Source organism: Nocardioides sp. F233, assembly GCF_057813895.1.
Genome location: NZ_JBVASH010000001.1, coordinates 222,545 through 277,642 on the forward strand (window position 1 = coordinate 222,545; position 55,098 = coordinate 277,642).

General features: G+C 71.9%; 51 protein-coding genes and 3 tRNA genes (2 of these 54 only partly in view). 26 read left to right on the forward strand and 28 right to left on the reverse strand.

Going from position 1 to position 55,098, the window contains the following annotated elements; genetic code table 11:
* Together ACZYRU_RS01085 and ACZYRU_RS01090 are read left to right on the forward strand one after the other, a co-directional pair.
* Nucleotides 1-238, forward strand: partial view of a hypothetical protein gene (locus tag ACZYRU_RS01085; RefSeq protein WP_488955225.1) — the final stretch only. Its footprint begins 413 nt before the window's first position; 238 of the gene's 651 nt are visible here — the last part of the coding sequence; its start codon lies off the left edge, out of view; it ends in the stop codon at nucleotides 236-238.
* Between the two features lie 786 nt (nucleotides 239-1,024).
* The gene (locus tag ACZYRU_RS01090; RefSeq protein WP_488955226.1) at nucleotides 1,025-2,662 is read left to right on the forward strand and encodes an ABC-F family ATP-binding cassette domain-containing protein; all 1,638 of its coding nucleotides are present in this window, start codon (nucleotides 1,025-1,027) and stop codon (nucleotides 2,660-2,662) included.
* Here the strand turns inward: ACZYRU_RS01090 and ACZYRU_RS01095 are convergent.
* Both ACZYRU_RS01095 and ACZYRU_RS01100 read right to left on the reverse strand, forming a co-directional pair.
* A complete protein-coding gene (locus ACZYRU_RS01095; RefSeq protein ID WP_488955227.1) occupies nucleotides 2,640-3,410 on the reverse strand; it encodes a putative protein N(5)-glutamine methyltransferase in 771 nt (256 codons plus the stop codon). The genes ACZYRU_RS01090 and ACZYRU_RS01095 overlap by 23 nt on opposite strands.
* Nucleotides 3,411-3,423: 13 nt before the next feature.
* The gene (locus ACZYRU_RS01100) at nucleotides 3,424-3,651 is read right to left on the reverse strand and encodes a PspC domain-containing protein (RefSeq protein ID WP_488955228.1); all 228 of its coding nucleotides are present in this window, start codon (nucleotides 3,649-3,651) and stop codon (nucleotides 3,424-3,426) included.
* Nucleotides 3,652-3,744: 93 nt separating this feature from the next.
* On the opposite strand from ACZYRU_RS01100, the gene ACZYRU_RS01105 reads away from it, so the two are divergent.
* Together ACZYRU_RS01105 and ACZYRU_RS01110 are read left to right on the forward strand one after the other, a co-directional pair.
* A complete protein-coding gene (locus ACZYRU_RS01105) occupies nucleotides 3,745-4,551 on the forward strand; it encodes a glycerophosphodiester phosphodiesterase family protein (RefSeq protein WP_488955229.1) in 807 nt (268 codons plus the stop codon).
* A 10-nt stretch (nucleotides 4,552-4,561) separates the two neighbouring features.
* Complete coding sequence (locus ACZYRU_RS01110; protein WP_488955230.1) at nucleotides 4,562-5,497, forward strand: DUF5926 family protein; 936 nt, start codon at nucleotides 4,562-4,564, stop codon at nucleotides 5,495-5,497.
* 76 nt (nucleotides 5,498-5,573) lie between these two features.
* On the opposite strand, the gene ACZYRU_RS01115 is transcribed toward ACZYRU_RS01110, so the two are convergent.
* The 3 genes from ACZYRU_RS01115 to ACZYRU_RS01125 form a co-directional block, all read right to left on the reverse strand.
* The gene (locus tag ACZYRU_RS01115; RefSeq protein WP_488955231.1) at nucleotides 5,574-6,596 is read right to left on the reverse strand and encodes an adenylate/guanylate cyclase domain-containing protein; all 1,023 of its coding nucleotides are present in this window, start codon (nucleotides 6,594-6,596) and stop codon (nucleotides 5,574-5,576) included.
* Nucleotides 6,597-6,606: 10 nt separating this feature from the next.
* A complete protein-coding gene (locus ACZYRU_RS01120) occupies nucleotides 6,607-6,978 on the reverse strand; it encodes a Crp/Fnr family transcriptional regulator (RefSeq protein WP_488955232.1) in 372 nt (123 codons plus the stop codon).
* A gap of 160 nt (nucleotides 6,979-7,138) precedes the next feature.
* Nucleotides 7,139-7,969 (reverse strand): prephenate dehydratase, encoded by an 831-nt coding sequence (locus ACZYRU_RS01125; RefSeq protein WP_488955233.1) that lies wholly within the window; start codon nucleotides 7,967-7,969, stop codon nucleotides 7,139-7,141.
* Nucleotides 7,970-8,032: 63 nt separating this feature from the next.
* Here ACZYRU_RS01125 and ACZYRU_RS01130 point away from each other — a divergent pair, with 63 nt between their 5' ends.
* A complete protein-coding gene (locus ACZYRU_RS01130) occupies nucleotides 8,033-8,431 on the forward strand; it encodes a DUF4446 family protein (RefSeq protein WP_488955234.1) in 399 nt (132 codons plus the stop codon).
* Between the two features lie 86 nt (nucleotides 8,432-8,517).
* Here ACZYRU_RS01130 and ACZYRU_RS01135 read toward each other — a convergent pair whose 3' ends face one another.
* Complete coding sequence (locus ACZYRU_RS01135) at nucleotides 8,518-10,101, reverse strand: bifunctional phosphatase PAP2/diacylglycerol kinase family protein (protein ID WP_488955235.1); 1,584 nt, start codon at nucleotides 10,099-10,101, stop codon at nucleotides 8,518-8,520.
* A 22-nt stretch (nucleotides 10,102-10,123) separates the two neighbouring features.
* Between ACZYRU_RS01135 and ACZYRU_RS01140 the strand changes: the two genes are divergently transcribed.
* The 4 genes from ACZYRU_RS01140 to ACZYRU_RS01155 all read left to right on the forward strand — a co-directional run bounded on the left by ACZYRU_RS01140 (nucleotide 10,124) and on the right by ACZYRU_RS01155 (nucleotide 14,045).
* A complete protein-coding gene (locus tag ACZYRU_RS01140; RefSeq protein ID WP_488955236.1) occupies nucleotides 10,124-11,107 on the forward strand; it encodes an aldo/keto reductase in 984 nt (327 codons plus the stop codon).
* Nucleotides 11,108-11,269: 162 nt separating this feature from the next.
* Nucleotides 11,270-12,550 carry a serine--tRNA ligase gene (gene serS, locus ACZYRU_RS01145; RefSeq protein WP_488955237.1) on the forward strand — a complete coding sequence of 427 codons (1,281 nt, stop codon included), beginning with the start codon at nucleotides 11,270-11,272 and terminating at the stop codon, nucleotides 12,548-12,550.
* The gene (locus tag ACZYRU_RS01150; RefSeq protein WP_488955238.1) at nucleotides 12,547-13,395 is read left to right on the forward strand and encodes an HAD family hydrolase; all 849 of its coding nucleotides are present in this window, start codon (nucleotides 12,547-12,549) and stop codon (nucleotides 13,393-13,395) included. Before serS ends, ACZYRU_RS01150 begins: the two co-directional genes overlap by 4 nt.
* Entirely contained in the window at nucleotides 13,392-14,045 is a 654-nt protein-coding gene (locus ACZYRU_RS01155; RefSeq protein ID WP_488955239.1) for a hypothetical protein, read from the forward strand. Before ACZYRU_RS01150 ends, ACZYRU_RS01155 begins: the two co-directional genes overlap by 4 nt.
* A gap of 8 nt (nucleotides 14,046-14,053) precedes the next feature.
* Here the strand turns inward: ACZYRU_RS01155 and ACZYRU_RS01160 are convergent, their stop codons facing one another.
* Entirely contained in the window at nucleotides 14,054-14,680 is a 627-nt protein-coding gene (locus tag ACZYRU_RS01160) for a bacterial proteasome activator family protein (RefSeq protein WP_488955240.1), read from the reverse strand.
* Between the two features lie 174 nt (nucleotides 14,681-14,854).
* On the opposite strand from ACZYRU_RS01160, the gene ACZYRU_RS01165 reads away from it, so the two are divergent.
* Complete coding sequence (locus ACZYRU_RS01165) at nucleotides 14,855-15,445, forward strand: hypothetical protein (protein ID WP_488955241.1); 591 nt, start codon at nucleotides 14,855-14,857, stop codon at nucleotides 15,443-15,445.
* A gap of 13 nt (nucleotides 15,446-15,458) precedes the next feature.
* Nucleotides 15,459-15,845, forward strand: coding sequence for a VOC family protein (locus ACZYRU_RS01170; RefSeq protein ID WP_488955242.1), 387 nt, complete (start codon nucleotides 15,459-15,461; stop codon nucleotides 15,843-15,845).
* Between the two features lie 12 nt (nucleotides 15,846-15,857).
* Here the strand turns inward: ACZYRU_RS01170 and ACZYRU_RS01175 are convergent, their stop codons facing one another.
* The 3 genes from ACZYRU_RS01175 to mobA all read right to left on the reverse strand — a co-directional run bounded on the left by ACZYRU_RS01175 (nucleotide 15,858) and on the right by mobA (nucleotide 17,830).
* Nucleotides 15,858-16,835, reverse strand: coding sequence for an NAD(P)H-quinone oxidoreductase (locus ACZYRU_RS01175; RefSeq protein ID WP_488955243.1), 978 nt, complete (start codon nucleotides 16,833-16,835; stop codon nucleotides 15,858-15,860).
* Between the two features lie 14 nt (nucleotides 16,836-16,849).
* Nucleotides 16,850-17,173: a DUF6457 domain-containing protein gene (locus ACZYRU_RS01180; RefSeq protein ID WP_488955244.1), complete on the reverse strand. Its 324-nt coding sequence runs from the start codon at nucleotides 17,171-17,173 to the stop codon at nucleotides 16,850-16,852.
* A 75-nt stretch (nucleotides 17,174-17,248) separates the two neighbouring features.
* Complete coding sequence (gene mobA, locus ACZYRU_RS01185) at nucleotides 17,249-17,830, reverse strand: molybdenum cofactor guanylyltransferase (RefSeq protein WP_488955245.1); 582 nt, start codon at nucleotides 17,828-17,830, stop codon at nucleotides 17,249-17,251.
* A 36-nt stretch (nucleotides 17,831-17,866) separates the two neighbouring features.
* On the opposite strand from mobA, the gene ACZYRU_RS01190 reads away from it, so the two are divergent.
* The 4 genes from ACZYRU_RS01190 (at nucleotide 17,867) to ACZYRU_RS01205 (ending at nucleotide 22,356) form a co-directional block, all read left to right on the forward strand.
* Nucleotides 17,867-18,667, forward strand: coding sequence for a carbon-nitrogen hydrolase family protein (locus ACZYRU_RS01190; RefSeq protein WP_488955246.1), 801 nt, complete (start codon nucleotides 17,867-17,869; stop codon nucleotides 18,665-18,667).
* Nucleotides 18,668-18,678: 11 nt separating this feature from the next.
* On the forward strand, nucleotides 18,679-19,698 hold the full coding sequence (locus ACZYRU_RS01195) for a hypothetical protein (protein ID WP_488955247.1): 1,020 nt from the start codon (nucleotides 18,679-18,681) through the stop codon (nucleotides 19,696-19,698).
* A gap of 12 nt (nucleotides 19,699-19,710) precedes the next feature.
* Nucleotides 19,711-20,316, forward strand: a complete 606-nt coding sequence (locus ACZYRU_RS01200; RefSeq protein ID WP_488955248.1) for a TetR family transcriptional regulator — start codon at nucleotides 19,711-19,713, stop codon at nucleotides 20,314-20,316.
* Between the two features lie 87 nt (nucleotides 20,317-20,403).
* Nucleotides 20,404-22,356, forward strand: a complete 1,953-nt coding sequence (locus tag ACZYRU_RS01205; protein WP_488955249.1) for a calcium-binding protein — start codon at nucleotides 20,404-20,406, stop codon at nucleotides 22,354-22,356.
* A gap of 8 nt (nucleotides 22,357-22,364) precedes the next feature.
* Here ACZYRU_RS01205 and ACZYRU_RS01210 read toward each other — a convergent pair.
* Nucleotides 22,365-22,449: transfer RNA gene (locus ACZYRU_RS01210), tRNA-Ser, on the reverse strand.
* A gap of 104 nt (nucleotides 22,450-22,553) precedes the next feature.
* Here ACZYRU_RS01210 and ACZYRU_RS01215 point away from each other — a divergent pair.
* The 3 genes from ACZYRU_RS01215 to ACZYRU_RS01225 all read left to right on the forward strand — a co-directional run bounded on the left by ACZYRU_RS01215 (nucleotide 22,554) and on the right by ACZYRU_RS01225 (nucleotide 23,505).
* The gene (locus tag ACZYRU_RS01215) at nucleotides 22,554-23,012 is read left to right on the forward strand and encodes a hypothetical protein (protein WP_488955250.1); all 459 of its coding nucleotides are present in this window, start codon (nucleotides 22,554-22,556) and stop codon (nucleotides 23,010-23,012) included.
* Nucleotides 23,013-23,124: 112 nt separating this feature from the next.
* Nucleotides 23,125-23,217, forward strand: a tRNA-Ser gene (locus ACZYRU_RS01220).
* Between the two features lie 153 nt (nucleotides 23,218-23,370).
* Nucleotides 23,371-23,505, forward strand: a complete 135-nt coding sequence (locus tag ACZYRU_RS01225) for a hypothetical protein (RefSeq protein WP_488955251.1) — start codon at nucleotides 23,371-23,373, stop codon at nucleotides 23,503-23,505.
* Nucleotides 23,506-23,528: 23 nt separating this feature from the next.
* On the opposite strand, the gene ACZYRU_RS01230 is transcribed toward ACZYRU_RS01225, so the two are convergent.
* The gene (locus ACZYRU_RS01230; RefSeq protein WP_488955252.1) at nucleotides 23,529-24,536 is read right to left on the reverse strand and encodes a LuxR family transcriptional regulator; all 1,008 of its coding nucleotides are present in this window, start codon (nucleotides 24,534-24,536) and stop codon (nucleotides 23,529-23,531) included.
* A gap of 97 nt (nucleotides 24,537-24,633) precedes the next feature.
* Here ACZYRU_RS01230 and ACZYRU_RS01235 point away from each other — a divergent pair.
* A tRNA-Arg gene (locus tag ACZYRU_RS01235) sits at nucleotides 24,634-24,706 on the forward strand.
* Nucleotides 24,707-24,979: 273 nt separating this feature from the next.
* Here ACZYRU_RS01235 and ACZYRU_RS01240 read toward each other — a convergent pair.
* Nucleotides 24,980-26,149: a sensor histidine kinase gene (locus ACZYRU_RS01240; RefSeq protein ID WP_488955253.1), complete on the reverse strand. Its 1,170-nt coding sequence runs from the start codon at nucleotides 26,147-26,149 to the stop codon at nucleotides 24,980-24,982.
* Between the two features lie 46 nt (nucleotides 26,150-26,195).
* Nucleotides 26,196-26,855 (reverse strand): response regulator transcription factor, encoded by a 660-nt coding sequence (locus tag ACZYRU_RS01245; protein WP_488956233.1) that lies wholly within the window; start codon nucleotides 26,853-26,855, stop codon nucleotides 26,196-26,198.
* Between the two features lie 201 nt (nucleotides 26,856-27,056).
* Here ACZYRU_RS01245 and ACZYRU_RS01250 point away from each other — a divergent pair, with 201 nt between their 5' ends.
* The 4 genes from ACZYRU_RS01250 (at nucleotide 27,057) to ACZYRU_RS01265 (ending at nucleotide 30,536) form a co-directional block, all read left to right on the forward strand.
* Entirely contained in the window at nucleotides 27,057-27,527 is a 471-nt protein-coding gene (locus ACZYRU_RS01250) for a hypothetical protein (RefSeq protein ID WP_488955254.1), read from the forward strand.
* Between the two features lie 89 nt (nucleotides 27,528-27,616).
* Nucleotides 27,617-28,648 carry a peptidoglycan-binding protein gene (locus tag ACZYRU_RS01255; protein ID WP_488955255.1) on the forward strand — a complete coding sequence of 344 codons (1,032 nt, stop codon included), beginning with the start codon at nucleotides 27,617-27,619 and terminating at the stop codon, nucleotides 28,646-28,648.
* Nucleotides 28,645-29,343: an ABC transporter ATP-binding protein gene (locus tag ACZYRU_RS01260; RefSeq protein ID WP_488955256.1), complete on the forward strand. Its 699-nt coding sequence runs from the start codon at nucleotides 28,645-28,647 to the stop codon at nucleotides 29,341-29,343. Before ACZYRU_RS01255 ends, ACZYRU_RS01260 begins: the two co-directional genes overlap by 4 nt.
* Nucleotides 29,343-30,536: an ABC transporter permease gene (locus ACZYRU_RS01265; RefSeq protein WP_488955257.1), complete on the forward strand. Its 1,194-nt coding sequence runs from the start codon at nucleotides 29,343-29,345 to the stop codon at nucleotides 30,534-30,536. Before ACZYRU_RS01260 ends, ACZYRU_RS01265 begins: the two co-directional genes overlap by 1 nt.
* A gap of 259 nt (nucleotides 30,537-30,795) precedes the next feature.
* On the opposite strand, the gene ACZYRU_RS01270 is transcribed toward ACZYRU_RS01265, so the two are convergent.
* The 12 genes from ACZYRU_RS01270 to ACZYRU_RS01325 all read right to left on the reverse strand — a co-directional run bounded on the left by ACZYRU_RS01270 (nucleotide 30,796) and on the right by ACZYRU_RS01325 (nucleotide 44,476).
* Complete coding sequence (locus tag ACZYRU_RS01270) at nucleotides 30,796-31,467, reverse strand: MBL fold metallo-hydrolase (RefSeq protein WP_488955258.1); 672 nt, start codon at nucleotides 31,465-31,467, stop codon at nucleotides 30,796-30,798.
* Complete coding sequence (locus ACZYRU_RS01275; RefSeq protein WP_488955259.1) at nucleotides 31,467-32,582, reverse strand: S-(hydroxymethyl)mycothiol dehydrogenase; 1,116 nt, start codon at nucleotides 32,580-32,582, stop codon at nucleotides 31,467-31,469. The genes ACZYRU_RS01270 and ACZYRU_RS01275 overlap by 1 nt, the downstream gene beginning before the upstream one ends.
* Nucleotides 32,583-34,124: a hypothetical protein gene (locus tag ACZYRU_RS01280; RefSeq protein ID WP_488955260.1), complete on the reverse strand. Its 1,542-nt coding sequence runs from the start codon at nucleotides 34,122-34,124 to the stop codon at nucleotides 32,583-32,585.
* Complete coding sequence (locus tag ACZYRU_RS01285) at nucleotides 34,121-34,447, reverse strand: NIPSNAP family protein (RefSeq protein WP_488955261.1); 327 nt, start codon at nucleotides 34,445-34,447, stop codon at nucleotides 34,121-34,123. Before ACZYRU_RS01285 ends, ACZYRU_RS01280 begins: the two co-directional genes overlap by 4 nt.
* Nucleotides 34,444-35,577 carry a Rieske 2Fe-2S domain-containing protein gene (locus tag ACZYRU_RS01290; protein ID WP_488955262.1) on the reverse strand — a complete coding sequence of 378 codons (1,134 nt, stop codon included), beginning with the start codon at nucleotides 35,575-35,577 and terminating at the stop codon, nucleotides 34,444-34,446. The genes ACZYRU_RS01285 and ACZYRU_RS01290 overlap by 4 nt, the downstream gene beginning before the upstream one ends.
* A 26-nt stretch (nucleotides 35,578-35,603) precedes the next feature.
* Nucleotides 35,604-35,837, reverse strand: coding sequence for a ferredoxin (locus ACZYRU_RS01295; protein ID WP_488955263.1), 234 nt, complete (start codon nucleotides 35,835-35,837; stop codon nucleotides 35,604-35,606).
* Nucleotides 35,834-37,099 carry an NAD(P)/FAD-dependent oxidoreductase gene (locus ACZYRU_RS01300; RefSeq protein ID WP_488955264.1) on the reverse strand — a complete coding sequence of 422 codons (1,266 nt, stop codon included), beginning with the start codon at nucleotides 37,097-37,099 and terminating at the stop codon, nucleotides 35,834-35,836. Before ACZYRU_RS01300 ends, ACZYRU_RS01295 begins: the two co-directional genes overlap by 4 nt.
* Nucleotides 37,096-38,139 (reverse strand): ABC transporter permease, encoded by a 1,044-nt coding sequence (locus ACZYRU_RS01305; protein WP_488955265.1) that lies wholly within the window; start codon nucleotides 38,137-38,139, stop codon nucleotides 37,096-37,098. The genes ACZYRU_RS01300 and ACZYRU_RS01305 overlap by 4 nt, the downstream gene beginning before the upstream one ends.
* A complete protein-coding gene (locus tag ACZYRU_RS01310) occupies nucleotides 38,136-39,710 on the reverse strand; it encodes a sugar ABC transporter ATP-binding protein (protein WP_488955266.1) in 1,575 nt (524 codons plus the stop codon). The genes ACZYRU_RS01305 and ACZYRU_RS01310 overlap by 4 nt, the downstream gene beginning before the upstream one ends.
* A 1-nt stretch (nucleotide 39,711) precedes the next feature.
* Complete coding sequence (locus ACZYRU_RS01315) at nucleotides 39,712-40,857, reverse strand: sugar ABC transporter substrate-binding protein (RefSeq protein WP_488955267.1); 1,146 nt, start codon at nucleotides 40,855-40,857, stop codon at nucleotides 39,712-39,714.
* 158 nt (nucleotides 40,858-41,015) lie between these two features.
* Nucleotides 41,016-43,697, reverse strand: coding sequence for a winged helix-turn-helix domain-containing protein (locus ACZYRU_RS01320; protein WP_488955268.1), 2,682 nt, complete (start codon nucleotides 43,695-43,697; stop codon nucleotides 41,016-41,018).
* Between the two features lie 515 nt (nucleotides 43,698-44,212).
* The gene (locus ACZYRU_RS01325; RefSeq protein ID WP_488955269.1) at nucleotides 44,213-44,476 is read right to left on the reverse strand and encodes a hypothetical protein; all 264 of its coding nucleotides are present in this window, start codon (nucleotides 44,474-44,476) and stop codon (nucleotides 44,213-44,215) included.
* A gap of 484 nt (nucleotides 44,477-44,960) precedes the next feature.
* Here ACZYRU_RS01325 and ACZYRU_RS01330 point away from each other — a divergent pair, with 484 nt between their 5' ends.
* From ACZYRU_RS01330 to ACZYRU_RS01340, 3 genes are all read left to right on the forward strand, one after another.
* Nucleotides 44,961-46,010, forward strand: coding sequence for a DNA adenine methylase (locus ACZYRU_RS01330; RefSeq protein ID WP_488955270.1), 1,050 nt, complete (start codon nucleotides 44,961-44,963; stop codon nucleotides 46,008-46,010).
* 8 nt (nucleotides 46,011-46,018) lie between these two features.
* Nucleotides 46,019-46,594: a hypothetical protein gene (locus ACZYRU_RS01335; RefSeq protein WP_488955271.1), complete on the forward strand. Its 576-nt coding sequence runs from the start codon at nucleotides 46,019-46,021 to the stop codon at nucleotides 46,592-46,594.
* A gap of 132 nt (nucleotides 46,595-46,726) precedes the next feature.
* A complete protein-coding gene (locus tag ACZYRU_RS01340) occupies nucleotides 46,727-50,950 on the forward strand; it encodes a hypothetical protein (protein WP_488955272.1) in 4,224 nt (1,407 codons plus the stop codon).
* A gap of 61 nt (nucleotides 50,951-51,011) precedes the next feature.
* Here ACZYRU_RS01340 and ACZYRU_RS01345 read toward each other — a convergent pair whose 3' ends face one another.
* Together ACZYRU_RS01345 and ACZYRU_RS01350 are read right to left on the reverse strand one after the other, a co-directional pair.
* Complete coding sequence (locus ACZYRU_RS01345; protein WP_488955273.1) at nucleotides 51,012-54,518, reverse strand: indolepyruvate ferredoxin oxidoreductase family protein; 3,507 nt, start codon at nucleotides 54,516-54,518, stop codon at nucleotides 51,012-51,014.
* Nucleotides 54,515-55,098, reverse strand: the 3' portion of a protein-coding gene (locus ACZYRU_RS01350) for a Glu/Leu/Phe/Val family dehydrogenase (protein WP_488955274.1). 523 nt of this gene lie beyond the right edge of the window; 584 of the gene's 1,107 nt are visible here — the last part of the coding sequence; its start codon lies beyond the right edge, outside the window; the stop codon is at nucleotides 54,515-54,517. The genes ACZYRU_RS01345 and ACZYRU_RS01350 overlap by 4 nt, the downstream gene beginning before the upstream one ends.

The window sequence follows — 55,098 nt, forward strand, 5'->3', positions numbered from 1 at the left end:
GCCGCTGCTCTACACCGGCGACCTCCCCGTCCTCGTCGACCCCGAGTCGAAGGAGTGGGAGCTCGACTGGGACTCCGCCGAGCCGATCACCCCCGTGCGCCCGAGCGCCGCTGTCCTGCCCCCTGAGGAGAAGACCCCCGCCGAGCGCCTCGCCGAGCTCGACGACCTGCTGAAGCGGGACCTCGTCAGCCGGGAGGAGTACGACGCCACCCGGGCCCGGATCCTCGACGGGATCTGAGGGCGTTCGCGAGACTCGGTGGCAGGTGCGACAGCCGGACCGTTCAGAGGTTGATGGTCGTCATCCGGCGAGAACTGGACGAGCCCGTCAGTACGGTGGGTTTCGAATCGAGCCTCGGCCGCCCGCCGTACTTCGCTTGATGCCACTGAACTCGAGGCGACCCAGGTCAGCACGAGGCCGAGTATCGCCAGCAAGGTGACCAGACCGGCGGCTTGCAGCGTTGAGTTCTTGCCGACCAAACCCTGCACGCCCAGCAGCGTGAGCAGGGCGATGTAGGCCATCGCGATGTCGAAAGCGAGCATCGCCCGGAATGGGTGGCGTCGGTTCCACTCGAACTGAGCGAGTCGACGGAGAACGTGCAACCAGGCATCGCGTCGCGTCTCCTCCGCCCACTCCGCCTCGCCCATGGCCGAAAGCTTCGACGCAACCCTGGTCTGGTCGTCCATCCTTGCGAGCGCCCTCGCCACCCTGTCGTCGTCTAACCAACGCGCGAACCGTGACCCCAGAGCGGCCACGGCGGCAATGATCGCGACCAGTGAGGCCAAGGATGGCAAGAGCTGAATCCAAGTGCCGTCCATCGCGGGACCCTAGGCCGAGGGGCCGACCCAATCGAACCTTGCTCGGACGAGGGACGCGGGTCGCAAATCGGTGGCGTCCGCGTCCACCCGCCCCGTAGGCTCGACTCATCATGCTGATCCTCGCCTGACCCGACTCGCGCCCGCGGCCGTCCCTGAGTCCCTCGACCAGTGCCCGGCGAGTCCGACCCCGTCATCGATCGGATCAGCCATGTCAGCGCCCACCACCGCCTCCCTCACCCCGCTCGTCGTCCGTGACCTCACGGTGGCGTTCGGTCGTCGTACCGTCCTCGACGGGATCGACCTGCTCGCCCAGCCCGGCCGCCGGATCGGCCTGATCGGGGAGAACGGGGCGGGCAAGTCGACGCTGTTGCGGGCCGTCACCGGCGACCTGCCCGACACAGCGCAGGTCACCGGCACCATCGAGCGTCCCGCCGACCTGGCGTTCCTCACGCAGGAGCCGCCGTTCGCGGACACGGACACGGTGGCCGACGTGCTGGCGACCGCCCTGCGGCCGCTGCGGGAGGCCGTTGCGAAGGTCGAGACCCTGGCCGACCGGCTCGACGATCCCGTCGTTGCGGAGGAGTACGCCGCCGCGCTCGACCTCGCCCTCGCCCACGACGCCTGGGACGCCGACCGGCGGGCGCTGCTGGCCGCCGAGCAGCTCGGCCTGGACCACCTGGCACAGGACCGGCGGGTCGGCAGCCTGTCCGGGGGTCAGCGCACCCGGCTCGCGCTGGCGACGCTGATGACCCGCCGACCGCAGTGCCTGCTGCTCGACGAGCCGACCAACCACCTCGACGACGAGGCGGTCGCGCTCCTGGTGGCGTTCCTGCGCGACCTGCCCGGCGTCGTGGTGCTCACCAGCCACGACCGGGTGCTGCTCGACGAGGTCTGCACGGACCTGGTCGACCTCGACCCGGTGGGGATGGGGACCGACGGCCGCGGTGGTCGGCGGTACGGCGGCGGCTGGACGGCGTACGCCGAGGCCCGGGCCGCCGCGCGACGACGGTGGGAGGAGACCTTCGCTGCCCAGCAGGAGGAGCTCGAGCGGCTGCGCGAGGCGGCGCGGATCGACAAGAGCGCGGTCGCGCCGGGCCGGGGGCCGCGTGACAACGACAAGTTCATCCACGCGTTCAAGGGTGCGAACGTCGACCGCGCGCTCGCCCGCCGCAAGCGCGACGCGGAGCGGCGGCTCGAGGAGGCCGAGCGCAGCCAGGTCCGCAGGCCGCCGGCACCGTTGCGGCTGTCGACCGGCCTGACCGCCTCGGCGCCGAGCGCAGGAAGGGCGGTCACCGTCCGCGACCTCACCGTCGAGGGCCGGCTGCGGCTGCCCGTCCTCGACCTCGACAGCGGCGGCCACCTGCTGGTGACCGGCGCCAACGGCACCGGCAAGTCGACCCTGCTGGGCGTCCTGTCCGGCCGGATCGCGCCGACGTCCGGTGTGGTCCAAGTCGGCGCCCAGCGGGTCGCCGAGCTCACCCAGGACCCGCTCTTCCCGGACCTGACGGCCACCGCGCAGGCGACCTACGAGCAGGCGGTCGGCCCGGAGCTCGCCGTACGACGGCCGCTGCGGAGCCTCGGCCTGCTCCACCCGCGCGAGCACGCCAAGCCGGTCGTGCTGCTGTCGGTCGGCCAGCGGCGCCGGCTCTCGCTGGCGATCGCGGTCGCGACCGAGCCGGACCTCCTGCTGCTCGACGAGCCGTCCAACCACCTCTCGCTCGCGCTCGTCACCGAGCTCGAGGAGGCGATCGGCGCCAGCCCGGGCGCCGTGGTCGTCGCCTCGCACGACCGCTGGCTGCGGCGGCGGTGGGACGGCGAGGAGCTCAGCCTGCCCGGCGTCCGCTGACCGCGGTCGTCTCGCGCTCCTCGTCGCGATGCGTGGCGGCGACGAGTCCGGCGTCGGCAAAGGCGGCCATGGCGGCCGGTGCCTGGTCCTCCGAGACCTCGGAGAACAGCACCCCGCCCGGCAGTAGCCAGGTCGGGGCGAGGGCGGCCACCCTGCGGAGCAGGTCCAGCCCGTCGTCGCCACCGTCGACGGTGCCGCGCGGCTCGTGGTCGCGCGACTCGGGCGGCATCAGTGCCACCGCGGCGCTCGGCACGTAGGGGACGTTGGCGACGACCACGGCCGCAGTGCCCTGCAACGACGGGGACAGCGCCGCGGCCAGGTCGCCGACGACGGCGGATCCCCCGACCGGGGCGAGGTTGCGGGCCGCGCAGGCGACGGCCACGGGGTCGATGTCGGACGCGTGCACGCTGATTCCGGAGACCCGGCGGGCGAGCGCGAGCCCGAGGGCCCCGCTGCCGCAGCACAGGTCGAGCACGGTGTCGCCGGCGCCGAGCAGCGGCGCCGCCAGTTCGACGAGGTACGCCGTGCGCTGGCGTGGGACGAACACGCCCGGCTCCACCACGACGCGGCCGCCGTCGAAGGCGACCCAGCCGACGACGTGCTCGAGTGGCTCGCCGGCGACGCGGCGGGCGACCATCTGCTCGAGCTGCGCGGGCGAGGTCGCCGAGGACGTCAGCACCTCCGCCTCCTCCTCGGCGAACACGCAGCCCGCGGCGCGGAGCCGGGAGACGAGGTCGGCGGAGGTCACGAGGGTCAGGGTGTCAGCCGCGCGGCATCAGCCACCAGCCGGCGAGGTAGACCAGCAGCGCCGCACCGCCGGTGAAGACCGTCACGGCGACCATCAGCAGCCGGACGACGGTGACGTCGACGTTGAGGTGCGCGGCGAGGCCGGAGCAGACGCCGGCGATCATCTTGTCGTGCTCGCGGCGGGTCAGCCGGCGGGGCGCGACGGGGTTCTGGGGGCTGGAGTAGCTGTCGTAGTTGCTCATGCCTCTACCGTGCCTCGCCCTGCGCCGCGACACATCGGGGAACGACCCCGGTCCGACCCCGAACTCGACCCTGAGACCTGCCACAATCGTCCCGTGCCCACCGTACGTCCCCAGGTGGTCGCCCACCGCGGCGCCAGTCACGAGCTCGCCGAGCACACGCTGGGCGCCTACCTCGAGGCGCTCGACATCGGCGCCGGCGGCCTCGAGTGCGACGTCCGGCTCACCGCCGACGGTCACCTGGTGTGCGTCCACGACCGCGACCTGCGTCGTACCGCCGCCAACAAGGGCATCGTGTCGACGATGGAGCTCGCGGACCTCTCCGAGCTCGACTTCGCGGCCTGGAAGAACCCGTGGGCCGACCTCGACGACGAGGCGCCCGACGAGGACCTGGACCTGCGCGGCGTGCTCACCCTGCGCAAGCTGCTCGAGACCGTCGCCGACTACGACCGCCGGGTCGAGGTGGCGATCGAGACCAAGCACCCGACGCGGTACGGCGGCCTGGTCGAGAAGCGCCTGGTCGACATGCTGCGCGACTTCGGCTGGGACCAGGCCGGTGCGCCGGTGCGGGTGATGAGCTTCTCGTTCACCGCGTTGCAGCGCGTCGAGCGGCTCGCGCCCGAGATCCAGCTGGTCCAGCTGCTCGACAAGCCGAACTACTGGCCGATGCTGCGCCGCGTGATCGGCCGCGACTGGATCGTCGGCCCCGGCATCAAGATGCTGCGCGACCACCCGCGGGTCGCGGAGTCGATCGCCCGCTCCGAGCGCGACATCCACGTGTGGACGGTCAACAAGGAGAAGGACCTCGACCGCTGCCTCGCCCTCGGGGTGAAGGCCGTGATCAGCGACCGCCCGCGGTTGATGCTCGACCTGCTGGAGCAGCGGTTCGGCCCTGCCGAGTAGGTTTCCGCGCATGGCGAAGAAGAACCGCACCACGACCGCTGCCGAGACCCCTGCGGGTGAGGTCGGCCCCCGGCAGCCCTGTCCCTGCGGCTCCGGCAAGCGCTACAAGGCGTGCCACGGCGCGACCGGTGGCGGCCAGGTCTTCGTCAAGCGGCCGTTCGAGGGCCTCCCCTCCGAGTGCGACCTCGTCGCGCTGCGCGAGCTGGTGCCTGCCGCGACCGCGCCGCTGACCCTCCAGGGCGAGTACGCCGACCGCGTGGTCAAGCTCTGCACCCTGCTGCCGATGGCGGCGCCCGCGCTGGTCCGCGACAGCGGCGAGGTGTGGCTCGGCCTGCAGGTCCAGCACAACTTCGGCGACCCGGCCCGTGACCTCGGCGCCGTCCTGCTCGAGGCGCTGGCCGCCGAGCCCGGCGCCGGCATGGTCGGCCTGACCGCGCCTCCGGGACCCGGTCCCCGCCTGCAGGACCTCCTCGCCGGCGACGACCTCGCCGTGGAGGTGCACGAGGGCTTCGACTACTGGGTGTCCGACATGGACGCCAGCTCCGAGCTCGCCCAGGCGCTGGAGCAGGCCCAGGGCGCTGCCGCCCCGACCGCGCGACTGACCGGCGTGACGGCGGCGTACTGGACCCGGATGGGCGCCAAGGAGCACCTGCGCTGGGTGATGCCCGAGCCCGAGGACGCCCTCCTCGACGCGCTCGCACGGCTGCACGTCTCCGGCGACGACGTGATCGTCCCCGACGCCCGCTTCGTCGGCATGTTCCGCGCCCACGGCCTGCTCGCCCCGGTCTGGGACCTGCCCGTCGGTACCGGTCCCGAGCCGCTCGAGGAGGCCGCGACCGCGTTCAAGGCCAAGCTCGACGCGGCTCTCGCCGACACCAGCGACCTCACCACCGAGCAGCGCTCGGCCCGCAGCGGCCTCGCGAACCGTCAGGTCACGATCCGCTGAGCCGGTTGCAGGGATCGCCGCTTAGGAGGTGAAACCTGCGCTTCCTGACCGTTGCAACGGTCAGGAAGCGCAAGCATCACCTCTGAGGAGGTGATTCCTGCAGCGCCCACACCTTGAGGCGCGAGTAGCCCTTCACCGACACCCGCCGCAACCGCCGGAAGCGGTAGGTGCCGGTGTGCTCGTCGGACTCGTCGTCCTCGCGCCCCGTGAGCGCCTCGTAGGCACCGAGGTCGACCAGCACCGAGCTCGGCCGGGCCACGGACGTGAGCCGGGCGGCGATGTTGACCACGGGACCGAACACGTCACCGAGGCGGGTGACCACCTCGCCGTACGCGATGCCGGCCCGGACCGCCGGGAACGGGTCCTCGGGTTCGGCGCCACGGCGGGTCAGCTCGAGCGCGATGTCGGCCATCGCCTCGGGTGAGTCGGCGACGATGAGGAGCTCGTCGCCGATGTTCTTGATGATCCGGCCGCCGCGGTCGACGGTCAGCCCCAGCACGGTGGACTCGAAGGACTCCAGCCAGGTCACCAGCTCGCGGTCGCTGAGCGTGCGCGAGCGGGACGTGTAGCCGACGATGTCGACGAAGCACACGGCGAGCGTCGCGGTCGGGCCGGACGTCTGCTCGGCCAGCAGCCGGGCGCTGGCGCTGAGCAGGTGGCGGCGCCACACGTAGCTCTGCAGCTCCTCGACCCGCGGCAGCGCCTCGTCGGAGATCGCGAGCAGTCCCTCGGTGGGGTCGGCGCCGAGCTCGCCGGCGACCGAGGCCAGCAGGGCGACCTGCCAGTCGGCGAGCCGGGCGAAGCTGCGCCCCCAGGTGCGGACCAGGCCGTCCTGCCGCTCCTGGCTGAGGATCCCGAGCCGGATCAGGTCGTTGGTCAGCTGCAGCGCCCGGACGTCGGCGGTGGTGAAGGCCGCCTCGTCGTCGGGCACGTGGGCGAAGCCCAACAGGTGCCACAGCTCGTTGGCCGTCGCCAGGGGTACGCCGGCCCGCTCGGCCACCTGCTCCTGGGTGAGCCAGGGCGTCTCGCCGAGGAGGTGCTCCTCGAGCGCGCCGACGACCCCGCCGTCCGAGGAAGCGGGGCCGTCAGCCGTGGTCATCGAACCTCGGTCAGGCGTCGCCGAGGCGCGCCTGGGCGACGTCGACGAGAGCCTGGTGGAACGCGGGCCACTCGGCGTCGAGCTCGCGCAGGGTGTCGTCGGTGAGGTGGATGGTGTCGAGCGGCGTGAGCGCCACGATCGTGGCGTTGCGCAGCTTCTGGCCGACGATCGCGGCCTCGCCGACGATGTCACCGGCGCCGAGCTGGGCGATCTCGGTGCCGTCGCGGCGCACGGAGACGGTGCCGTCGAGGATGACGTACGCCTTGTCGGCCGGGGTGTCCTCCCAGATCGGCGACCAGCCCTCGGGGAGCTTCACCCGCCGTCCAGTCGCGCTGATCCGCGCGATCTCCTGAGGCGAGAAGTGCTCGAAGAACGTTGCCATGCTGACCCTTTCGCTGTACCCGACGCAGCGCGCCGGGCTCACCTTCTCTCCCCGACTGTCACCGCCGACCCTAGTGCGCCCGACGCCGGTGCGGGAGACACCTGTCACAACGTGTCCGGGACACTTGCGTTATCCCGGCGTACGACGGATCGCGGCCCGGTCAGCCCCGGAACGGGTCGGCCGGGTAGACCCCGAGCACCTTGATGTCGGTGGTGAAGAAGGTCAGCTCCTCCAGGGCCCGCTTGAGGCCCGGGTCGTCGGGGTGCCCGTCGACCTCGGCGAGGAACTGGGTGGCCGCGAACTCGCCGCCGACCATGTAGCTCTCGAGCTTGGTCATGTTGATGCCGTTGGTCGCGAACCCGCCGAGCGCCTTGTAGAGCGCCGAGGGCAGGTTGCGGACGTTGAACACGAAGCTGGTGACCACCGGACCGTTGCCCTGCGGTGCCATGACGTACTCGGGGGAGAGCAGCACGAACCGGGTCGTGTTGTGGTCCTCGTCCTCGACGTCCTTGCGCAGGATCTCGAGGCCGTAGATCTCCGCTGCGAGCGGCGGTGCGATGGCAGCCTGGGTCGGGTCGCCTGCCTCGGCGATCTCGCGGGCGGCGCCGGCGGTGTCGCCGGAGATGATCGGCGTCAGTCCGAGCTCGCGGATCACTTTGCGGCACTGGCCCAGCGCGTGGACGTGGCTGTGCACGGTCCGCAGCGTCTCGGCGGACGCCCCCGGCACCACCATCAGGTGGAACTGGATGCGCAGGAAGTGCTCGGCGATGATGTGCAGCCCCGAGTCGGGCAGGAAGTGGTGGATGTCGGCCACCCGGCCGGCGATCGAGTTGTCGATCGGGATCAGCGCGAGGTCGCAGTCACCGCTGGCCACGGCCGCGAAGACGTCCTCGAAGGAGGCGCACGCGACCGCCTCGGCGTCCGGGTAGTGCTGCTTGCACACGATGTGCGAGTTGGCGCCGGGTTCCCCCTGGTACGCGATACGGACCATGCGGCAAGGGTAGTGGCGGCGCGTGGCCACCTGCCGCGCAGTCTCGCCGACTACGGTCGCCCCATGGCCGTCGTCCTCGCGCTCCTCGCCCTCCTCGTGGCTGTCGCCGCCCTCGCCGTGGCGCTGCGCAACGGACGGGCCGGCCGTACGACGGACGCCGACGACCTCCCCGCCGACGCTGCCGGACTGCGCCGCGAGGTCGCCGCGCTGCGGGCCGAGGCGGTCGGGGCGCTGCGCCACCTGGCCGTCGTTCGCTACGACGCCTTCGACGAGATGGGCGGCCGGCTGTCCTGGTCGCTCGCGCTGCTCGACGACGCCGGCGACGGCGTCGTCCTCACCTCGATCCGCGGCCGCAACGAGGCGCGCACGTACGCCAAGTCGGTCGCCGGCTGGAGCAGCGACCAGGAGCTCTCGCCCGAGGAGTCCGAGGCGGTCGCGCACGCGCGGCTCGCGCGCAGCTGACGTCGGCGCTCCGGGTGAGGGCGGTTCAACTACCGAATTGGTCGCGGTCGGACCGATCTGACGACGAATCCGGTAGTTGAAACGTCCTACACAGTCCGCGGTACCCGCACCAGCACCCGGCCGTGGATGCATTCCATCCGCAGCTCCGAGCCCAGGCCGATGGTGTCGCCGTCGAGCTGGCGCGGCACCTCGCCGGACGCGCGTACGACGACCTTGCGGCCGGTCATCCGCGCGACCGACTCGCCGGCGTTGCGCTCGCGGCGGGTCACGACGCGCAGCAGCAGCGGGATCCAGCTGAGGAAGCGGCGCGGGTAGAGCAGCACCACGTCGAGCTGGCCGTCGTCGATGGCGGCGTCCGGGAGCAGGTTCATCCCGCCCTGCAGGCTGCCGACGTTGCCGATCACGCAGGTGCGGGCGCGGTGCTTGGTGAACGGCATGTCGTCGACCGAGATCTCGAGCTTCATCGCCGGGAACATCAGGCCCTTGAGGCCGGAGAGGACGTAGGCGAGCCAGCCGACCTTCTTCTTGAGGTCCTCGTTGACGCCCTCCATGATCGCGGCGTCGAAGCCCATGCCGGCCATCACCATGAAGTGGGTGCGCTCCAGGCCGTCGCCGTCGACCTCGACCATGTCGATGGCCCGGTCCTGGCCGGTGAGCGCGATGTCGATGGCCGCCCGGATGAAGAGCGGGATCTCCAGGTTGCGGGCGAGCAGGTTGCCCGTGCCCGCGGGGACGACGCCCACCGGGATGCCGGTGCCGGCGAGCTCGGCGCACACCTCGCGCACGGTGCCGTCGCCGCCGCACACGATGACCAGGTCGGCACCCTCGACGGCGGCCTGCTCGGCCTGGCCGGTCCCGGAGTCCTCGACGGTGGTGAGGTACCAGCGCGGCTCGTTCCACCCCGACTCGATCGCCATCTGGGTCACCAGGGTCTGGAACTGCTCGACCGACTCGACCTTGATCGGGTTGAGGACCACCGCCAGCTTGCGCGCCGACGGGAACGGCTCGGGCAGCGGCTCGGCCTTGAGCGCGTGGCTGCGGGGGAGCGGGTTGTAGAGCGCCACGCCGAGGAGGAGCACGCCGATGCCGAGCAGGGTGCCGCCGACGACATCGCTCGGGTAGTGCCGCCCGAGCAGGATCCGGTCGGCGGCGACCAGCACCCACACCAGGACCGCGAGGGTCGAGAGCAGGCGGCGGATGCCCGGTCGCCGTACGAGCATGATGGCCAGGAGCACGACCAGGCCGGCGAACGCGGCGGCCGCGGAGGTGTGGCCCGACGGGAAGGCGTTGGAGTGCAGGAAGTACTCGGGGTCCTGCCACACGGGCCGGCCGCGCCCGACGAACACCTTGGCGCCGTACGTCGCCAGCGCGGTGGCCGCCATCACGGCTGCGACCAGGATCCCGGCCCGCCGGTGCCCCTTCACGAACAGGGCGACGGCCAGCACCGCGGTGATCGCGGTCATGCAGGCAGTCCCGAAGACGATCTCGATGATCCGCAGCGGGTGCTCCAGCCAGCCCTGGTCGCCGGCCCACGTGCGGGCCGACTCGCCGTGGCTGTCGAGATCCATCACCCACGACCAGTCGGCGGCGACGGCTCCGGCCACCCCCGCGAACAGGGCGAGCAGGATCAGCGAGGCCAGGAGAGGGGTCCGGCGGGGTCGGTCGAGCACCCCCGGAGGATAACGTCGGGGCATGACCGCCCCCTCTTCCGTGACCCTCGGCCGCTCGGGCCTCGTCGTGTCCCGCGTCGGCCTCGGCTGCAACAACCTCGGCCGTCCCGGCGCAGCCACGGAGTCGCAGGAGGGCACCGACCGCGTGATCCGCGCCGCCCTCGACGCGGGGATCACCTTCTTCGACGTCGCCGACGTGTACGGCGCCACGCCGGGCCTGTCCGAGGAGCGGCTCGGTGCCGCGCTGGGCTCCCGCCGGGCCGACGTGGTCGTCGCCACGAAGTTCGGCATGGACATGCGCGGCGCCAACGGTCCCGACTTCGGGGCCCGCGGCTCGCGTCGTTACATCCGCACCGCCGTCGAGGCCTCGCTGCGCCGCCTCGGTACCGACTGGATCGACCTCTTCCAGTTCCACACGCCCGACCCGAGCACCCCGATCGAGGAGACGATGTCCGCCCTCGACGACCTCGTGCGGGCCGGGAAGGTGCGTTACCTCGGCCACTCCAACCGGGCGGGCTGGCAGATCGCGCAGGCCGAGTACGTCGCCCGCGAGCTCGGCGTCGAGCGGTTCGTCTCCGCCCAGAACCACTACAACCTCACCGACCGCCGCGCCGAGCTCGAGGTGCTGCCCGCGTCCCGCGCCTTCGGCGTCGGCGTGCTGCCGTACTTCCCGCTCGCCAACGGCCTGCTCACCGGCAAGTACGCATCGGGCAACGCCCCCGAGGGCTCCCGCCTCTCACACACCCGCCAGCACCTGCTCGAGGACGCCGTGTCCCCGACGCTCAAGGCCTACTCCGACTTCGCCCGGGAGCGCGGGATCTCCGAGGTCACCGTCGCCATCGGCTGGCTCCTCGCGCAGTCGCCCGTCGCGTCCGTGATCGCCGGGGCCACCTCGCCCGAGCAGGTCGCCGCCAACGCCCAGGCGGACCAGTGGGTGCCCACCGTCGAGGACCTCGCCGAGCTCGACGCCCTCTTCCCCGCCCCCGAGCCCATCGCGTTGTACTGAGCCGGTTGCAGGAGTACCCGCTTCAGCGGGTATTCCTACGACCTTCTTGACGTGTCCTTGCGCTTCCTGCCCATTGCAACCGTCAGGAAGTGCAGGGATACCCGCTGAAGCGGGTATCCCTGCATTCCGCGCGAGTCGGACCCGACGGATAGCCTGAGCCGCATGATCGACCCCCGCATCCTCCGCGACGAGCCCGACCGCATCCGCGCCTCGCAGGCCAAGCGCGGGGCGTCTCCCGACGTGGTCGACCGGGCGCTGGAGGCCGACGCCGTACGCCGCGCCGCGATCGCCGCGTTCGAGGAGAAGCGCGCCGCGCAGAAGACCTTCGGCAAGCAGGTCGCGCAGGCGCAGGGTGACGAGAAGCAGGCGCTGCTCGCGCAGGTGAAGCAGCTCGCGGCCGAGGTCAAGGACCTGGAAGCCGCGCAGACGACCGCCGACGAGGCGTGGACCACCGCGCTCAAGGCGATCCCCAACGTCGTCGCGGACCAGACCCCGACCGGTGGCGAGGACGACTTCGTGGTCCTCGAGACCGTGGGCACGCCCCGCGACTTCGAGAAGGAGGGCTTCGAGCCGCGCGACCACATCGAGCTCGGTCGGATGCTCGGCGCGATCGACCTCGAGCGCGGCGCCAAGGTCAGCGGCAGCCGCTTCTACTTCCTCACCGGCGTGGGTGCCCAGCTCGAGCTGGCGCTGGTCAACCTCGCGATGGAGCAGGCCCGCAACGCCGGCTTCACCCAGGTGATCGCGCCGTCGCTGGTGCGCACGGAGGCGATGGAGGGCACCGGCTACCTCGACCAGGGCGGCGGCGAGGACATCTACCGGATCGAGGGCGAGGACCTCTACCTCGTCGGCACCTCCGAGGTGCCGATGGCGGCGTACCACTCCAGGGAGATCCTCGACGCCGACAGCCTGCCGCGCCGCTACGCCAGCTTCAGCCCGTGCTTCCGCAAGGAGGCCGGCTCTCATGGCAAGGACACCAAGGGGATCATCCGGGTCCACTGGTTCGACAAGGTGGAGATGTTCGTCTACACCACGCTCGAGGACGCCGAGGCGGAGCACCAGCGCCTGCTCGCGTGGGAGAAGGAGTTCCTCGACAAGCTCGAGCTCGCCTACCAGGTCGTCGACATCGCGGCTGGCGACCTCGGCGGCAGCGCGATCCGGAAGTTCGACTGCGAGGCGTGGATCCCCACCCAGGGCAAGTACCGCGAGCTCACCTCGACCTCCAACTGCACCGACTTCCAGACCCGCCGCCTTGACACCCGTGGCCGGTTCGGTGACCGGACCGGCCCGGTCGCCACCCTCAACGGCACCCTGACCGCGATCACCCGCGCGATCGTCGCCGTCCTCGAGACCCACCAGCAGGCCGACGGCTCGGTCCGGGTCCCGAAGGCGCTGCAGCCGTTCATGGGCGGCCTCGAGGTCCTGGAGCCCGTCGCACGATGAGCGACTGGCAGCCCCGCCTCGTCGCGCTCGACATCGACGGCACCCTGCTCAAGTGGGTGGCGGGGCTCGGCATGAGCCATGAGGAGGTCACGCCGGCGGTGCACGACGCCGTCCAGCGGGTCCTCGACTCCGGCGCGCACGTCGTGCTGTCCTCGGGGCGCGCGCCCCACAACATGACCGTCGTCGCCGACAAGCTCGACCTGCACGGCCACGGTGAGCGGCTCTGGATCATCGCCGCCAACGGCGCCGTCGTGCTGCGCTACCCGCCCGCGGAGGTCGTCCACGAGGTGACCTTCGACGCCCGCCCCGCCGTCGCCGCCGTCCTGGCCCAGCACCCCGAGGCGCTGGTCGCGGTCGAGGAGCGCGGGGTCGGCTACCGCGTGTCCGGCCCGTTCCCCGACGGCGAGCTCGGCGGTACGACGATCATCGCCGACGTCGACGACATGGTCGCCCAGCCGGTCAGCCGCGTGATCATCCGCGACCCGAAGGCGACCGCCGAGGACTTCGTGGCCCTCGCCGCCAACCTCGGGCTGCAGGGCACCGACTACGTCGTCGGCTGGACCGCGTGGCTCGACCTCGCCCCGGTCGGGATCTCCAAGGCCTCCGGTCTCGAGTACGTCGCCCAGCAGCTCGGCATCGACCGCACCGACGTGCTCGCCATCGGTGACGGGCGCAACGACATCGAGATGCTGCAGTGGGCCGGGCGCGGTGTGGCCATGGGCCAGTCCGTCGACGAGGTGAAGGAGATCGCCGACGCGGTCACCGACTCCGTCGACGACGACGGCGCCGCTGTCGAGATCGGCCGCTGGTTCCCCGTCGCCGGATCTGGTGGGATGGGCCTGTGAGGTCCCCCCGTCTGCTCCGCGCTGCCCTGCTGGCGGTGCCGGTGGCGCTGGTCGCGCTGCCGGGTGCTGCCGTCGGGAGCGTCGAGGGCGCGTCCGGCGGGCTCCCGGCCGACTGCGCTCCCATCGACATCACGAACGAGGCGGCCGTCGACCAGCGTGCCGCCGCGGCCGACGACGTCTTCGTCGGCCGGGTCGACGCCGCCGCGCCGGTGACCGGCTCCGGCCGGGTCGGCTACGGCGTCACGGTCGAGCACTCCTGGCTGGGCGACGTGCCCAAGGGTCAGCAGGCCGCGGTCACCGTCGACTGGCCGGTCGGCGCGCAGCCAGGGGTGACCCAGGGGGCGTCGTACCTCTTCTTCACCAAGGACACCGTCGACGGCATCGTCGCCGACCCCTGCGGCGGCGCGGTGCTGCTGCCCAAGGGCCTGACCCCGAAGGTCAAGGCGATGCTCAAGCAGTACCTCGCCTCCGTCGAGCCCCCGCCGGCTCCGGAACCGACCCCGGAGCCGGTGAGCTTCCACCCGCCCGCCGACCCGCTCGGCGACCCGCCCCAGATCAGCCGGGTGCTCGCCTCGGGTGGCGCGATCAGCCTGATCGGCCTGCTCGGGCTGCTGCTCGTCTCGCGGCTGGGCCGCCGGCCCCGCGCCTGAGCCCAGACCTAGAGGTACAGCCCACTCGAGGAGGACGGGTCGCCGCCGGCCCGCTCGGGTGCCGCGTGCTCGTCGGGGTGACCGCCACCGGGAGCGCCCGGACCGCCGAGGCTCATGCCCGGTGGCAGCGCCCGACGGATCTGCTCGAACTGGGCGCGAGCCGCCATCTGCTGGGCGTAGATCGCGGTCTGGATGCCGTGGAAGAGCCCCTCGAGCCAGCCGACCAGCTGGGCCTGGGCGATCCGCAGCTCGGCCTCGGACGGGGTGACGTCCTCGGAGAACGGCAGGGAGAGCCGCTCGAGCTCCTCCACCAGCTCGGGGGCCAGGCCCTGCTCGAGCTCGGCGATCGACGAGCGGTGGATGGCCGCGAGGCGGCTGCGGCTCGCCTCGTCGAGCGGAGCCGCCTTCACCTCCTCGAGGAGCTGGCGGATCATGCTGCCGATCCGCATCACCTTCGCGGGCTGCTCGACCAGGTCGGTCAGCGCACGCTCGCCGTCGTCGTCCCCGTCGTCCCCGTCGTCCCCGTGAGCCGACGAGGCCTGCTCGACCACCGACGCGGGGACGGTGCCGATCGGCTGCCCGTCCGGACCGATGACGACGATCTGCTCTTCGCTCCCGGAGGCGTTCTCGCTCATGCCCCCAACTTAGAGGATCCGCCCGAGCGGATCCTCCACTCATCCCCTCGTTGGGCGATGCCGTGAGTACCGCTCCGGCGTAGGTTGCCGATGGGCCCGGTTGGGGCCCGGTGTGAGCGGCCTCGACCGGTCCTGTGGACAACCACGTCCTATCCGACGACCGAGGAGCAGCACATGTTCATCCAGATGATCCAGGCCGCCTGCACCCGGCAGGACGAGGCCGACGCAATGCTCGACGAGTGGCGCAGGGACCTGTCACCCGGTGCGACGGGCTGGCTGGGCGGCACCTACGGCTTCACCGACGACGACCAGCTGATGGCCGTGGTCCGGTTCGCCTCCCGCGAGGAGGCGATGGCCAACTCCGCACGGGCCGAGCAGAGCGCGTGGGCCGAGCGGTTCATGGCCCTCATGGACGGCCCCGCCGAGTTCCACGACTGCGACGACGTCACGTTGTTCATGGACGGCGGCTCCGACGACGCCGGCTTCGTCCAGATCATCCGCGGCAAGGTCGACGACCCCAGCCGGCTCAAGGCGATGATGGCCGACACCGAGACGCTGCACGAGATGCGGCCGGAGATTCTCGGCGGCACCCTCGCGATCGAGGCCGACGGCTCCTTCGTCGAGACCGTCGCGTTCACGACCGAGGCCGCGGCCCGCGAGGGCGAGCGGATGGAGCCGCCGGACGACGTACGCCGGGAGCTGGAGTACGCGATGCAGGGCGCGACCTTCCACGACCTCCACAGGCCGCACTTCCAGAGCGCCTGACGGGACCCGTCCGATGCTGCTGGAGGACTGCCAGGTCACCGCGAACATCCCGGCCGGCGACCTCGCCCGCGCCCGGAAGTTCTACGCCGACACCCTCGGCCTCGAGCCGGTCGAGGAGAACCCGGGCGGGCTGATCTACCGGACGGGCGGGACGGACTTCTTCCTCTACGAGACGCAGTACGCCGGCCAGGCGGGCCACACCATCGCCCAGCTGCACGTCGCCGACGTACGTCCCGTGGTCGAGGAGCTCAAGAACCGGGGCCTGACGTTCGAGCACTACGACCTGCCCGGCACTACCTGGGACGGCGACGTCGCCGCGATGGGCGACATGGGCCACGCTGCGTGGTTCAAGGACAGCGAGGACAACATCCTGTGCCTCGATGACAGAAGGACCGACTGATCGCCGATCTGGTCAGGGGGTGAGCAGGACCTTGCCGACGGCGTCGCCGGACTCGATCATCCGGTGCGCCTCGGCAACGTCGTCGAGGGGGAGCACGGCGGAGACGATCGGCTGGATCGTCCCGTCAGCCACGAGCGGCCACACGTGCTCGACGACCGACGCGCAGATCCGGGCCTTCCCCTCGACCGGACGGGACCGGAGGGCGGTCGCGATCACCGCGCCGCGCTTCGACAGCAGGCGGCCGAGGTCCAGCTCGGCCCTGGTGCCGCCCTGCATGCCGATGACGACCAGGCGGCCCTCGTCGGCGAGCACGTCGACGTTGCGGGCGAGGTACTTCGCGCCCATGTTGTCGAGCACGACGTCCGCGCCCGCGCCGTCGGTCGCGGCCCGCACGACCTCGACGAAGTCCTCGTCGCGGTAGTTGATCGTCACCTCGGCGCCGAGCTCGCGGCACCGCTCGAGCTTCTCCGCGCTGCCCGCGGTGGTGAACACCCGCGCACCCGACGCGGCGGCCAGCTGGATCGCGAAGGTGCCGATCCCGCCGCCACCGCCGTGCACGAGGAAGACGTCCCCGGGGCGCAGCCCGGCGATCATGAACACGTTCGACCACACGGTGCACGCCACCTCGGGCAGCGCTGCGGCATTGACCAGGTCGACGCCCTCGGGCACGGGCATCAGCTGCCCCGCCGGTACGACGACCCGGCTCGCGTAGCCGCCGCCGGCCAGCAGCGCGCACACCTGGTCGCCCACCGCCCACTCCGTCACGCCCTCGCCGAGGGCGGTGACGGTGCCGCTGCACTCGAGACCGATCACGTCCGAGGCGCCGGGCGGCGGCGGGTAGAAGCCCTGCCGCTGCAGCAGGTCGGCCCGGTTGACCGCGGTCGCGGCCACGTCGAGGAGGACCTCGCCGGGTCCGGGGACCGGGTCGGGCAGCTCGGTGACGACGAGAGTCTCGGGCCCGCCCGGAGCGGACTGGGTGACGGCACGCATGGGTGCAGTCTTGCCTATACGAGCGAGTCCTCGTCCGAGTAGTCGGCGTCGGCGAGCTCCTCGATGTCGACGTCCTCGTCCTCCTCGTCGGCCGCACCGGCGGGCCGGTCCCACGACTCGGCGAGCGCCTGTGCCTTCGCGGCGAGCCGTTCGACGGCGTCCGGGTCGGCACCCTGCTCACCCGCGGCGAACCCCAGCAGGAAGGCGGTCACCAGCCCCGCGGCCGGGTGGACGTTCTCGACCGCGATCCCGGCGAGGTCGCCCAGCAGGCCCTCGTCGGCCTCGGCCTCGATGTCGAGGGCGTCGCACAACTCATCGATCCAGTCGTGGAGGTTCACCCGTCCAGAATCACCCGAGGACCCCGCAGGTGCAAGGTTTTCGGGCCACTCCGGGACCACTCCAGATCAGTAGGCTCAGGAGTCGCCGGCGATGTCGCGCAGGTCGCTCCAGGTGTCGATGTCCCGCGCCTCGTCGCCCAGCGGTGCGACCTCGACCAGGTCGAGCGGCTCGAGCAAGGCCCGGATCGACAGGCCGTGCTGACCCTCGTGGTCCGGGCGTACGGCGTCCAGCCGGGCCGTCTCCACGACGAACGCCAACTGTCGGCGACCGTCCGCGTCGGCGAGCACCGCGCCCTCGTGGCCCACGGCAGCCTCCTGCAGCCGGCGGAAGGTGCCCGGCGCGAGCCGCGGCATGTCGACCGCGAGCACCGCGATCGTCGGGAACGAGCGCAGCAGCACGTCGCGCCCGGTCAGCAGCCCGGCGGCGGGTCCGCCGAACCGCGGCTCCTCGCGCACGAAGGTCACCGGCCGGTCGGTGGGTACCTGGTGCCCGACCACGACCACCTCGCTCGCGTCGATGACAGCGTCCAGCGCGTGCTCCAGCAGCGGGCGGCCGTCCACCTCGATCGACGCCTTGTCGACGCCGCCGAGCCGCGAGCCCTGCCCGCCGGCCAGCACGATCGCCGCGAATCCGGTCAGTCCGAGCTCGATCACCACCTGCCGATCCTCCCAAAGGACTCCTAGGCTGGCACCGTGAGCAGCCCCACAGCCCCCTCGCTCCGCCTCGCGCTGGTGCAGGCCGCGTCGGCGCTCGACCCCGCGGCCAACCGCGACGCCGTCTCGAAGCTGGCCGCCGAGCACGCCGGCGACGCCGACCTCGTGATCTTCCCCGAGGCCTTCGCCCGCGACTTCGGCGAGGCCGGCTCCGACGTCAGCCCGTACGCCGAACCCGTCGACGGACCCTTCGGCACCGTCCTCACCGACACCGCGGCCGCCCACGGCACCACGCTGGTGGCCGGCATGTTCGAGCAGGGCCCCGACCCCGACCGGCCGTGGAACACCCTGCTCGTGCGCGGCGAGGCGACGGCGTCGTACCGCAAGGTGCACCTCTACGACTCCTTCGGCTATCGCGAGTCGGACCGACTCTCGGCCGGGCCGCTCGAGCCGGTCGTCGTCGACCTGCACGGCTGGAAGGTCGGGCTGATGACCTGCTACGACCTGCGCTTCCCCGAGCTCGCCCGAGCGCTGGTCGACCGCGGCGCCGAGCTGATCGTGCTCCCCGCGGCCTGGGTCGCTGGCCCGCGCAAGGTCCATCACTGGCGCACCCTGGTGACCGCTCGTGCGATCGAGAACACGGCGTACGTCGCCGCCGTCGGCCAGCCCGCCGGCCGCTACTGCGGCCACTCGCTCGTCGTCGACCCGTACGGCGAGGTGCTGGCCGAGGCCGGACCGGGCTCCCCGGAGCAGCCGGAGGTGGTCCGCGCCGTGATCGAGCGCACGGTGCTGGAGGAAGCCCGTCGCGTCAATCCGTCCCTCCTCAACAGGCGAATGTAGGCTCCACCTCCGTGTCCCGTGCCCCCTCCCGTGTCCCGCTCGAGCAGCGCATCGGTGAGTTCGGGGCGTCGCGCTGGCCGCTGACGATCTGGTTGGTCGTGATCGCGGCGAGCACTGCCGCGCTGGTCTGCGCAATGGTGCCGGTCGGGCCCGACTGGCTCGGCACGGCCGGCTCGATCGCGGTCGCGACCGCCTTCGCCTGGGGCCTGGCCGCGCGCACCGGCGGCCGCCCGTTCGTCTTCGCACCGCTCGCGCTCGCCTGCGGGCTGACCGCGGTGCTCACCGACCAGGACCTGCTGCTCACCGGCGCCGCGGTCGGCACCTCCGCGGTCGCCGCGGTGCTCGGCGTGATGATCACCGTGCCTGCGGCCGGCATCGCCACCGCCGCCCGCGAGTGCGTGGTCGGCCTGGTCGTCGCCGGGATCGGCGCGATGGCCACGGTCGGCTTCGAGCCGGCGATCCAGAAGGAGCGCTTCGAGTACGTCGGTCTCGGACTCGCCTTCCTCGGCGCGATCGTGCTGGTCCACCGCCTGGGCGCCGGCTTCCACGGCCTGGGCCGACGCGGGCTGATCATCGTCGCGATCGGCGTCGTCGTGCTCGCCGTGACCCTGCTGTACGCCGAGATGCTGCGCCGCTACGGCTCCACCGGGCTCGTCGACCAGTTGCTCGAGTGGGTGGCCTGGAGCCGGGACCACCTCGGTGCGTTCCCGCGCCCCGTCGCGACCGTGCTCGGCGTACCCGCCCTCGCCTACGGCTGCCACATGCGCGCCCGTCGCCGCCAGGGCTGGTGGGTCTGCGCGTTCGGCGTCGCCGCCACCTCGCCCACCGCCACCGCCCTCGCCAACCCGGCGGTCTCGGTCAGCGAGGCTGCGCTGTCGGTCGTCTACGGCCTGGCCGTCGGCCTGGTGCTCGGCTGGTTCCTGATCCGCCTCGACCTCGCGCTGACCGGCAACCGCGGTCGTCGCAGCCGGGTGGCGGAGCAGGCGGCCGCCGTACGCCCCGAGCCGAGCCGGTTCGCGCCGCTCCTGTGAGCGGGCACTGACATGGCCCGACCCCGGGAGCTGGACCTCGACGTCCTCCTCGACCACGTGCGCGCGATCTGGGTGACCGACGGGATCGGGGCGGTGACGATCCGCGCGGTCAGTGCCCGGGCGGGGGTCTCGAACGGCGCGATCTACCACCACTTCGAGTCCCGCAACCACCTGCTGGCGCGGGCCTTCGCACGCGAGATCGCGGCCTACCTGACGGTCCAGCGGCAGCGGGTCGTGGCCGCCGCCCGCACCGGATCGGCCGAGGACGTCGTGGTCGCGGCGGCCCTCACGCCGGCGACGTACGCCGCGACCACCGCCGACTCCGCGCTCGTGCTGCTCGCCACCCGCGCCTCCGAGCTGGCGTCCGGGCCGGTCCCCGACACCGTCGTCGAGGAGCTGATGGCGCACCGCGTCGCGGTCGCCGCCCTGGTCACCGAGCTGACCGAGCGGCTCTGGGGCCGCACGGACGACGCCGCGACCCGACTGGTGCGGTACTGCATCGACGACATCCCGGTCCGCCTGCTGATCACCTCCCGTCGCCCCTCGGACCCGCTGGCGTCGTACGCCGTGGAGCACGCCGTCCGCGGCATCCTGCGGGCCGGTCCACCGGCCGTCTGACCCCTCGCCGAACCTGCCCTGTTGCCGGGCGGGGCTTCCTCGTGCACAATTACCGAGCACTTGCTCTGTAATTCACGTGAGGTCCTGATGAAGCTGCTCCGAGTCGCCCTGTCCGCTGCCGTGGCCGTCCTCCCCTCCGCCGCCGTGGTCGGCCTGGCTGCCCCGGCCCACGCCGCCGGTGGTCTGACGGTGAGCGTGGTCGGATCGCAGCTGGTGCTGCTCGATGACTACGACGTCAACAACGTCGTCACGATCGCTCCGAGCGGTTCCTCGATCGCCGTGCGCGACATCGCGGTCAACCCGACGCCGGGTCCGGGGTGCGCTGCCGGAGGCTTCCCGTCGATCGTGGTCTGCTCGGTCGGCGGTGGCTTCACGAGCATCTCGGCCACCCTGGCCGGCGGCGCCGACAACGTCGCGGTCACCGGGCTGGCGGTGCCGGGGAAGTACGACGGCGGCGCGGGGACCGACGGGTTCACGACGGGCACCGGGAGCGACATCGTCTCTGGGGGCTCAGGCGTCGACACGGTCGGGTACGGCACCGCTGTCGCGGGCGTCACCGCCCAGCCGGGCGGTGCCGCGACCGACGGTGCGCCGGGCGAGAACGACGACATCAAGGCGGACGTCGAGAACGTCGCCGGCTCGCCGTTCGCCGACGTGCTGCTGGGCGACGGCGGCCCGAACACCCTCCAGGGCGGTGACGGCAACGACTTGATCGACGGCGGCCTCGGCGCCGACGACATGGAGGGTCAGGCGGGTCAGGACACGGTTACCTATGCCGTTCGCGTGAACCCGGTCATCGCCAGGATCGGCGGCAGCATCGGCCAGGCCGGTGAGGTGGGCGAGGGCGACAGCGTCGACTCGACGGTGGAGCGCCTGATCGGTGGCTCCGGCGCCGACCAGCTCGGCGGCAGCAATGCGCAGAACTGGCTCGAGGGCGGGCCCGGCGACGACACCCTCGAGGGCAACGAGGCACCCGACAAGCTCGACGGTGGCCCGGGAGCCGACACCCTGCTCGGCGGCTCCAACGTGGGCGGCATCGACTGCGCCATGTACGACACCCGCGTCGCCCCGGTGACGGTTCGCGCGGGGAGCGGCGCCGTCAGCGGCGAGCTCGGTGAGAACGACACCGTCGGCGCCGATGTCGAGTGCGCCGAGGGCGGCAGCGGCAGCGACCTGCTCGTCGGGACCGACGCGGTCAACGTGCTCATCGGCAACGCCGGCGACGACAGGCTGCTCGGTGGGGGCGCGCGGGACACGTTCGACGGCGGCGTGGGCAACGACACCGTGTCGTACGAGGACCACGCCCTGCCGGTGACGGTCACGCTCGACGGGGTCTACAACGACGGCGCCGCGGGCGAGACGGACAACGTCGCGTCGTCGGTCGAGAACGTCACCGGAGGCGCGGCCGCGGACCGGCTCACCGGCAACGGGTCCGTCAACGTGCTGCGCGGCGGTGCCGGCGACGACGTGATCGACGGTGGCCTCGGAGCGGACGTCGTCGAGGGCGGAGCCGGCTCCGACACGATCACCTACGCCGTCCGGACCGCTCCGGTCACGGTCACCCTGGACGGCGTCGCCGATGAGGGTGAGGCCGGCGAGGGCGACCAGGTCGCCGCGGACGTCGAGAACGTCACCGGCGGCGAGGCCGCCGACCGGCTCACCGGGTCCGGGAGTGCCAACGTGCTCCTCGGCGGTGGCGGTGACGACGTGCTCGACGGAGGCCTCGGCGCCGATGTCCTGGGGGGCGGCGCCGGGGTCGACGTCGCGACGTACGCCGTCCGGACCACCCGCCTCGCCATCCGCCTCGACGACCTCGCCAACGACGGCGCGAAGGGGGAGGGCGACGACGTCCGCACCGACGTCGAGAACGTCATCGGCGGGCGCCTGCGCGACAAGATCATCGGCTCGGCCGCAGCCAACGTGCTCACCGGCGGTCGGGGCGCCGACGTGCTCAAGGGCAAGGCCGGCAAGGACCGGGCGCTCGGCGGCGCCGGCAAGGACCGGTGCGTCGCCGAGGTCGAGCGGTCCTGCGCGTCCTGACTGCTCAGCAGAGGGAGCGGGATTCGAACCCGCGGTAGGTCTCCCTACGACCGCTTTCAAGGCGGTTCCGATCGGCCACTCCGGCACCCCTCCCGGGCCCGCTACGACGCAAGCGTCGGCCGGGCACCGGGTCGAGTCTAGTGGGGGCGCCGCCGCCGCTTTGGCCGGTCCGTGACCGGCCCGGGACAATGCCGACCATGAGCAGTGCGCAGCCGACCCCGGTCACCGACTACCGCCTCGCCCCGCCGGTGATGGCGCGCTTCGTCGGCGCCTACCTGGTCGTGCTGGCGATCCTGCTGTGCGTCGTCACCGCCGTCGTGGCGGCCGCCGACCTCAACGCCGACCTGCTGGTGCTGGTGCTCGGCCTGGGCGTGCTCGGCCTGATCGGGCTCTCCTGGTGGCTGCGCTCCCGGCTGGTCGTCGTACGGCTCACCGACGCGGGCTACCAGGTCCGGATGATGCGCGCGGCCGGCGCGACCGAGGCCCGCTGGACCGAGGTCGAGGACGCCGTCGCCGCCGCTCCCTCGGGCATCGACTGCCTCGTGCTGCGGCTGCGCGACGGGCGCAGCACGACCATCCCGGTGCAGCTCGTGGCCGCCGACAAGGACGACTTCGCGCGCGACGTACGCGCCCACCTGCAGCGCGCCGCCGGCTGACCGCTCGCCGGTCGGTTCCGGGGTCGGGTCAGTGGGCGGGCCCGATTGGGACAGGCGCGCGCGGTCCTAGTAGCCTTGGCACGCTGGCCGATCCGTGGATCGGCGCAGTGGAGGAGGCGTCGCCTAGTCCGGTCTATGGCGCCGCACTGCTAATGCGGTTTGGGTTTATCGCCCATCGAGGGTTCAAATCCCTCCGCCTCCGCCACAGACGAGACCCCCGGCAGACCCTGCCGGGGGTCTCGCATATTCGGGAGCCGTGAGGAAAGATGTTTGGCGGCGTCGCCATGGGGAAGGCGCCAGCGGTTCGGGTTGATCCGGAGGGACGGGGCTCGGCCGCCCACCAGTGAGGGGAATGCTCATGAAGAAGCTCGCTCGCAAGACCGCTTTCGGCCTCGCCGCACTGATCACCGCGGCCGGCATCATCTCCCTCCCCACGGCTGCGGAGGCTGACACGGGCTGGGGTTGGCGCGTCTTCCACCACGCCAAGGGCTGACGGGCCGCAGTCGCGGTGTGCGATCAGGACGACGTGAGGTCGTCGTCCTGACCGGCGATGCCCAACGTCCCCATGGTGTAGCCGAGCTGGAAGCGCGTCTCGGCGTCGTACTCCTCCTTGAGCTCGGCGACGTAGCCGGCGTACGTGCGCGGGCTGACGCCGAGCCGCTTCGCGCTGACCGCGTCGGCGTGGCCCTCGATGAGCATCCGGATGGTCATCGAGCGCTGCTCGGACGCGATCTCCTTGGTGACGCTCTGGCCCGCGCTCGCGAACGGTCGCCCGCGCGCGAACGCCCGCTCGAAGACGTCGACCAGGTACGCCACGATCGCCGGCTCGCGTACGACGACCGCGGTCGCCAGGCTGTCGGCGGCCGGGATCAGCGCGACCCGGCGGTCGACGACGATCATCCGGTTGAAGAACTCGTCGAGGGTGCGGACCTCGGCGCCGTGCTCGGTGACCGTGGCGACGTACTTGTGCGTCGCGGGGTGTCGCCGCGCGCTGTGCTGGTAGAGCGTGCGCATCGTGAGGCCGCGCTTGAGTGCCTCGACGTCGCGCACCGTCGCCTCCGACACCGTCTTCGCGCTGCGCGTCGCCTGCGGCTGCGCGGTCAGCAGCTCCTCCTGGGCCTCGCTGACCAGCGTCGTGAGGTACGGGTTGATCGCCTCGCCGTGCAGGTAGAGGAAGGGCCCCGACTCGCTCGCCGCCGGCGAGCGGCGCCAGCTCTGGGTCAGGTGTGCGAACGCCGACGCCCACCGCGCCGACTCCTCGAGCAGCCGCGCCCCCTCGTTCCCGAGCGGCGTCACGACCCGCGACTGCGCGTTGCTCGGCTCCAGCGGCCGCCAGGTCTGCCGCGACGCGTCCAGCTGCAGCAGGCCCAGCTCGACCAGCAGGTCGAACCCCCGTCGTACGGCGGACCCCTCGACCAGCCGCGGGTCGTCCGCCGCCAGCCCGCCCTCCGCCAGCACCTGCTCGTAGAGACCGCTCGCCTCCTCCTCGAAGAGGGCCCGGTCCGCGGGCTCGTAGGAGGTCATGACGTCATGCTTCCACACCCGCGCCGCCGCTCGTGGCGTCGGTGATTCGGCATCCGCGCGTCGCCTCGGCTATTCTCATTCGGTCGCACAGCGACGGGCGCCTGTAGCTCAACGGATAGAGCATCTGACTACGGATCAGAAGGTTTGGGGTTCGAATCCCTACAGGCGCGCAGGGTGACCTCTCACGAGATCACCAGAAGGCCGGTCCCAGAGCTTGGGTCCGGCCTTCTGAGATTTGAGGGCTGGGGTCCGCGTGGTCGGCCGAGTGCCTGGTCCTCGCCGGTGGTGGTGGATCGTCAAGGTGTCCACCAGACCGGGTCTCACCGGGCAGCTCCTGCTGGGCAGCCCACGAATCTCGTCTGCACGGCGCCAGCCGCTCATCACTCAGGCCGAGCGGTCACGCGTACCCTCCAGGCAAGGGCGTGGGGCCCTGTGGGCCGCGATCATCCATGCGGCTGCGCCGAACTCGGGCGGAAGAAGACCTGTACCTTGAGGCCGCCTTCTGGCAACCCGGTGAGTCGTAGTTCGGCGCCATGGCGGTTGGCGATGGCGGCGACGATCGACAGCCCAAGGCCGCGGCTGGTCGTCGACGCGCTACTGCTGGTGCGACCGGCACCGCGGAAGAACGGGTCGGTAAGTCGTTGAACCAGACCGGCGGGGATCGCGTCGCCACCGTTGGCCACCTCGAGCGTCGCGGCTTCGTCGCCGCTCGAGGAGATGCGCACGCTCACCCGACCTCCGGGGGTGTTGTGGCGGATCGAGTTCTGGAGGAGGTTCAGCGCGAGCTGGCGGAGAAGGGCGTGGTCCCCCTCGACCGTCGCGGGCGCGAGCTGGGAATCGATGCTGATGTCGGCCTGGGTCGCTTCCGCGGTGATCTCGCCGATGGCGTCTGCGACAACGCTGCGAAGGTCGACCAGGTACATCCGAGTGATGACGGCGTCGATCTCGGAGAGGTCGAGGAGCGCTTCGACGGTGTCGACGTTGCGCTCGTTCATGGTGCGCAGGCGAGCGAGGAGGGGGCGATCCGCACCGGGCGCCGAGGCGAGCGCGACGTCGAGCATCGCGCGGGTCGTGGCGAGAGGAGTGCGCAGCTCATGAGCGGCATTCGCGGCGAAGCGCCGGTATGAATCGAACGAGCGCTCCAACTCGGCGAGCATCTCGTCGAAGGTGTCGGCGAGGTCGGTGATCTCGTCGCGCGGGCCGGCGAGGACGATGCGGTGGTCAAGCTGTCCCCGTGCGGCCTGACGGGCCGCCGCGCCGACGTACTGCAACGGGCGGAGCATCCGCCCTGCCACGAGCCATCCCGCCAACGTTCCCCCGACAGCGAGCAGCGTCAGGACGCCGCCGGAGACGATGAGCAGAAGGGTCAGGACGTCCTCCCGCGACCTCACGTCGAATGAGTTGGTGGTCTCGGCAGCCGGGGTGGTACCAGGATTCAGCTGACCTTCGTCGGCAGGCGGAATCTCGGCGCCGGGAGGGAACGCCGGGGTGAGCGGGGCCTGCGCGAACTCGTAGTTCGGCAGCAGTCCCAGGAACACGAAGACGATCGTGAGCATGATCAGCCCGGCACCGGTGAGCAGTGCCGCATAGGTCAGGGAGAGCCGGGTGCGCACGGTCAGCCGGTACCGGTGGGGCGTCGCAAGCCGGACGTCGTCCGACTTACCCGTCGATCGCATAGCCGACTCCCGGGATGGTGCGGATCATCCAGGGCTCGCCGAGCTTGCGGCGCAACGTGCTGATGGTGACCTTGACCGTGTTCGTGAACGGGTTCGCGTGCTCATCCCACGCCTTCTCGAGCAGCGTCTCGGCACTGACGACCCCGCCGTCGGCGCGCAGCAGCACCTCCAGCACCGCGAACTCCTTGCGGCTGAGGGCGACCTGCCGTCCATCGCGATGGACCTCCCTGCGAAACGGATCGAGGGTCACCCCCGCTCGCGCCAGCTGTGGTGGGAGCGCGGTGAATCGACGCCGGCCGAGCGCACGCAGCCGCGCTGTGAGCTCGGGGAACTCGAACGGCTTCGCGAGGTAGTCGTCGGCGCCGAGCTCGAAGCCCCCCACCTTGTCATGCAGTCGCCCGGCCGCCGTCAGCATGAGGATCGCGGGCCGCTCCTCGCGTCTCGTGAGAAGGCGGCACACCTCGTCGCCGTGGGTGCCCGGGATGTCCCGGTCGAGCACGATCGCGTCGTAGTCGTTCACGTCGACCGCAAGCAGCGCCGCGTCGCCATCACCGACGACGTCGGCTGCGATCGCCTCGAGGGCGAGTCCGGCGCGGATGGCCTCGGCGAGGTACTCCTCGTCCTCGACAACCAGCACACGCATCCCATCTCCTTCGCTGTCGACGACAGCCAAGTCAAACACCCGCCAGGTCAAGGAAACGTCAAGGCTGTTCCTTACCTTCCTGTAACCGCGGATCGAGTGGGCTTGCTCTCGCCCACGACCGGGCATACCGAGAGGACTGATCTGGACATGACCACCATCCGTACGAAGCGCCGCGGCTTCGCGACCACTCTCCTCGCCACCGTGGCCGTGACCACCGCACTCGCCGGTTGCTCAGCCGCGAGCTCCAGGGACGACGGCGGTGCCGGGGCAGGCGGCGGCAGGCTCGAGAGCGGTGACCCCGCGGCGGTCTACGCGGAGTGGAGCGACAAGTTCGACGGCTGCATGAAGGACAAGGGGTTCGACCTGTCGACCCTGAGCGACAGTGCCGTGCCGAACGCCGATGCCGAGGGAGTCAATGAGGCTGCGGACACGTGCTACGAGAAGATCGGCAACCCGCCGCCCGACCCCAGCGTGCCGTCGGTCGAGGAGATCAATGAGCAGATGCTCGCGTTCGCGAAGTGCATGCGCAAGGCCGGATACGACTACCCCGACCCGAAGATCGACCCGAACGGCGGCGTCGCGATGGGTCAGGCGATGCCGGCCGACTGGGACACGGCGGACGTCGACCGCTGCAGCAAGGAAGCCGGGATGCTCGACGGCGGGCAGAAGTGATGGGGGCGAATTCGGAGCGGGAGGCCGTTGATCCCCAGCCACGGGCGACCGGGTCGCCCGCGCGGGGTCGGTCGCGACGCAGGCCCATCATGATCGGCGCGGCTGCGGCCGCGCTGATCGGAATGGCTGCGGGAGTCGGGTACCTCACCTGGCCGACGGCCGCAGCCGAGAGCCGGACGGATGTGAAGGTCGACAGCGAGGACGTGGTGCGGGGCGACCTGATCGAACTGGTGCACGCGACCGGCAAGCTCCGATTCGGCGCGCCGCACGACGTGGGCACGATTCTCGACGGCACGATCACCAGTCTGCCCAGGATCGGCACCGTGGTCGGGGCCGGCGGAGAGCTGTTCCGGATCAACGACCGGCCGGTGCTGCTGTTCCGCGGCAAGCTGCCGATGTGGCGGTCCTTCGAGACCGGCATGGAGGACGGGGACGACGTACTCCAGCTCGAACGCAACCTCGAGGACCTGGGCTTCTTCGACCTCGTGCCCGACCAGGAGTTCGGGACCGGCACCGTCGCGGCGATCAAGGACTGGCAGGAGTCCCTCGGCCTTGACGAGACCGGTTCGATCGAGCTCGGGCGCATCGTCTTCTCGCCGACCGACGTGCGAGTGGCCGAGCGCAAGATCGCCGTCGGCTCGGAGGCGGGCCCGGACGTCCTCGGCGTCTCGGGCACGACCAAGGAGATCGCGGTCTCCGTGGATCCCGACCTCAGCGCCATCGCGACCCGCAGGTCGAAGGTGACCGTGGTGCTGCCGAACGGCAAGCAGGCGAAGGGCAGGATCGCCAGCGTCGGCGCGCCCGTCGAACAGGATGACCCGACGAGCGGCGAGAAGACGCTCAAGCTGCCACTGACGATCACCTTGGACCATCCTGCGGTCGCGGACGGCCTGAACGACGTCAGTGTCAGCATCGACCTCTCCCGAGTGATGAGCGAGGACGCCCTGCAGGTCCCGGTGCTCGCGCTGCTCGCCACGCCCGGTGGCGGATTCGCCGTCGAGGTCCTGGACGGCACGAAGAGCAGGACGATCGGCGTCGAGCTGGGCTTGTTCGCCGACGGGATGGTCGAGGTCACCGGAGGCGACCTCGCCGAGGGGGACAGGGTGGTGGTGGGCAGGTGAACGAGCCGATCATCGAGCTGCGCGGGGCGACCCGCGCCTACGGGAGCCCCCCGACCGTGGCGCTCGCCGAGGTCGACCTCCGCGTCGATCGCGGCGAGATGCTCGCGATCGTCGGACCCAGCGGCTCGGGCAAGTCCACGATGCTGAACCTCATGGGCACCCTCGACCGAGCGAGCGCCGGGGAGATCCGCATCGCCGGCGAGGACACCACGACGCTCACCGACGCCGAGCTCTCCGCGCTTCGGGCCTACACCATCGGGTTCGTGTTCCAGCAGTTCCATCTCGCCGATGGCGTGAGCGCGATCGACAACGTCGCCACCGGCCTGCTGTACACCGGAGTGCCGCTCGCGGAGCGGCGTCGTCGCGCGGCGGTTGCGCTCGAACGCGTCGGGCTCGGACATCGGCTTCGCCATCGCCCCCGGGAGCTGTCTGGCGGTGAGCGACAGCGTGTCGCCATTGCTCGCGCCGTTGTCGGGGAGCCGCCGCTGCTCCTCGCCGATGAACCCACCGGCAGCCTCGACACGCGCTCCGGTGCAGCGGTTGTCGAGATCCTCCACGAGCTCAACCGCGACGGGACGACCGTCGTCGTCATCACCCACGACGTCGAGCTCGCCGAACGTCTGCCTCGTCAGGTCACGATCCGCGACGGACGCATCGAACACGACCGACAGGACCCGACACGGGTGGTCGCGTGATGGCGACTATCCAGCGGCACTCACGGCTCCGCTTCGTCGACCTCCTCGGCCTCGGCAGCCACGGTCTGCGGGCGCACCCCCTGCGGGCCACTCTCTCCGCACTCGGGATCGCGGTCGGGATCGCCGCGATGATCGCGGTCATCGGAATCTCGACCTCGAGTCAGGCCCTGGTCCGCGAGAAGCTCGACTCCCTGGGCACGAACATGCTCACCGCGACGGCGGGCACCGACTTCCTCGGAGAGGACTCGAAACTGCCGCCCGACGCGGTCGGACGAGTTCGCCGCATCGACGGTATCGAGACCGCGAGCTGGATCGCGACCCTCGACAAGGTCAACGTGTATCGCAGCCCAGTCGTCGACCCCGGCGCGACCGGGGGACTCTCCGTCGCCGTCGGCGAGCACTCGCTGCTCGAGGCCACGAGCGCGAAGCTCCGCCGCGGCTCCTGGCTGAACACGGCGACCGAACGCTATCCAGCAGTCGTCCTCGGCGAGCGGGCCGCGCAGAAGCTCGGGATCCGCGATGTCGGCTCCGACGTCTGGATCGGGGGCCACCAGTTCACCGTCGTCGGGATTCTGGAGGCATCACCGCTCGCACCGGAGCTCGACCCGGCCGCGTTCGTCGGGCCGGGTATCGCGAAGGAGCTCTTCGGCTTCGACGGATCGCCGACGACGATCTACGAACGCTCGGACGACGCACGCGTCGCTGAAGTCCGCGACCTCCTCCCGGGCACCATCAACCCGGAGTCACCGAACGAGGTGAAGGTGAGCCGACCATCGGATGCGCTCGCCGCCAAGAACACCGTCGACCAGGCGTTCACCGGACTGCTCGTCGGCGTCGGCTCCATCGCACTGCTCGTCGGCGGCATCGGTGTGGCCAACACCATGGTGATCTCGGTCCTCGAGCGCCGCCGCGAGATCGGCATGCGCCGCTCGCTCGGCGCGACCCGACGGCACATCCGCTCCCAGTTCCTCGTCGAGGCGATGCTGCTCGCAGCCTACGGTGGACTCGCGGGAACCGTGCTCGGCTGGCTCATCACCGCCGTCGTCGCCCGCGGAAACGGTTGGGTCGTCGCCATCCCGCCGTTCGTCCTTGCGGCCGGCGTGACCGTCACCGTCGTCGTTGGAGCGGTGGCCGGTGCTCTCCCCGCCGTGCGGGCCGCGCGCACGTCACCAACCACCGCACTGTCCACGTAGCCGTGCCCTGGCGGCCGCACCGCATCCCGGCGGCTACGGCGGAATCAGACCCGAACTCATCCGGCCGGAGCCTGGTCGGGCGGCGGCGCAAGTGTCGCTGTCTTCCGGCCTCTCGGACGCTGGTCGCGATCTCGGTCGACTTGAGTGGATCGATTGCTGAGTTCCGGCTCCAGCTGAACAACGCCCACAGGGCCCCACCTGTCGGCGGGGCCCTGTGGGCAGTCCGGAGAGTGTGCTCGGAAGCTCGCGGACGTTGTGGCTAGGGGGTCACCTCCTCGCCGGGAAGGCGGGCGGCGCGCGCGCGGATCATCGATGCGGCGCGGTTCGCGCGCTCCAGGGCAATGCTCGTGTCCTGGCCGTGGCCGGGGTGGACGATAGTGTCGGCCGGGAGCCGGTGGAGGCGGGTCTCGATGGAGGTCTCGAGCGTGGGCCGGTCGCTGTGGGAGCGGCCGGTCGCGCCGGGACCGCCGTGGAAGAGGGTGTCGCCGGTGAAGACGCAGCCCAGGTCCGGCGCGTACAGGCACACCGCGCCGGGCGCGTGGCCCGGCGTGTGGAGCACCTGCAGCGTCGTACCGCCCACCTCGAGGGTCTGGCCGTCGGCGAGGTCGACGTCCCACAGGTACTGGGTGTGGGTGAGCTCCCACAGCGGCTTGTCGTCGGGGTGCAGCAGGATCGGTGCGACCACCTTCTCCCGCAGCGCGGGGGCGACCCGGACGTGGTCGTCGTGGGCGTGGGTGCACACGATCGCCTTCACCCGACGGTCCCCGACCAGAGCGAGGATGTCGTCGACGGAGTGGGGTGCGTCGATGACGATGCACTCCTCGTCGTTGCCGACGACCCAGATGTTGTTGTCGACGTCGAAGGTCTCGCCGTCGAGGGAGAACGTGCCGGAGGTGACGGCGTGGTCGACCCGAGCGGTCCCAGCTGCCATCAGAGGATCACGACCGAGCGCAGCACGTCACCGTGGTGCATCTTGTCGAACGCGGCCTCGATGTCGCCGATGCCGATCTCCTCGGTCACGAACGCGTCCAGGTCGAGGCGACCCTGCTGGTAGAGGTCGACCAGCATCGGGAAGTCGCGGCTGGGCAGGCAGTCGCCGTACCAGCTGGACTTGAGCGCGCCACCGCGACCGAAGACGTCGATCAGCGGGATCTCCGGGACCTTCATGTCGGGGGTCGGTACGCCGACCAGGACGACCGTGCCGGCCAGGTCGCGGGCGTAGAACGCCTGCTTCCAGGTCTCCGGACGACCGACCGCCTCGACCACGACATCGGCGCCGTCGGCACCCTCGTAGGTCTCCGCGCAGATCCGCTTGATCTCCTCGACCGGGTCCACCTGGCTCGAGTCGACGGTGTGGGTCGCGCCCATCTCACGAGCCTTGGCGAGCTTCTTCGCGTCGATGTCGACCGCGATGATCGGCGACGCGCCCGCGAGGGCGGAGCCCGCGATCGCGGCGACGCCGACACCACCGCAGCCGATGACGGCGATGGACTTGCCGCGGCCCACGGCGCCGGTGTTGATCGCCGCACCGATACCGGCCATCACGCCACAGCCGAGCAGGCCGACCGCGGCCGGGCGGGCCTTGGCGTCGACCTTGGTGCACTGACCGGCCGCGACCAGGGTCTTCTCCGCGAACGCACCGATCCCCAGCGCCGGCGAGAGCTCGGTGCCGGCGTCCGGACCATCAGCCAGCGTCATCCGCTGGGTCGCGTTGTGGGTGTTGAAGCAGTACTGCGCCTCACCCCGCTTGCACGCACGGCACTCACCACACACCGCACGCCAGTTCAGGACCACGAAGTCCCCGGGCGCGACACCGGTGACGTCCGGTCCGACGGCCTCGACGATGCCGGAGGCCTCGTGGCCCAGCAGGAACGGGAAGTCGTCATTGATCCCACCCTCGCGGTAGTGCAGGTCGGTGTGGCACACCCCGCAGGACAGCACCTTCACCACCGCCTCGCCCGGACCCGGGTCGGGGACGTTGATCGTCACGACCTCCACCGGCGCGCCCTTGGCCCTGGCGACGACGGCCTTCACTTGCTGACTCATCTACTTGTTCTCCTGTTCGGTGGACTCGAGGATCGAGGTCGCCCACAGACCGTGGACGGTGGCGTCGGGGCACGCGCCGGAGCGCCGTACGGCGGCTGTGGCATCGGCGGTCCGGCAGAGCCGGAGTGCCACCTCGGCCTCCAGCAGCCAGTACCGCGCGGAGGATTGCTGGCCCAGGCCGGCCATCCGCTCCAGGACCTGACCAGCGTCGCCGGCGCGGTCCGCGGCGAGCAGCGCGCCGATCGCCTCGACGCCGAGCTCGACCTCGCAGGGCTGGGTGCGGTGGGCGCGCAGGTAGCGGACGGCGGCGGCGTCGCGGCCGCTTCGCGTGCCGCGGGCGAGGTCGACCAGCGCCAGGTTGCGGTCGGCCCAGGCGGTGGGGCGCAGCGAGTGCGACCACGACCAGCGGGCCGCGGCCTCGACGAGGTCGCCCTGCAGGAAGGCGATCTCGCCCGAGCGCAGGTGCACCCGCCAGTCGCCGAGGGCCTCCTGGCGCCGGGCCCGTCCGAGCTGGGCCTGCCAGGGGAATCCGGCGGGCTCTCCGACGTCGCCGGGGTGCACCCGGTCGGTGGTCCCGAGTCCCTCGTCGCGCAGCAGGTGCAGCCACTGCGAGCCGGCCTCGGTGCGCTGCCGGGTCGCCACCTCCTGGTGCTCCAGGTCGGCGACCGGGGTGACCCGGCGGTCGAACGGTACGGCCGCCCCCTCGGCGTCCAGCCGTGCCAGCTCCAGCGCCAGCCAGGTGCTGCCCTGGGCGATCAGTCCGCCGCGCCAGTGCGGCACCGGGTCGTCGAGAGCCGCGATCGCGCACAGCTCCTCGTCGGCGTCGAGGACGTGATCGGCCGGCCTCGACATGCCCAGGTCCGAGGGCGTGCCGGGCGCGAGGACGAACCAGCTGACTGGACCTGAGGTCCCGGCCGGACGGAGCACTCGGTCGTCGGCCAGCAGCCGCGGCGCCGGTACGGCGGTCCCGGCGGCCAGCGGTGTCTGCCGGACCACCACGACCAGCCGGGCGGGGTTGCGCAGGAGGTGCAGGTCGACCTGGGTGAGGTGGTGCGAGGCGCGCTCGAGCTGCCACCACCGGAGCCGGTCGCCGCCGAGCCGGCTGGGCAGCCCGAGTGCGGCGGGTACCGGTTCGAGCGCCCACGGCGAGCGCGGGAACGGGCTGGTGTTGAGCTCGATCCCGCCACGCAGCCCGATCCCGCGGACGTCGTCCGCGGTCGCGACGCACCGGGAGGCTGCGGCCCAGGAGACGCCGTCCGGCCCGTGCATGCCGACGATCCGCCCCCCGTGTCCGAGGTCCACGCTGACGCGCAGGTCGGCCGAGCGCAGGTCGACCTGGTGCGGCGCGCGCTGCGCCGGCTCGGGCAGCACGCCACCGGACCAGTGGCTGTACGGGTAGGACGAGAACGGCTGCTCGCGCTGCGGGTGGTGCGGCGGCAGCGCGGTGCTCCGGTCGAGCGGCGAGAGCCGGCTCGGCGCCAGCAACGCCGCGCGCACGTCGACCGGAGCCGGGGTCGGCGCCACCTCGGGGGCGGCGGTCACGACGCGGCCACCTCCGGCGAGAACGCGGCGGGGACCAGCAGCCGCATCCGACGCTCGACGATCAGGTGGCCGAACTCGGTGGCGAAGCTCGTCCACGCCTCGTCGGCGGCCAGCGTCCGGCGGCGCCGGGCCCGGTCGTCGTGGTCGGCGAATGCCCACACCTGGACCATGGTGTCCATGTCGCCGCCGACCTCGCTGGTCCAGCATGCGACGAGCGTGCCGAGGTGGCGGCGCAGCACCGCCAGTCCCCGCGCGTCGTACGCCGCCAGGAGGGCCGGGACCTTGCCGACCTGGATCCGGTAGCTCTGCTCCTCGAGGATCATCGCGAGCCCGTGCCGGCCGCGGCCTGCTCCGGGGTGGACTCGAGCTCGACCTTCTCGAGGACCTTCCACAACGCGTCGGCGCCCTTGGCCGCGGCCGCGTCGAGCTCGCGGATCCAGCGCCGCCACAGGATCATCGCCTTGTCGGGCATGATCGACAGCTCTTCGGCGGCCTCGCCGATGCGGGCCGGCTGGTGGCTGGAGACGACGGGGAGGTCCTCGCCCAGGACCATGTCCTGGAGCTGGAGGTGCACCTCGTCGGCGGAGCCGTCGACGGTGTGGCAGGTGAACCAGTAGCTGCGGCTGGTCACCTCGTCGATCGGGGTGGCGTGCATGAAGATCTGGGTCGAGAAGGTGTCGGACCAGCGGAACTTCAAGGTGATCGTGAACGGCATCTCGATGACGTACTCGGCGGGCGGCAGCATCCGGGAGTTCTCATCGGTGGGCGGCCCGTAGGTGTCGGTGCCCGGGTTGTGGGCCAGGAAGGTCTCGGTCTTCCAGAACAGTCGGCGGTCGTGCTGATCCATCGGGAACACCGGGAAGACCGTGTTCGGCGGCGCGCCCAGCGTGCCCTGGTGGGTGAAGGGGAAGTGGGTGACGTCCATGAAGTTCTCCATGCGACGACCCGACGAGCACGGCCAGGTGTAGGGCTCGCCCATGATGCAGTGCATCGCCTCGTCCGACCAGCCCTCGAACTCGGGCAGCACCGTGTCGGCCGAGCTGTCGAGCCGCACCCAGACCAGGTCGTAGCGGACCTCGCAGTCGTACTTCGTCAGCGCCGCGCGGGCGGGCTTGGTCTGGTCAGCGGGCAGCGAGGGGATCTCGGTGCAGGAGCCGGCCGCGTCGAAGCACCAGCCGTGGTAGCGGCACCGCAGGCCGTCGTCCTCGGCCCAGCCGAGCGTGAGCGCGACGCCGCGGTGGGGGCAGCGGTCCTCGAAGGCGATGACCTGGCCGGCGATCTCGGCGATGCCGATGTGCTCGCCGAGCAGCGTCGTGCGCAGCGGTCCGCGGCCGCCGGGCTTGGCCTCGCGCAGCTCGTGCAGGGTGGCGACCGGGTGCCAGAACAGACGCCAGGTCTCCGCGCTGGTGTTGAGGTCGTAGCCGGCCTCGGGCCGGGAGGTGGAAACGGACACGGTGATCTCCTTCGGGTGGTGCTCGGTCAGGCGAACAGGTCGATCTCGGCGCCCGAACGGGCCACCGCGATGCAGAGGGTGGGGCAGTTGCGGGCGGCACGGACCACGTCGTCGAGGGCGGCGCGGCCCGCGTCCGGGCGGACGACGGCGTAGCCCGCGGCGTCGACGGCGAAGGCCTCCGGGGCGATCGCCGCGCACATGCCGGAGGCGCAGCACTCGGTGATGTCGATGGTGATCTGGACGGTGGGTGACTCGGTCATCGGTCTGCTCCTGCCGGGAGGGGTACGTCGAGGGGTGGGAGGTGTTGCATGGCGGTTCGCCACGAGTCGTCGGTGCGGGCGCGCTTGCGCAGGGCCGCGAACTCGCGCGGGGCGTTGACGCCGACCGCGCCGGTGAGCACGTCGCCGGAGCGGAAACCCGCCAGGAAGGCGCTTCTCGAGGGGTCGCGCGCCAGGACGACGGCCTCGCCCGCGGTGGCGCCGAAGCCCTGGATCCGGCTGCCGTACTCGTCGGACCAGAAGTAGAGGTCGTGGTCGAAGGGACCGGCCTCCTCGCGCCCGCGCACGAGCACCCGGCCGACGTGCCGGCCCTGGTCGCTCGCGGTGGTCCACTGCTGCGAGCGGGCGCGCCGGCCCAGCCGAACGCTGGGCCACGAGACCGCGTCGCCGGCGCCGTAGACGCCGTCCGCGCCGGCCGCGAGGTGGTCGTCGCAGGCGAGCCCGTCGTCGAGCGCGAGGCCGCTGTCCTGCAGCCACTCGACGTCGGGAACCACGCCCACACCGACCAGCACGAGGTCGACCTCGAGCACCGAGCCGTCGTCGAGGGTGAGCCCCTCGACCCGGTCGCGGCCGACGAAGCCGGTGACTGCCTTGCCGCACACCAGGTGCACACCGGCGTTGGCGTGCAGCTGGGCGAGCTCGGCGCCGACGACGGCACCGACGGCCCGGACCAGCGGGGTCGGCGCGGTCTCCACGACGGTGACCTCGACACCGAGGGAAGCGGCAGACGAGGCGACTTCGGCGCCAACGAATCCGGCGCCGACGATGGCGAGCCGGCTGGCCCGGGCCAGGTCCTGGCGGAGCCGGGCGGCGTCCTCACGGGTGCGCAGCACGTGCACGCCGTCGGCGGGGGACACGAAGGGGAGGCGACGCGGGCGCGAGCCGGTGGCGACCACGAGTGCCCGGTAGGGCAGGGCGTCGCTGTCCGCCAGCAGCAGCCGGCGTCGCGCGACGTCCACCCCGGTGGCGGTGACGCCGAGGATGGTGTCGACGCCGAGCTCGTCGGAGAAGTACGACGCCGGGTGGTAGCCCGTCGCGTCGAGCGCCAGGTCGCCGGTCAGCACCTGCTTGGACAGCGGTGGGCGGTCGTAGGGGAGCCACGGCTCTGCCCCGAGCAGGGTGACCGGGCCGGAGTACCCCTCCTGGCGGACCGTCTGCACGACCCGCAACCCGGCCACCCCGCCCCCGACGACGACCAGCCCCAGGTCGCCCGGCTCGGAGGCCCGCAGCTCGCCGCCGCTCATCCCAGCTCCTGCGGACGCCGGCCGCGCAGCAGCTGGGAGAGCGAGACCGCGATGACGAGCGCGCCGCCGTAGAAGAGGTCTTGCACGAACGGGTCGGCGCCCATCATCTGCAGGCCGGTGATGCCCACGATCAGGAAGTACGCCGCGATCACAGTGCCGAGCGGGTTGAACTGACCGGGCTGGACGCAGGTGCCGCCGAGGAAGGCCGCGGCGAAGGCGGGCAGCAGGAAGGCGACACCGCCGCGCGGGTCTGCAGAGCCGGTGGTGCCGGCGTAGAGGACACCCGCGGCCGCGGCGATCGTGCCCGACCAGACCAGCGCGCCCCAGCGGGTCGCGGAGACCCTGATGCCGGAGAGCCGGGCCACCTCGCGCTGCGCGCCGACGTAGAGCCAACGGCGTCCGAGCAAGGTCCGCTCGAAGACGAACCACAGGACGAGGCACAGCCCGAGGGCGTAGTAGAACTCGATCGGTACGCCGAGGGGGCGGGTGAGCACCACCAGGTCGAGCAGCTTGGGGTCGATGCCGGCCACGATGCGGTTGTCGCTGAGCCAGCTGACGACGCCGAGCAGGAAGGTGCCGAGGCCGAGCGTGACGATGAACGAGTTGATCCCGAACACGATCACGAAGAAGCCGTTGATCGCGCCGACCAGCGCTCCGGCCAGCAGGGCCGCGGCGATCGCGGCCCACAACGGCCAGCCGTGCATGCCGTTGAGGACCGCGACGAGCATCGTCGACAGGGTCAGCGTGCCGCCGACGGAGAGGTCGAAGTCGCCGCAGCGCAGGGGGATGATGAGCGCCAGCGAGAGCACGACGAGCACCGCCTGCGAGCCGAGGATGGCGGCGGCGTTGTCGGTGGTGGCGAACGACTGCGGGCGCAGGATCGAGAACACCGCGACGAGCAGGAGCAGGCCGGCGGGGAGCGCGAGCCGCTCGGCCGTCGTACCCCAGCGGAAGCGGTCGGTGCCGGCCGCCGGGGCGGTACGCCGGGGCGTGCTCGCCGCGGGGGCGAGCTCGGCCGGCGCGGGGGTGTCGGTGGTCATGAGGCCTCCTTCTCGTCGGGCTTCTCGTCGGAGCCGGAGCTCGTCGCGAGGAGACAGGCCCGGGTGATGTTCTTCTTGGTGACCTCGGCGTCGTCCAGCGAGCGCGTGACGCGACCGCCGGAGAACACCAGGACGCGGTGGCAGAGCGCGGCGAGCTGGTCGGGATCGCCACTGCTCAGCAGGACGGCGGCGCCGTCGCGGGCGGCGGCGCGCACGAGGTCCTCGATCTGCCGGCGGGCGCCGACGTCGACGCCCTGGGTGGGCTCCTCGAGCAGGAGCAGCCGGGGCGCGACGCCGAGCCACTTGGCCATGAGCACCTTCTGGGCGTTGCCGCCGCTGAGCTGCTCGACGGGCCGCCCGGGCTCGGCGGGGCGGACGGCGTAGCGTCGCACGGCCGTGTCCGCGGCACCGCGCAGGCCGCGACGCGAGAGCCCGAGGGGCCCGCGGTGGCGGCGCAGTGTGGTGGCCGCGAGGTTGTCGGTGATCGAGAGCGAGCGGAAGACGCCGTGCCGGTTGCGGTCGGCCGGGACCAGGGCGATCCCGGCGCGCATGGCCCGGAGCGGTGCGTGCCGGCGCAGGTCCACGGGGACGCCGCCGACACGCACGCGGCCGGTGGCCGGGGCGACGCCGAACAGGGCGCCGAGCACGTCGTCGCAGCCCGAGCCGATCAGCCCGGTGACACCGACGATCTCGCCGGCCCGCACGGTGAACGACACGCCGTCCAGCACGTCGGTGGAGAGCTCGTCGACCTCGGCCGCGACCTCGGCGGTGCAGGCGTCGGGCCGCGGGGGAGCGCCGGCGGGCGCCGTACCGACGATCGCCTCGACCAGCACCTCGTGGGTCTTCCCCTCGGTGGGGTGCTCGGCCACGGTGACCTGTCCGTCGCGCAGCACGGTCACCCGGTCGCAGAGCGTGAGCACCTCCTCGAGGAAGTGCGAGACGAAGAGGACCGCACTGCCACGGGCGGCGACCCGCTCGACCAGCCCGTAGAGGACGCGCTTGTCCTCCTCGGGGAGGAAGGCGGTGGGCTCGTCGAGCACCAGCAGGGTGGGCACCTCGTGGTCGTCGCCGGGACGACGGCAGACGGCGCGCACGATCGCGAGGTTCGCCTTCTCGACCGCGCTCAGGCCCGCCACCGGCCGGCGTACGTCGACGCTGAGGCCGAACTCGGCCAGCGCCGCCCGCGCGTCGCGGCACTGCGCCCCGAAGGACACCTGGCGGCGGCTGCCGCGGGCGACGTCGTCGAGCCACAGGTTCTCGGCCACACTGAGCCGCTCGACCAGGCCGAGCGTCTGGTGCACGAACCGGATCGCGTGGTCGCGCAGGACGCTCGCCGGGACGGGCGTCGGCACTTCGTGGCCGCGGACCCGGACCGTGCCGGCGTCCGGCCGCTCGAAGCCGGCGAGCACCTTGATCAGTGTCGACTTGCCCGAGCCGTTGTGCCCGAGCAGACCGTGCACCTCGCCGGCGCGGAGAGTGAGTCCGACCTCGTTGAGTGCCTGCGTGGTGCCGAACCGCTTGCTGAGCCCGGCGACAGCGACGGCGGGAGCCGCCTCGGCTGCGTCGGCCACGTCAGCTCAGTCCCCACAGGGTGCGGAAGCCGTCCTTGTACTCCGCGCCGTAGCCGCGCGAGTCGGTCGCGGGCTCGCCTGCCTGGTCGAGGTTGTCGTGCGTCCAGATGTAGAGGGGCCAACTGGCCTTCGGGTTCGTCGGCAGGCCGCCGACGGTGCGCATCGCCTGGTCGAGGGTGACGTGGGCCATCCAGTCGTTGCTCTGGCCGACGTTCATCTCGATGATGTCGGAGTCGCGCATCAGGTCGAGGATCGACGGCGTGCCGTTGTAGGTGGCGATCTTGACCTTGTCCTGGCGCCCCGACTGGGTGATCGCCTGCACCGCCCAGATCGACATGGTGTCGAAGACCGGCAGTACGTAGTCGATCTCGGGATCCGCGACAAGGGCCGACTGTACCTGCGGGAGGATCTTGGTCGCCCAGTCCGCCGACGGGATGTCGATGAACTTCGCCTCGCAGCCGGGGCAGACGGCCTTCAGCTCGTCCTTCATCGCCGACTCGGAGGCCGCGCTGGCCTTGACGTCGCTCGACGTCAGCACGAGCAGCTTGCCGGCGCCCTTGGTCTTGAGGGTGGCCCAGTCGACCATCACCCGCGCGGCCTCGGAGCACGGGCAGCTGACCGTTCCGGCCAGCCCCTTGTCGGGGCTCTGGGTCAGGTCGTAGCCGTCGGTGGAGAGCACCGGTACGCCGGCGTCGTCGGCCCGCGCCATCGCCGGCCCGATCTGGGCGGGGTCGATACCGGCGAACAGCTCGACCAGGTCCGCCCTCTCGGAGAGCGCCTTCTGCACGCCCTGGTCCCACTCGGTCGGGCTGCCCTGGTTGGGCCACGTCGTGTAGGTGAAGCCGACCTCGCCGGCGATCCGCTCGGCGGCGTCGGCGTAGAACTGGGTGAAGTCGATGGCAGAGTTGACCGGGATGCCGGCGATCGTCTTGCCGGACATCACCTTGCGGGCGTCGAACGGGTCGCCGGGTGCCTCGAAGGCCGGCGGCTCGGCGTACTTGTCGACCCGGGCCTGGGCCGCGGTGAGGTCGGCCTCCGCGGCCGAACCGGTGGTGCTGCCTCCCTCGGAACAGGCGGTCAGGCCGGCCGCGACGAGCGTGAGCGCCGCCGCGGCGAGCACGGGACGGACGGAGCGGGACTGGGACATGTGACGCTTCCTCTCTGGGGCCGAGACCGTGGAGAAAGCGTCGTCGCGCAGCGGGGTGACCCACATCACCCCGAGCGCGCGTCCTTGGGGGCGAGGGGCCGACTGCTCGCATGCGCGCGATCACCCCGTCGGGGTGAGGCGAGGGGACGGGCGGTCGGCTACAGCAGGCCGAGCGCCTCGGCCTTGGCGATCGCCTCCCGGCGGCCGTGCACGCCGAGCTTGCGGTAGAGGCTGCGCAGGTGGGCCTTGACGGTGTTGACCGAGACGAAGAGCTCGGCGGCGACCTCGGGCAGCGTGGCCATCGAGTCGAGCCGGATCAGGATCTCGTGCTCGCGCGCGGTCAGCGGCTCCTCGAGACCGCCGTCGGGACGGACCTGCTGGGCGGTCGAGACGTGGGCCGCGATCCGGGAGCGGACCAGCCGGACGAAGTCGAGGTGGGTGCGGTCGCGCCGCTCCAGCAGTTCCAGCATCCGGTCGATCCGGGCGCCGAACTGCAGCAGCGGCTGGACCATCCGCTCGCTGGCGGCCATCTCGACCGCCTCGGCGAACACCGGGAGGCCCGCGCGGACGCCGTTCTGCTGGGTCTCGACGATCGCGAGCAGCACCTGGGCCTGGATCCGCTGGTCGAGGAAGCCGCGGCCGTCGGCGACCGCGGCGCGCAGCACCTCGAGCGCGGCGTCGGGCCGGCTGTCGGAGAGCAGCAGCTCGGCGCGGCTGATCCGCAGGTGGACGCCCTCGGTCTCCGGATCGGTGAGAGCGAGGGCGCGACGGGCCGGGCCGAGCTGGCCCAGAGCGAGGTTGAGCCGGACCAGCTCGGCCTCGACGTAGTCGCTGAACACCCAACGCGCCCGCAGCCCCGCGATCTCCCGTTCGACCTGGAGCATCTGGGCCAGCGCGTGGCGCTTGCGGCCGCGTTGGGCCAGCACCAGCCCGCGGACCAGCTGGATCGCGGCCCGCACAGGTGTGTCGTCGAGGCGGACGGCGTCGTCGCCGAGGTCGAGGAACTGGTCAGCCGCATCGGGCTCGTCGCGCAGGTAGTGGATCCATCCGAGGGCGTGCCACAGCTCGGCGGCCGCGGCGGACTGCTCCCAGCCGCGGCGCCCGGCGAGCTCGCGGGTCTCGTCGGCGACGGCGAGGGCGTCGTCGAGCCGGTCCTGGGCGGTCAGGACGCCCACCAGCTGGCTCAGGCAGCCGAGCTCGACGTACGCGTGTCGCCCCGCGCGGGCCGCCTCGTGGGCCTGGCGCAGGTGCTCCTCGGCGGCGAAGCCGTCGCCGCGCCAGTACTCGGTCGCGCCGAGCTCGTAGAGGGCGAGCGCGGCGAGGTCGCCGAACGACTCCGACGCGGTCGACACCCCGGGGCCGGCCCGCAGCATGTCGGTGGCCGCCGCCTGCACGGTGGGCAGGTCGCCGCAGGCCCGGCCCTGCTCCAGCGCCAGCACCTGGCCGGCCAGGCTCGGCGTCGCGGGCGGTAGGGAGACCAGGTGGCTACCCGGCTCGCCGAGCGCGAGCCCGACCACGGTGCGGACCAGTCGCAGCTCGCCGTCCGCGACATCGGGTGGGCCGGTGAGTACCCGGTCGACCATGTCGCGCAGTGTGACGAGCTGCCCGCCGACGTACAGCGAGAACCAGGCGGAGCGGACCAGGTCGCGGGCGAGGCCGGCCGAGGTGCCCTGCTGGGCGTGCTCGAAGGCTTCCAGCCAGAGCCGGTGCTCGGCGAACCAGCCGGCCGCGCGGTCGTGCAGGGCGCGCCACCGGCCCTGGTCGGCCTGCTGGAGCTGGCGGCGCAGCATGCCGGCGAACATCGCGTGATAGCGGTACCACTCCTCGTCCGACGACTGGCGGACCGTGAAGATGTTGTGGTCGGCCAGCCAGCGCAGCGTTGCGGCACCGTCGTTGTCTCCGGTGAGGGCGTCGGCCAATGGCCCGCTCAAGCGGTCGCACACGCAGGTCGTGAGCACGAACGCGCGGGCCTGCTCGGGCAGGTTGGCCAGCACCTCGCCGAGCAGGAACTCGTCGGCCTCGGCGCTCCCCGACGTCAGCAGGTACGGCGAGTCGTGCCCGGTCAGCGCGTCCGCGCCCGCAAGCGCCGCCAGACGCAGCCCCGCCGACCAACCCTCGGTGCGATCGACCAGCTGGGCCACAAGATCGTCGGTGGGGTGCAGCCCGGTGCCCTGGAACATCGAGCGCGCCTCGACTGCGGTGAACGCGAGCTCCTCGCCGGGGATCGTCGAGAGCCGCCCCTCCAATCGGAGGCGGGCGCGAGGAAGTGCTGGGAGGAAGACGCCGGTCAGGACCACACGTACGGCGGAGGGAACGTGGAGCAGGAAGTAGGAAAGCGCCGCGACCGTCGGGCTGTCGTCGATCTCGTGAACGTCGTCCAGAACCACGACGACCTCGTGCTCGAGATCGCTGAGAGCATCGACGACGAGGGCGGGAAGCACCGACAGCAGGTGAGTCCGGCCTGGCACCGGCTCCAACGTCGCCAACGCCGAGTCCTCGCCGAGACCTGGGATTGACCGGAACGCGAAGAGAAGCGCCGTCCAGAACCGGTAGGGATCGCTGTCGTGGGCGTCGAGGTTGAGCCAAGCCACCGGCCGCGGGGAGTGACGCGCCCAGGACGCCAGCAGCTGCGTCTTCCCGGACCCGGTCGGCGCCGTCAACGCGGTGACCGGTCGGAGGGTCGCGGCATCCAGGAGGTCCCAGAGTCGTGCTCGCTCGACCGCCGCGTGATGGAGATCGGGTATGGAGGTCTTCGCCTTCAGGAGCGACCGCGGAAGAGTCAGCTCCGGGGCGCTGGCAGGGTCTCGGCGGTCTCGTGAACCTGCGTTCGCGCCAAGCATGGGATCCTCACCTCGGCCAGCTGCCAAGGCAAGAAGTCTAGTCGACGGGTTGAGTTGACGACTGCGACACCTTGCTGAACCGCGCTGGACGAATTCGGATACTCCTGCCCTGGGTTCCGCGGGTCGAGATTCCTGGACCTGATGGTGCGGTTGCGGCGTCAGCCAGCAGAGCAGGCTGTGACGGCCGTGTGTGTGGCGCCAGATCCCGAGGAAGTCGATGCGGCCGTGCAGCGGCGCAGGAGGACCATGACGTCGTCCAGGGTGCGCACCGTTCCCAGGTCGACAGGAGTGCCTCGATGGGCCGCGACCCACCAGACCTCGACACGACCTTCAGCACGCGGGAACAACGTGAGCTCACCGCTCAGGTGTCTGGTCCGCACCGAGACACTGGGCTCGGCGGGGCCGGCCGTGCCCAGCTGGTCGATCCTCACGACCACGACCTGTGCGCAGGCCATGTTCCGGGCCAGCCGGAAGAGCTCGACCTGATCGCGTCTCGCCGCCACGGACTCTCACCCTCAGGCTCGGGCCGTCGATGCGCGGTCTGCCGCCTCCAGGCGCAGAGCGTCCGAGAGCAAGGCGCGGGCGACGGCGCGGTGGGTGAGCACCGAGGTCGGGCAGGGTAGCCAGTAGGCCGCGTTGGCAGCTTCGGCCGCTGCCTGGTCGTCCTCGTGCTTCGCGAGCAGCCGCAGCTCGCGGCACAGGGCGGCGACAGGGTCAACGTCCCGTGGAGCGTGCCCCCGAGGGGCGGGCGTAGCGCCAGGGATCGAGTTCTTGGTCATCGTGACTCCTCTCGGTCGCACGTACCTGAATCGGAACAGCACCAGCGTGCGGGCCGAGACCTCTTCGGCACATCGCACGATCAGCACGGCATCTGTTCACGAGAGGGATCCCCTCGTGGCGACTTCCTCACCCCAATCGGGTGAGGAGCCCCGCGAGAGGTGCCGGTCCGACCAGCCTCGGGATCTCACGTCCCCGGAGTTCGTGGCGTCTGACGCCCGCTCGCCGCTGGTTCACGATCGGCCCGCAGCAACTCCGCTTCGGCTCCGCTTCGGCTCAGGTGCCGCCGGCGAGGACAGCTTTCGTCTGCGGTCGACCTTTCACACTTGCGCCCACCGCGTGTCAAAGCCGGTTCCTAACGTTCTGGCTGCCCGGGTACGGCGACGATCATCCCCCCGAGACTCGCCGTACCCGTGCCCGCCGCGCGGTGTGGGGCCGCGCGGCCCGGGTCCCGCGGTGCGCCGCTGGGCGAAGTAGCCTCGGTCCGTGCTCAAGTACCTGGGTTCCAAGCGGACCCTGGTCCCCGTGCTCGGCGACATTGCCGAGGCGGTGGGGGCGCGGACGGCAGTCGACCTGTTCACGGGTACGACGCGGGTCGCGCAGGAGTTCAAGCGGCGGGGGCTGGTCGTGACGGCGACCGACCTGGCGACGTACAGCCAGGTGCTCAGCGACTGCTTCATCGCGACCGACGCGCGTGACGTCGACGAGCAGGAGCTCGACAACGAGCTGAAGCGGCTGGCGGCGCTGCCGGGCGAGGCGGGGTACTTCACGGAGACGTTCTGCGTGCAGTCGCGGTTCTTCCAGCCCAGGAACGGCGCGCGGGTGGACGCGATCCGCAACGTGCTGGAGAGCGATCACCGGGGCTCGCCGCTCTACCCCATCCTGCTGACAGCCCTGCTGCTCGCGGCCGACCGGGTCGACTCGACGACGGGCGTGCAGATGGCCTACCTCAAGCAGTGGGCGCCTCGGTCCCACAACGAGCTGGTGCTGCGCCGACCCGAGCTCCTCCCCGGCACTGGTACGACGATCGGCGGGGACGCGATGCGGACGGTCGACGAGCTGCCGGCGGTCGACCTGATGTACCTGGACCCGCCGTACAACCAGCACCGCTACTTCACGAACTACCACATCTGGGAGACCCTCGTCCGCTGGGACGCACCCGAGCACTACGGGGTCGCGTGCAAGCGGATCGACAGCAGGGACGCGGGGACCAGGAGCGTCTTCAACGCGCAGCGCGAGATGCCCGCCGCGTTCGCGGACCTCGTCCGACGCGCCCGGGCCGAGGTGGTCGTCGTGTCCTACAACGACGAGTCGTGGATCACCGCCGAGCAGATGGTGGACTCCCTGCGCGATGCCGGGCACGAGGACGTGCGGATGCTCGCCTTCGACAGCAAGCGGTACGTCGGCGCGCAGATCGGCATCCACAGCCCCTCGGGGAAGAAGGTCGGGACCGTGTCGCGGCTGCGCAACGTGGAGTACGTCTTCGTCGCCGGACCGACGGCGAAGGTCGAGGCCGCCATGGCCGCCCAGCAATAATGCGCCCCATGCTCTCGATCCGCCGGTCCGCCGCCCTCGTCGCGGCCACCCTCCTCCTGCTCACCACCGGCTGCTCCTCCGACGGTGACGGCACGGACGGCAGCAGCGGCAACGACAGCGCGGCGACGAAGCCGAGCACCCCGCCGCAGACCGCGCCGGCTCCCACCATCGACGCCGACGTGGCCACCAGCCCGCAGGGCCGGGCGATCGACGCGTGGGCGGCGGCGTACGCGCAGGCGATCAACCAGGGCGACCACGCCTTCGCGGGCGTGGCCGATGCGCCGGCGGTCCGGGAGTGGATGGAGCGCCACGCCGCGCCCGAGTGGGGTCGCTACCTCCCCGGCCCGCTGCCGGTCGCGCCGCTGGGGGTCCGCCCGGCCGGCGACACGGAGCGTGAGGTCGAGGCCTGCGTGATGGTGTCCGGGTGGTCGCAGGAGTCGAGGTCGGTACGTCGTACCCGCTCCCGCGACGTCGTCGGGATGACCTTCCGGGTGACGCAGGCGACCGGCGGCTGGCAGGTCGAGCGGATCACCAGCGCCGAGGTCGACTGCCGGGGCGTCGTACCGCCGACCCGGACCTGGTAGCGCTCAGAGTTCGGAGACGGTTCCGCACAATTCTGCGGAACGCCGGACACGCGTGGCCGCCGCTGGTTAGCCTCCGGCGAGCAGCCGCACGTCTCCGGGACGCGCGGCGCCACGACTATGGGGAGTCGATTGATGCGCACGCACGTCCGCGGACCGGTGGTCCGCCTGCTCACCGCGGTGCTGACCACCGCGCTGGCGCTCGTCGGGCTGGTCGCGCTGACCACCGCCACGGCGCCGGTCGCGAACGCCGCGGCGGCAGGCATCAGCGGCACCGTCACCGCGGCCGACACGGGCACGCCGCTGGCCGGCATGACCGTCATCGCGTTCTGCAACGAGGACGGCGACTGGTACTGGTGCCAGAAGACGACGAGTGCGGCGGGCGGCGCCTACGCCTTCGACTCGCTTCCCCCGTCGACCGGCGGCGCCTACCACGTGGGCGCCTACAGCGACGACAACCGGTACGCCGCCGCCTTCTTCGGCGGCACCGACGAGGTCAACGCGGCCGACCTCGTCCCCCCGGTCGGCGACGTCGACCTCGTGATGGCCCCGAACGCCGCGGTCAAGGGTCGCGTCGGCACCGGCCTGCTGAACAGCGCCGTGCCGGATGTCGACGTCTGCCTCTACCAGCAGGTCACCTACGACGGCGACAGTTGGTGGGACTGCGCCGGCTGGGCGACGACCGAGAGCAACGGCACCTACACGGCGTACGCCGCGCCCGGCACCTACCGGGTCGGCTTCTCGGTCGGTGACAACCACCTGCGCGAGGTCTACTACCCCAACGCGTCGACCGTCGACACCGGCACCAACGTGGTACTGGCGTCCGCGGGACGCACCGGCATCAACGCCAAGATGGTCCCCAACGCCAAGGTGACCGGCAAGGTCACCGCCGAGAACGCCACCGCGATCGCGGGCGCGCAGGTCACGGCGTACCAGCAGTTCCAGTACGACGGCACCTCGGATTGGGAGCCGACCCGCGGCACCAGCGCTGACGACAACGGCAACTACGAGCTCTACCTGGCTCCCGGCACCTACCGGATCCAGTTCGACAACGCCTGCCCCGTCGACGGCCCGTGCAGCACGAAGTACCAGGCCGAGTTCTGGAACAACAAGCAGACCGTCGAGACCGCCAACGACGTGACGGTGCCCAACAGCGGCGCGGTCACCGGCATCAGCGGCGCCCTCGCGCGCAACGCGAAGATCCCCGGCACCGTCACCGCCGAGGCTGGCGGCGCGCCGATCGCCGGCGCCCAGGTCGCGGCGCTGCAGCAGGTCACCGAGGTCTTCGAGGGCGAGACCTACACCTACTGGGAGCAGGTCGCCTGGGCGAGCGCAGACAACGCTGGCGCCTACGAGCTCTGGGTGCCGACGGGGACCTACCGGATCTCCTTCGACGAGGGCTGCGAGGAGGAGGACTGCGAGGACCTGTACCAGGCCGAGTACTGGAACAACGTGGCCACCATCGAGACCGCCACGGATGTCGCGGTGACCGCTCCTGCGTCGTACTCGGCCAAGAACGCCGCCCTGGCCCGCAACGGCCAGATCACCGGCACCGTCACCGCCGAGGCCGGCGGCGCCCCGCTCGCCGACATCCAGGTCGTCGCCCTCGACGAGGAGACCTACGAGTACGACGGTGACACGTACACCGACTGGAGCCCGGTCGGTTTCGCGACGACCGACGCGAACGGCGACTACACGCTGAACGCGCCTCCCGGCACGCACCGGGTCGGCTTCTCCGAGCCCTGCTGGGGCGCGAACTGCCGGTACCTGGACGAGTTCTACGACGACGCGGCCACGCCCGAGCAGGGTGTCGGTGTCACGATCGCCGGCCCGGCCACCGTCACACCCGACATCGATGCCGCGCTCGCCGAGGGGTCGAAGATCTCCGGCACGCTGACCGACAACGCCCAGGCTCCCGTCGAGGACGCCTTCGTCACGGTCTACGCCCAGGACGGCGGCGCCTGGACCGAGGTGGACTGGACCTCGTCCGACGAGCACGGCCGCTACGCCGCCCTCGTCCCCGACGGCAGCTACCGGATCGGCTTCACCTCGTGGGACGGCTCGTTCACCGACGAGTTCTACGACGACAGCCACACCCTGGCCGACGCCGACACGGTCGTCGTCGCGGGGGCCGACAAGCCGCACGTCGACGCGACGCTCGGCCTTTCCCTCCTCAACGACGCGGCCCCGTCGATCCCGGACGCCGACCCGAAGGTGGGCGAGACCGTCACGGCCGACCCCGGCACCTGGTCGGCGACGCCGGACGCGTTCAGCTACCGCTGGTTCCAGGACGGCACGCTCATCGCGGACGCCACCGGCAAGGACCTGGTGGTCCCCGCCGGTGCGCTCGGCAAGGCGCTGACCGTCGAGGTCACTGCGACCAAGGCCGGGTACGCCACCGGCGTCGCGACCTCCAGCGCGTCGCCCGCGGTCGCCCAGGGCGTGCTCGCCAGCACGGCCAAGCCCACCGTCTCGGGTGCGGCCACCGTTGGCAGCACGGTCACGGCCCTCGAGGGCACGTGGTCGGCCACCCCGGACGCCTACACCTACGAGTGGTTCCAGTCCGGTACGCCGACCGCGATCGGCACCGGGAAGGAGCTCGTGGTCCCCGCGGGTGCGCTCGGCAAGACGCTGACCGTCAAGGTGACCGCCACCAAGGCCGGCCACAGCAGCGCCACCGCCACCTCGGACCCGACCGCTGCGGTCGCCGCGGGCGGGCTGTCGAACACGGCCAAGCCGGTGATCTCCGGCGACGCCAAGGTCGGCAGCACGCTCACGGCGAGCGACGGCACCTGGTCCGCAGGTCCGGCGACCTACACCTACCGGTGGATCCAGGAGGGCACGGCGACCCCGATCGGCACGGCCCAGAGCCTGGTCGTCCCGGCGAGCGCGCTCGGCAAGAAGCTGAGTGTCGAGGTCACGGCCACGGTGCCCGGATACGGTCCCAGCTCGGCTGTGTCCGACCCGACGGTCGCGGTCGCAACCGGCACCTTCACCAATGACACCAAGCCGACGATCAACGGCTCGGTGAAGGTCGGTGGCACCGTCCAGGCGGTGGAGGGCAGCTGGACCCCGGCGGCGGGCTCGTACCTCTACCAGTGGTTCCAGGACGGCGCGCCCATCGCGAATGCCACCGCCAAGACCCTGGTCGTCCCGGCCTCGGCGCTGGACAAGGTGCTGACGGTCGAGGTCACCGCCCGCAAGCTCGGCTACCAGAACAAGGGAGCCACCTCGGACCCGACGGCCACCGTGGCGCTCGGCGACCTGGCCAGCACCGGCGCCCCGACGATCACCGGCACCGTCCAGGTCGGCAAGCAGGTCTCGGCCGGCAACGGCACCTGGTCGGCGACGCCGGACAGCTACACCTACCGCTGGTTCCAGGTCGGTACGGCGACCCCGATCGGCACCGGGAAGGACCTCGTCGTCCCGGCGGGCGCTGCCGGCAAGACGCTCACCGTCGAGGTCACGGCCAAGGCAGCGGCGTACCACGACGGGGTCGCCACCTCGGCGCCCTCCGCCGCCGTCGCCCTCGGCGACCTGGTGAACACCACTGTGCCGTCGGTGAGCGGAACGACCCAGGTCGGGAAGACGCTCACGGCGAACCCGGGCACCTGGACGCCGGCTCCGGCGGCGGACGGCTTCGCCTACCAGTGGTTCGAGAGCGGTACGCCGATCCCGGACGCCACCGGCAAGGAGCTCGTCGTCCCGGCGAGCGCCGAGGGCAAGACGCTCACGGTCGAGGTCACCGCCACCGTGGCGGGCTATGCGCCGAGCTCGGCGGAGTCCGTGGGCACGGGCGCCGTCGTACCGCCGACCGCGGTGACGGCGACGACCAAGCCGGGCATCGCCGGCACGGCGCAGGTCGGGCAGACGCTGACCGCGCAGGACGGCACGTGGTCCACGACGCCGGACAGCTTCACCTACCGGTGGTTCCAGGTCGGTTCGAAGACCCCGATCGGCACGGGCAGGACGTTCGTGGTCCCGCCGGGTGTCGTCGGCTGGTCGCTGGTGGTCGAGGTGACCCCGGTCAAGGCAGGCTTCGCCGGCGTCCCGGCGTTGTCCGCGCTGACCGCGCCGGTCGCCCTCGGCAAGCTGCAGGTGACCGGGAAGCCGACGCTGAGCGGCACGGCCAAGGTCGGCAAGAAGCTCAAGGTCGTCCTGCCGACGGCCGCGCCGGCCGGTGCCACGGCGAAGATCCAGTGGCTCCTCGGGAAGCAGCCGATCCCCGGCGCGACCAAGAAGGGGCTCAAGCTCAACACCAAGCTGTACCGCGGCACGAAGGTCCGTGCCGTCGTGGTCTGGACGCTGCCCGGCTACGCGCCGGTCACGCTGAAGACCGCGAAGGTGACGATCAAGTAGTCGTACGACGACGAGGCCCCCGCCGGATCCCGGCGGGGGCCTCGTCGCTTCTCGGGCTCGGTCAGCCGATCGTCGCCGGCGGCGTCACGCCGAGCGCGCGGAGCGCGGCGGCGTACTCCTCGATGTTGCGCAGCTTGACCGTCTCGTAACCGCGGACCAGGTCGGGCAGGTCGGCGATCCGCACGGCGCGGTCGTACGACGCCGCGTCGCCCAGCTCGGACGTCAGGTCGGTGACGAGCGTCCGGTAGTGGTCGCGCAGCTCGCGCTCGACCTTGCGCAGGTGGGCGTAGCCGAAGACGTCCGCGCGGGTGCCGCGCAGCGACTTCATCCGGGCCAGGGCACGCAGCGATCCGTGCGACTTCGGGCCGAACGAGATCTTCGACTTGCGGCCCATCGCCCGCAGCACGGGCGGGTGCAGCTTGAACGCGATCGTGCCGCCCGGGAAGGCATCGCCGGTCGAGGCGAGGAAGGCCGGTTCGGTGAGGAGCCGGGCGACCTCGTACTCGTCCTTGTACGCCGTCAGCTTGAACAGGTTGCGCGCCACGGCCTCGCTGAACCGGGTCTCCGCGGACACGGCGCGCTCGGCGGCGGCGACCTGGGCGACCAGGGCGACGTAGGAGTCGGCGAGCTTCTCGTCCTGGTAGGCGACCAGGTCGGTCGCCCGCTGGCTGACCAGACGGAGCAGCTCGCCCTCGAGGCCGGCGGCCGCCACGGAGGCGGGCACCGGGAGCTCGCGGACCGGGGCGGGGGCTGCGGTGACGGCGCCGGCGGCCATGAAGGCGGCCGGGTCGGTGACCGCAACGCGGCCCCAGCGGAACGCGGCGATGTTGGCGGCGACCGCGGTGCCGTTGATCTCGATGGCCTCCTCGATCGCGGCCGCAGGCAGCCGGAGCGCACCGGTCTGGTGGGCGGCACCGACGAGCAGGAAGTTCGCCGCGACGGTGTTGCCGAAGATCCGGTCGGCAGCCTCGAGCGCGTCGAAGTCGAACAGCTCGACGCTGGCGGTGCGGACCCGGTCGAGCAGGCCGGCCTCGTCCGGGTGCGACACCTTCGGGTCGTGGACCATCGCGCCGGTGGCCGTGCGGCTGGTCGACACGACCGTGCGGGTGGCCTCCGGGTCGCCGTACGTCAGGTTGCGGTCCTCGGCGAGGGTGAGCAGGTCGAAGCCGAGGAAGCAGTCGGCCGAGCCGGGCGTGAGCCGGTTGGCCGGCTCGAGGTCGCCGGCGGCGAACCGCAGGTGACCGGTGACCGGTCCGGCCTTCTGGCTGAGCCCGGTCTGGTCGAGCGACTCGACGGCGTACCCGGCGCGCAGGGCGGCCGTGGCCAGCACCTGGTTGACGGTCACGATGCCGGTGCCGCCGATGCCGGCCATGAAGACGTTCTGGGTCGTCGTGACCGGCTGGTCGGCCGTGCTGGCCGCGACCGCCGGCGGCGTCGGGTACGAACGCTTGGTCTTCGCGGCCTTGGGGGCCTTGCGCTTGCGTCGCGGCTCCGTCTCGACCATGACGAAGGACGGGCAGTCGCCGTCGAGGCAGCTGTAGTCGGTGTTGCAGGACGTCTGCTCGATGCGGGTCTTGCGGCCGTACTCGGTCTCGACCGGTTGCACCGACAGGCAGTTGCTCTTGGCGCCGCAGTCGCCGCAGCCCTCGCAGACCGCCTCGTTGATGACGACCCGCTGGGTGCGTGCCGGCAGGCCGCCCCGCTTGCGCTGGCGGCGCGCGTCGGCGGCGCAGTGCTGGTCGTAGATCAGCACGGTCACGCCAGGGGTGTCGCGCAGGATGCGCTGCGCCTCGTCAAGGCGGTCGCGCTCCCAGAGCAGGGTGCCGGCGGCGAGGTCGCGTCGGCGGTGCCGGCCCGGGTCGTCGGCGCAGACGATGATCTTCGTGACGCCCTCGGTGCTCAGCTTGTGGGTCAGCTGCGCGACGGTGAGCGCACCCTCGGCGTCCTGGGCGCCGGTCATCGCGACGACCTCGTTGAACAGCAGCTTGTAGGTGATGTTGACGCCGGCCGCGATGCAGGCCTGCACGGCGAGCTGCGCGGAGTGGAAGAAGGTGCCGTCGCCGACGTTCTGGAAGATGTGGCCGGCGTCGGTGAACCACGCCTGCCCGATCCACTGCGCACCCTCGCCACCCATCTGGGTCACGCCGGTGACGGCGCTCTCCGGGCGGTCGGAGATGGTGACCATCGCGTGGCAGCCGATGCCGCCGCCGCCCATGGAGCCCTCGGGCAGCACGGTGGAGCGGTTGTGGGGACAGCCGGAGCAGAAGTACGCCGACCGGTTCACCGGCAGCAGCGGCAGCGAGGTGCGCGGGCGCTGGGGCGGGGTGACGGTCAGCCAGCCCTCGAGGGCGTGGCGCAGCGGCGCGAGCAGGCGGCCCGCGGTGAGCTCGCCGTCGGCGGGGATCAGCCGCTGGCCCGTGGCGTCCAGCTTGCCGAGGATCCGCGGCGCGTTCGCGCTGCCGTAGAGCAGGTCCCGGACCTGCATCTCCATGAAGGAGGTCTTGTCCTCGACGACCACGATCTCCTCGAGGCCGTCGGCGAACCGGCGTACGGCCTCGGGCTCGACGGGGCTCATCATGCCCATCCGCATCACCCGGACGCCGGCCGCGACGAGGGCCTCGTCGGTGACGCCGAGGTCCGTCAGGGCCTGGCGCAGCGAGTCGTAGCAGCTTCCGGAGGCGACCAGGCCGAGCCGGGCGCCGGGAGCGTCGACCTCGACCACGTTCAGGCCGTTGCGCGCGGAGTACTCGTGGACGAGCGCGGTGCGCGGGCCGACCAGCTCGGCCTCGGCACCGACGATCATCGCCGGGCGGAGCACGATCGGGCTCTGGGTGTAGGCGTAGGGGTTGCCGTTCCAGTCGATCGTCGGGGTGACCGGGGTGAGGTGGACGTCGGAGCTGTCGACGACCCACGCGCCGTCGGCGACGTCGGCGACGATCTTGAGCGCGACCACGCAGCCCGTGGAGCGCGACATCTCGATCGCGTGCAGGCCGAGGGTGACGATCTCGGTGGAGTTGCGCGGGAACAGCACCGGGATGCCGAGCGCGGCCAGGGACCGCTCGCTGACGGCCGGCACGGTCGACGACTTCGACGCCGGGTCGTCGCCCACGAGGAGGACGGCGCCGCCGCGGCGGTTGACGCCGTACATGTTGGCGTGGCGCAGCGCGTCGGTCGCCCGGTCGACGCCGGGGCCCTTGCCGTACCAGAAGCCGGTCACGCCGTCGTACTTGCTCGTGCCGAGCGGCAGGTCGATCTGGCTGCCCCACACGGCGGTGGCGGCGAGCTCCTCGTTGAGGCCGGGCACGAAGCGGATGTCGTTCTCGTCGAGCACGTCCTGCATGCCGGCGAGCATCCGGTCCAGGCCGCCGAGCGGGCTGCCCTGGTAGCCGGACACGAAGGACGCGGTCCTGAGGCCGCGGCGGCGGTCGAGCGCGCGGTGCTCGACGAGGAGGCGGGCGATCGCCTGGACGCCGGTGAGCAGCGTCGGCGGGGCGTCGACCCGGAACCGGTCGTCGAGGTCGTACGGCGCAGCCGGCTCGCCGGCCGGTCGGTCGAGCAGCTCGGTCATGCGCGGACCCTCTCGGTGGTGGTGCCGCGGGCGGGCGCCGCGGCGAGGCGTTCGGCGACGATCTCGGCGGCGACCTCGCTGGGCAGCCGGCCGCTCTCGTCGGAGCGGGTGAGGATCGCGCGCACCGTGGTGGCGATCGCGGCGACGTCGCCGCGGACCTCCTCGGGGGTGCGATCCCAGATCTCGCCGCCGACCTGGATCAGGCCGCCGGCGTTGGCGACGTAGTCGGGCACCCAGGTGATGCCGCGCTGCTGGAGCAGCGGGGCGACCGAGGAGTCGAGGAGCTGGTTGTTGGCGGCGCCGCAGACGATGCTCGCGCGGATCGCGTCGACCGAGCCCGGCGTCAGCGTCGCGCCGAGCGCGCAGGGGGCGTAGACGTCGACCGCTGCGTCGAGCACGGTCTCGCGCGTGGTCACGCTCGGGTGCGCCTCGACGATGCGGACCAGGGTGGCCTCGGACGCGTCGGACACGACGACGTCCGCGCCCTCCTCGAGGAGCAGTGCGACCAGGTGGGTGCCGACCTTGCCGATGCCCTCGACGCCGACGGTGCGACCGCGCAGGCCGTCCGGGCCCCAGCGGT

What these genes read in the sequence shown, in the direction of transcription:
- ACZYRU_RS01090 (WP_488955226.1), top strand. Translation starts at nt 1,025, where the DNA reads ATGTCAGCGCCCACCACCGCCTCCCTCACCCCGCTCGTCGTCCGTGAC.
- ACZYRU_RS01100 (WP_488955228.1), bottom strand. Translation starts at nt 3,651, where the DNA reads ATGAGCAACTACGACAGCTACTCCAGCCCCCAGAACCCCGTCGCGCCC.
- ACZYRU_RS01110 (WP_488955230.1), top strand. Translation starts at nt 4,562, where the DNA reads ATGGCGAAGAAGAACCGCACCACGACCGCTGCCGAGACCCCTGCGGGT.
- ACZYRU_RS01115 (WP_488955231.1), bottom strand. Translation starts at nt 6,596, where the DNA reads ATGACCACGGCTGACGGCCCCGCTTCCTCGGACGGCGGGGTCGTCGGC.
- ACZYRU_RS01120 (WP_488955232.1), bottom strand. Translation starts at nt 6,978, where the DNA reads ATGGCAACGTTCTTCGAGCACTTCTCGCCTCAGGAGATCGCGCGGATC.
- ACZYRU_RS01125 (WP_488955233.1), bottom strand. Translation starts at nt 7,969, where the DNA reads ATGGTCCGTATCGCGTACCAGGGGGAACCCGGCGCCAACTCGCACATC.
- ACZYRU_RS01130 (WP_488955234.1), top strand. Translation starts at nt 8,033, where the DNA reads ATGGCCGTCGTCCTCGCGCTCCTCGCCCTCCTCGTGGCTGTCGCCGCC.
- ACZYRU_RS01140 (WP_488955236.1), top strand. Translation starts at nt 10,124, where the DNA reads ATGACCGCCCCCTCTTCCGTGACCCTCGGCCGCTCGGGCCTCGTCGTG.
- serS (WP_488955237.1), top strand. Translation starts at nt 11,270, where the DNA reads ATGATCGACCCCCGCATCCTCCGCGACGAGCCCGACCGCATCCGCGCC.
- ACZYRU_RS01150 (WP_488955238.1), top strand. Translation starts at nt 12,547, where the DNA reads ATGAGCGACTGGCAGCCCCGCCTCGTCGCGCTCGACATCGACGGCACC.
- ACZYRU_RS01160 (WP_488955240.1), bottom strand. Translation starts at nt 14,680, where the DNA reads ATGAGCGAGAACGCCTCCGGGAGCGAAGAGCAGATCGTCGTCATCGGT.
- ACZYRU_RS01165 (WP_488955241.1), top strand. Translation starts at nt 14,855, where the DNA reads ATGTTCATCCAGATGATCCAGGCCGCCTGCACCCGGCAGGACGAGGCC.
- ACZYRU_RS01170 (WP_488955242.1), top strand. Translation starts at nt 15,459, where the DNA reads ATGCTGCTGGAGGACTGCCAGGTCACCGCGAACATCCCGGCCGGCGAC.
- ACZYRU_RS01175 (WP_488955243.1), bottom strand. Translation starts at nt 16,835, where the DNA reads ATGCGTGCCGTCACCCAGTCCGCTCCGGGCGGGCCCGAGACTCTCGTC.
- ACZYRU_RS01200 (WP_488955248.1), top strand. Translation starts at nt 19,711, where the DNA reads ATGGCCCGACCCCGGGAGCTGGACCTCGACGTCCTCCTCGACCACGTG.
- ACZYRU_RS01205 (WP_488955249.1), top strand. Translation starts at nt 20,404, where the DNA reads ATGAAGCTGCTCCGAGTCGCCCTGTCCGCTGCCGTGGCCGTCCTCCCC.
- ACZYRU_RS01215 (WP_488955250.1), top strand. Translation starts at nt 22,554, where the DNA reads ATGAGCAGTGCGCAGCCGACCCCGGTCACCGACTACCGCCTCGCCCCG.
- ACZYRU_RS01225 (WP_488955251.1), top strand. Translation starts at nt 23,371, where the DNA reads ATGAAGAAGCTCGCTCGCAAGACCGCTTTCGGCCTCGCCGCACTGATC.
- ACZYRU_RS01230 (WP_488955252.1), bottom strand. Translation starts at nt 24,536, where the DNA reads ATGACCTCCTACGAGCCCGCGGACCGGGCCCTCTTCGAGGAGGAGGCG.
- ACZYRU_RS01245 (WP_488956233.1), bottom strand. Translation starts at nt 26,855, where the DNA reads ATGCGTGTGCTGGTTGTCGAGGACGAGGAGTACCTCGCCGAGGCCATC.
- ACZYRU_RS01255 (WP_488955255.1), top strand. Translation starts at nt 27,617, where the DNA reads ATGATCGGCGCGGCTGCGGCCGCGCTGATCGGAATGGCTGCGGGAGTC.
- ACZYRU_RS01265 (WP_488955257.1), top strand. Translation starts at nt 29,343, where the DNA reads ATGGCGACTATCCAGCGGCACTCACGGCTCCGCTTCGTCGACCTCCTC.
- ACZYRU_RS01270 (WP_488955258.1), bottom strand. Translation starts at nt 31,467, where the DNA reads ATGGCAGCTGGGACCGCTCGGGTCGACCACGCCGTCACCTCCGGCACG.
- ACZYRU_RS01275 (WP_488955259.1), bottom strand. Translation starts at nt 32,582, where the DNA reads ATGAGTCAGCAAGTGAAGGCCGTCGTCGCCAGGGCCAAGGGCGCGCCG.
- ACZYRU_RS01285 (WP_488955261.1), bottom strand. Translation starts at nt 34,447, where the DNA reads ATGATCCTCGAGGAGCAGAGCTACCGGATCCAGGTCGGCAAGGTCCCG.
- ACZYRU_RS01295 (WP_488955263.1), bottom strand. Translation starts at nt 35,837, where the DNA reads ATGACCGAGTCACCCACCGTCCAGATCACCATCGACATCACCGAGTGC.
- ACZYRU_RS01300 (WP_488955264.1), bottom strand. Translation starts at nt 37,099, where the DNA reads ATGAGCGGCGGCGAGCTGCGGGCCTCCGAGCCGGGCGACCTGGGGCTG.
- ACZYRU_RS01305 (WP_488955265.1), bottom strand. Translation starts at nt 38,139, where the DNA reads ATGACCACCGACACCCCCGCGCCGGCCGAGCTCGCCCCCGCGGCGAGC.
- ACZYRU_RS01315 (WP_488955267.1), bottom strand. Translation starts at nt 40,857, where the DNA reads ATGTCCCAGTCCCGCTCCGTCCGTCCCGTGCTCGCCGCGGCGGCGCTC.
- ACZYRU_RS01320 (WP_488955268.1), bottom strand. Translation starts at nt 43,697, where the DNA reads ATGCTTGGCGCGAACGCAGGTTCACGAGACCGCCGAGACCCTGCCAGC.
- ACZYRU_RS01325 (WP_488955269.1), bottom strand. Translation starts at nt 44,476, where the DNA reads ATGACCAAGAACTCGATCCCTGGCGCTACGCCCGCCCCTCGGGGGCAC.
- ACZYRU_RS01335 (WP_488955271.1), top strand. Translation starts at nt 46,019, where the DNA reads ATGCTCTCGATCCGCCGGTCCGCCGCCCTCGTCGCGGCCACCCTCCTC.
- ACZYRU_RS01340 (WP_488955272.1), top strand. Translation starts at nt 46,727, where the DNA reads ATGCGCACGCACGTCCGCGGACCGGTGGTCCGCCTGCTCACCGCGGTG.
- ACZYRU_RS01345 (WP_488955273.1), bottom strand. Translation starts at nt 54,518, where the DNA reads ATGACCGAGCTGCTCGACCGACCGGCCGGCGAGCCGGCTGCGCCGTAC.